Consider the following 56,659-nt stretch of genomic DNA (forward strand, 5'->3'; position numbering starts at 1 on the left):
GAGGGGCTGGCCTGAGCCTGCACCTCGTCCAGCCCGAGCATCCCGGCCACCTCCCGCGCGTTGTCCACCCGGTCGCCGGTGAGCAGCAGGACATGCTCCACCCCGACCGCGCGTAGTCGGCGCATGGTGCGCGCCGCGTCGAACCGGATCCGGTCGCGCACCAGCAGCGCGCAGGCCAGCTCGTCGTCGACCTCGACCCACACCACGCTGGCCAGATCGAGCCTGCCCCTTCGCGCGGCGGCCCTTGCCCATGCGGGAAGCGCCCGGTCGGCGGCGAGCCTGCCGAGGCGCACCTGCCTGCCGCCCACCGTGCCGACCGCGCCCCTGCCGGGTTCCTCGCTGACGCCGTCGGCCGACGCGGGCTCGACTCCCGCGCGCCGCACCGCGCGTAGCACCGCCTCGGCGAGCACGTGCGGGGAGTACTGCTCGACCGCGCCCGCCAACCGCAGCACCTCGTCGGTGCCGAAGCCAGGACCGCAGATGATGTCGGTGACCTCCGGCCTGCCCGCGGTCACGGTGCCGGTCTTGTCCATCACCAGCGACTTGGCGTGCCCGAGCAACTCCAGCGCGGCCCCGCCCTTGACCACGACACCTGACCGCGAAGTGCGCGACATCCCGCCGGTCACCGCGATGGGAACGGCAAGCAGCAGCGGGCACGGTGTGGCGGTGACCAGCACGGCCACCGCGCGCACCGGGTCCGCGCTGGCCGCCCACGCGGCACCGGCGATCAGCAACGCCAGCGGAAGGAACCACACGGCCACGCGGTCGGCGAGCCGCGCAACGGGCGCCGTGCCCGCGGCGGCCTGCTCGGCCAGTCGCACCACGCCCGCGTAGGTGCTCGCCTCCGCGGTGGCCACCGCCTCGATGTCCACAGCGGCGCCGGTGTTCACCACGCCACTGCGGACGGTGTCACCGGCCTGGCGAACCACCGGGGCGGACTCCCCTGTCAGCGCCGACTCGTCGAACACCCCTTCCGTCAGCGCGGTCCCGTCGACGGGCACGACCTCGCCGGGCAGCACCACGACGCGGTCACCCGCCCGCACCCGCTCCACCGGCACCGTCTCGACCTGTCCGCCGCGGCGCAGGTGCGCGTCGTGCGGTGCCCGTTCCAGCAACGCCGACAGGTCCCTGCCCGCACGGCGGCCCGCGGAGGCCTCGAGCAGCCTGCCGGTGGCCACCATCAGCGCCACCACGGCACCCGCGAGGTACTCCCCCGTCGCGAGTGTGCTGGCCAGCGCGAGCACCGCCAGCAGATCCGCACCGTAGCGGCGGTTACGCAACTCCTGGACGACCCACCAGGTCGCGGGCAGCAACGCGACACCGGTCCCGGCCGCCCACAGCGCGTCGGCGACCACTTCCGCGTCGAGCAGCCAACCGACGCCACCGCAGGCCAGCAGCAGCGCGACCGCCGCGAGTAACAGGGACTCCGGGGACAGGATGCGCCTCACCCGTCGCAACCTAGGAACCGCGCTCGCGTCGCCGGAAGGGCTGATGGTCGGCTCGCCCTGGGGACCTTCGACACTTCCGAACCCGGCCGCCGAATGATCACATCCTGCACGAGGTTGTCCGCGCCGATACGGTCGAATCCGGCCGGACACGAGCAGCGGCAGGCGAGGCGACTCGCCGGAAGGGGGGTCACCACGGTGACCGCTGGAACGAACAGAGGCGCGGACAGGGCAGGGCTCGACAACGAACTTGTCGACGCGCTGGTGCGCACCCGCCGGTTCTTCACCAAAGGTGAGGTATCCGCCGACCTACGCACGCTGCACCACATCGGGGGCAGGCAGGCCGACGAGTTCTACCGCGACCGCTGGAGTCACGACAAGGTCGTGCGTTCGACGCACGGCGTCAACTGCACGGGTTCGTGCTCCTGGAAGGTCTACGTCAAGGACGGCATCATCACCTGGGAGGCCCAGCAGACCGACTACCCGTCGGTGGGGCCGGACCGCCCGGAGTACGAGCCTCGCGGCTGCCCGCGCGGTGCCGCGTTCTCCTGGTACACCTACTCTCCGACCCGCGTGCGATACCCGTACGTGCGCGGCGTGCTGCTCGACATGTACCGCGACGCCAAGCGCGAGCTCGGTGACCCCGTGCTGGCCTGGGAAAGCATCGTGGAGGACCCCGAGCGCGCGCGCAGGTACAAGTCGGCGAGGGGCCGTGGCGGGCTGGTCAGGGCCGGCTGGGAGGAGGCGGCCGAACTGGTTGCCGCCGCGCATGTGCACACCATCAAGCGGTACGGGCCCGACCGGGTCGCGGGGTTCTCCCCGATCCCGGCCATGTCGATGGTCTCGCACGCCTCCGGCGCCCGGTTCGTCTCGCTGATCGGCGGATCGATGCTGTCGTTCTACGACTGGTACGCCGATCTTCCCGTCGCCTCCCCGCAGGTGTTCGGTGACCAGACCGACGTGCCGGAGTCCGGCGACTGGTGGGACGCCGCCTACCTGATCATGTGGGGCTCCAACGTCCCGGTCACTCGCACCCCCGACGCGCACTGGATGGCCGAGGCGCGGTATCGGGGGCAGAAGGTGGTCGCGGTCTCCCCCGACTACGCCGACAACGTCAAGTTCGCCGACGACTGGCTGGCCCCTCGGCCCGGCACCGACGGAGCGCTGGCGATGGCCATGGGGCACGTGGTGCTGCGCGAGTTCTTCGTGGAAAGGCAGGTGCCCTACTTCACCGACTACGTCAAGCGCTACACCGATCTGCCGTTCCTGGTCCGGCTGGAACCGCACGGCGAGCGCCACGTGCCAGGCAAGTTCCTCACCGAGGCCGACCTCGGCCGCGACAGCGAGCACTCCGAGTTCAAGACCGTGCTGCTGGACGCCCGCACCGGCGAGCCGGTGGTGCCCAACGGGTCGCTTGGTTTCCGGTTCGGCGAGCAGGGTGCCGGCCGGTGGAATCTGGACCTCGGCGAGGTGGATCCGCTGCTGTCGGCGGAGGGTGGTGAGCCGGTGCGGGTGGAACTGGCCCGCTTCGACGGCGCCGACGGCGCGGGCGGCACGCTGGTGCGGGGCGTGCCCGCGCGCCGCGTCGGCGGGCACCTCGTCACCACCGTGTTCGACCTGTTGCTGGCGCAGTACGGCGTCGCGAGGCCGGAGCTTCCCGGCGAATGGCCCACCGGATACGACGACGCGGCCAGCCCCTGCACACCGGCGTGGCAGGAAGTGATCACCGGGGTGCCCGCGCGCGCCGCCGAGCGCATCGGCAGGGAGTTCGCCACCAACGCCGAGGAGTCCAGGGGCCGTTCCATGATCATCATGGGTGCGGGGACCAACCACTGGTTCCACTCCGACACCATCTACCGCGCGTTCCTCGCGCTGACCACGCTCACCGGCTGCCAGGGGGTGAACGGCGGCGGCTGGGCGCACTACGTCGGGCAGGAGAAGTGCCGCCCGTTCACCGGGTGGTCGCAGCTGGCGTTCGGACTCGACTGGGCGCGTCCGCCCCGCCAGATGATCCAGACCGCCTACTGGTACCTGCACACCGACCAGTTCCGCTACGACCAGTTCGGCGCCGACACCTTCGCCGCGCGCGCGGGCGAGGGCGATCTGGCGGGGCGGACCACCGCGGACGTGCTCGCCAAGGCCGCGCGGATGGGTTGGATGCCCAGCTACCCGACGTTCGACCGCAATCCGCTGGAGCTGGCCGACGAGGCGAGGCAGGCCGGGGTTCCCGCCGCCGAGCACGTGGTTTCCGAACTGCGCGCGGGGCGGCTGCGGTTCGCCTGCGAGGACCCGGACTCGCCGCGCAACTTCCCCAGGGTGCTCAGCGTGTGGCGCGCCAATCTGCTCGGCTCCTCGGGCAAGGGCAACGAGTACTTCCTCAAGCACCTGCTCGGGGCCGACTCATCGCTGCGCGCCGAGCAGACCCCGGCCGGCGCTAGACCGAAGGACGTGGTGTGGCATGACGAAGCACCCGAGGGCAAGCTGGACCTGCTGCTGACGCTGGACTTCCGGATGACGAGCACCACGGTGTTCTCCGACGTCGTGCTCCCCTCGGCGACCTGGTACGAGAAGCACGACCTGAACACCACCGACATGCATCCGTTCGTGCACTCGTTCAACCCGGCGATCGCGCCGCCATGGCAGACCCGCACCGACTGGGCGGCGTTCCAGACCATCGCGACCACGTTCAGCAAGCTCGCCGCCGACCACCTCGGCACCCGCGAGGACGTCGTGGCCACGCCGCTGCTGCACGACACACCCGACGAGCTGGCCACCCCGCACGGGTCGGTGCGCGACTGGAAGGCGGGCGAGTGCGAGCCGGTTCCTGGGCGCACCATGCCGAGGATCACCGTGGTGGAACGCGACTACACGGCGGTCGGCGCCAAGATGAAGGCGCTCGGGCCGCTACTCGATTCGCTCGGCGCCACCACCAAGGGCATCACCTACGGCCTCCAGCAGGAGGTGGACTACCTCAGGCACGCCTGCGGCACGGTGCGCGGCGGCCCGGCCGACGGCAGGCCGTCGATCGCGCGTGACGTGCACGCGTGCGAAGCGATCCTGGCGCTTTCGGGCACCACGAACGGCCATCTCGCCACGCAGGGGTTCACCACCCTCGAAGCGCGTACCGGCACCCGGCTGGCCGACCTCGCCGCCGAGCACGAGGGCAAGCGCATCACCTTCGCCGACACGCAGTCGGCGCCGGTGCCGGTGATCACCTCGCCGGAATGGTCGGGCTCGGAGTCCGGTGGCAGGCGCTACTCCCCGTTCACCATCAACGTGGAGCGGCTCAAGCCATGGCACACACTCACCGGCAGGCAGCACTTCTTCCTCGACCACGACTGGATGGCCGAACTCGGCGAGTGCCTTCCGGTGTTCCGGCCGCCGCTGGACATGACCGCGCTGTTCGCCGAACCCGCCGTCGGCGAGACCGGCGAGCTCGGCCTCGCCGTTCGCTACCTCACCCCGCACAGCAAGTGGTCCATCCACTCCGAGTACCAGGACAACCTTTTCATGCTGAGCCTCTCCCGAGGCGGACCCACCATCTGGATGTCCAAAGAGGACGCCGTGAAGATCGACGTTTCCGACAACGACTGGATCGAGGCGGTGAACCGTAACGGTGTCGTGGTCGCCAGGGCGGTCGTGTCGCACCGGATGCCGGAGGGCACCGTCTACATGCACCACGCGCAGGAGCGGCTGATCGACGTGCCACGCGCGGAGACCTCCGGCAAGCGAGGTGGAATCCACAACTCGCTCACCCGGCTGCTCATCAAGCCGAGCCACCTGATCGGCGGGTACGCGCAGCTTTCGTTCGCGTTCAACTACCTCGGCCCCACCGGGAACCAGCGCGACGAAGTGACCGTGATCCGCCGCCGTAGCCAGGAGGTGCGGTTCTGATGCGCGTGATGGCACAGATGGCGATGGTGATGAACCTCGACAAGTGCATCGGCTGCCACACCTGCTCGGTGACGTGCAAGCAGGCGTGGACCAACCGCTCCGGTGTGGAGTACGTCTGGTTCAACAACGTGGAGACCCGGCCGGGGCAAGGCTACCCACGCACCTACGAGAACCAGCAACGCTGGCTCGGCGGGTGGAAGCTCAACCGCAGGGGCAGGCTGGCGCTGAAGGCGGGCGGGCGGCTGCGCAAGCTACTCACCATCTTCAGCAACCCGAAACTGCCCAGCATCGACGACTACTACGAGCCCTGGACCTACGACTACGACAACCTCACCAGCGCGCCGCTGCAGGAACACACCCCCGTGGCCAAGCCGAGGTCGCTCATCACCGGTGAGGAGACCACCATCACCTGGTCGGCCAACTGGGACGACAACCTGGGTGGCGCGCCCGACATCGGTCACCAGGACCCGTTGCGCAAGGACATCGCCGACAAGGTCCGCTTCGAGTTCGAGCAGACCTTCATGTTCTACCTGCCACGGATCTGCGAGCACTGCCTCAATCCCTCGTGCGCGGCGTCGTGCCCTTCCGGGGCGATCTACAAGCGCACCGAGGACGGCATCGTGCTGGTGGACCAGGACCGCTGCCGGGGCTGGCGGATGTGCGTGACGGGCTGCCCCTACAAGAAGGTGTACTTCAACCACCGCACCGGCAAGGCCGAGAAGTGCACGTTCTGCTTTCCCAGGATCGAGGTGGGGCTGCCGACGGTGTGCGCGGAGACGTGTGTGGGGCGGCTGCGCTACATCGGTCTTGTGCTCTACGACGCCGACCGCGTCACCGAGGCCGCGGCCACACCCGACGAGCAGCGGCTTTACCAGGCGCAGCGCGACATCCTGCTCGACCCGAACGATCCGGCGGTGATCGCGCAGGCCGAGCGTGACGGCATCCCCTTCGACTGGGTGGAGGCCGCGCAGCGCTCCCCCGTCTACAGCCTCATCAACACCTACGAGGTGGCGCTGCCGCTGCATCCGGAGTACCGCACCATGCCGATGGTCTGGTACATCCCGCCGCTTTCGCCCGTCGTGGATGTCGTGCGCGACACCGGACACGACGCCGAGGACCCCGACAACCTGTTCGCGGCGATCGAGGCGCTGCGCATTCCCGTGGAGTACCTGGCGCAGCTGTTCACCGCGGGAGACGTCGAGCCGGTCAACGCGGTGCTGCGTCGCCTCGCGGCCATGCGTTCCTACATGCGCGACATCAACCTCGGCCGCGAACCCAGGGAGGAAATCGCCTCGGCCGTCGGGATGACGGGCGAGCAGGTCTACGACATGTACCGGCTGCTCGCACTGGCGAAGTACGACGAGCGCTACGTCATCCCGCCCGCGCACGCGGAGCAGGCGCACGGCCTCGAGGAGCTGGCCACCGAGTGCAGCCTCGACTACGAAGGTGGTCCCGGTATGGGTGGCTCCGGGCCGTTCGGGGAGTCCTCCGGCGGGCCGTCCCCGATCGCGGTGGAGAACTTCCGGATGCTGCGCGACCGGCAGACCGTCGACACCCCGGCGACGCCTGTCGACAAGGGCAGCAGGGTCAACCTGCTCAACTGGGACGGGAAGGGGCGCCCGGAGGGGCTGTTCCCGCCGCAGGAACGAGAACGGCCAGGCGGCGGCGACCCGGCAGGCGAGACGGAGCCCAAGCCATGAGAATCGGTCGACGCCAGGACACGCGCCAGGGCGAAGCACCGCGCATCACCGATCGCGAGCGGGCGGCGGCGTGGCAGGCGCAGTCGCTGCTGCTGAACTACCCCGACGAGCGACTGCTGGAGCATCGCGGGCTGCTGCGCGCGGCGGCAACGGCGCTGCCCGACGCGCTCGGCGGGCCGCTGGCCGGCTTCCTCGACCATGTCGACACCACGCCGCTCACCGAGTTGGCCGCCGACTACGTGGCCACCTTCGACCACAGGAAGCGGTTCAGCCCCTACCTCACCTACTTCGCCTACGGCGACACCCGCAAGCGGGGCATGGCGCTGTTGCGATTCACGCACGCATACCGTGCCGCGGGACAGCGGCTCGACGACGGCGAACTACCCGACCACCTCGCCGTGGTGCTGGAGTTCGCCGCGACCGTCGACGCCCGTACCGGGCAACGGCTGCTCACCGAGCACCGTGCCGGGGTGGAGCTGATCCGTCGCGGACTGCACGAGGCAGGCTCGCCGTGGGCGGGCGTGCTGGACTCCGTTCGCGCGACGCTGCCACCGCTGGGCAGGCGCGAGCACGAGGCGGTGGCCAGGCTCGTCGCGCAGGGACCGCCGGAGGAGGAAGTCGGCCTCGAACCCTACGCGACGGCTACCGATCAGGGAGTGGACCAGTGAATCTATCCGGGCTCGACATCCTGCTGTGGGCGGTTGTGCCCTATGTGGCCATCGCGGTGTTCGTGGTCGGCCACATCTGGCGCTACCGCTACGACAAGTTCGGCTGGACGACGCGGTCGTCGCAGCTGTACGAGAACCGGTTGCTGCGACTGGGCAGTCCGCTGTTCCACTTCGGCATCCTCATCGTCGCGGTGGGACACGTGGCGGGTCTGCTGATCCCCAAGTCGTGGACACACGCCGTGGGCATCAGCGAGTCCGCCTACCACTTCCTCGCGGTCGCGCTCGGGGTGGTCGCCGGGTTCTGCACGCTCACCGGGGCCGCGATCCTGGTCTACCGTCGCCGCACCGTCGGGCCGGTGTTCTCCGCGACCACCCGCAACGACAAGATCATGTACGTGCTGCTGGTGGGTACGATCGTGCTGGGGCTCGGCACCACCGTTCTCGGCAACCTCACCGCGGACCCGCATGACTACCGCGAGACTGTCTCGCCGTGGTTCCGGTCCATCTTCTACTTCCAGCCACAGCCGGAACTGATGCTGCAAGCCACGCTCGGATTCCAGCTGCACGCGCTGGCCGCGTGGGCGCTGTTCGCGTTCTGGCCGTTCAGCAGGCTGGTGCACGTGTTCTCGATGCCGCTGGGCTACCTGACCCGGCCCTACATCGTCTACCGCAGCCGAGAGTCGCGGCTGGGCACCCGCACTCCCCGGCGGGGGTGGGAGCGCGTGCCGTAGCGGGGAACTCGCGGGCAGGAGCGGGGGACTCGCGGAAATCAATCAGTGATTGACTCGGGTGCGCCGGTGAGGTGTACTGCTTGCCATGCTGAACACCTCAACGGGGCAGTCGGCGCGCGATCGCCTGCTGACCGTGGCAGAGCGGCTGTTCCTTGAGTCCGGGTACGACAAGGTGTCCGTGCGGGCCATCAACACGGCGGCCGGGATGAACCCGGCCGCCGTCCACTACCACTTCGGCTCCAAGGACGCGCTGGTCGCGGCGCTGCTGGAGAGCCGGATGGCGCCGGTGTGGCAGGACCGGCTCAGTGACCTGCTCGACCGCCGCAACCAGGGCTGGACACCGGCGGTCGGCGAGTTGGTAGACGTCGTGCTCACCCCGCTCGCCGACCTGACCTCCGACCCGATCGGCAGGCTGCACGTACAGTTGCTCGCGCGGTTCGTGCTTGGCCGCAGCGAGATGGAATGGACCTCGCGCTGGTTCAGCCTGCAGCCGTGGGTGGCGCTGCTTCGCGCCGCGAGGCCCGACCTGTCCGGCAAGGAAGCCGCGCGCCGCTGGATTCTGGCGTTCGACCTGATCCTGCAGTCCTTCGGAGCTCCGCTGACCACCGCGGGGACCTCGGGTACCGCCCACGTGCGCACGGTGCGTGCCTTCGTCACCGCCGGATTGGACGCACCGTGACCGCCCCCGACGTTTTCTCGCCCGGACAGCTCGGCCCGGTGCGGCTGCGCAACCGCATCATCAAGTCCGCCACGTTCGAAGGTGCCACTCCACGCGGTGTGGTCACCGACGAACTGGTCGACTTCCACGTCCGCCACGCCGAGGGCGGGGTCGGCATGACGACGGTCGCCTACTGCGCCGTCGCGCCCGAGGGCCGCACCGACCGCCACCAGATCCTCATGACCGCCGACGCCGTCCCGAGCCTGCGCGGGCTCACCGATGCCGTTCACGCCACCGGCGCGGCGATCAGCGCCCAGCTCGGCCACGCCGGCCCGGTGGCCAACGCGGTGTCCAACCGGCTGCCCGCGCTCGCCCCGTGGCGAAGGCTGAGCCCGCTGAGCCTGCGGCTCACCAGAACCGCGAGCAAGACCGACATAGAACGGATCGTGCGAGCCCACGCCGAAGCCGCCGTGCGGGCCGCCGAGGCCGGATTCGACGCCGTGGAACTCCACTTCGGACACAACTACCTCATCAGCTCGTTCCTCAGCCCGAAACTGAACCGGCGCGACGACGAGTTCGGGGGCGCGCTGCGTAACAGGGCACGGCCCGCTCTCGAGGTCGCGCGCGCGGTACGAGCCGCGGTGGGCGACCGGATCGCCGTCACCGCCAAGCTCAACATGGACGACGGCGTGCCGGGTGGGTTCTGGCTGGACGAGAGCATCGAGGTCGCGCGGTGGCTGGAAGGCGACGGCAGCCTGGACGCGCTCGTGCTAACGGCGGGAAGCTCGCTGCTCAACCCGATGTACCTGTTCACGGGCGAGGTGCCGCTGCGCGACTTCGCCGCGCAGTTCCCCACGCCGCAGCGGTTGGGTATCCGGCTGGCGGGCAGGGCGTTCCTACGGCAATACCCTTATCGGGAGGCATATCTGCTCGACAGGGCGCGGCAGTTCCGCAGGAACCTGCGGATGCCGCTGATCCTGCTCGGCGGTATCACAGAAAAGTCCACGATGGACACCGCGATGGCGGAGGGCTTCTCGTTCGTCGCGATGGCTCGCGCGCTGCTGCGGGAACCGAACCTGCCCCGGCTGATAGAGGCCGATTCTCGTACGAAATCGGCGTGCATTCACTGCAACAAATGCATGCCCACTATTTACGACGGCACCCGCTGCGTACTGGTGCCACGCTGAGGAGGAACAACATCGTGTCCCTGACCGTCGTCACCGGTTCGGCCTCGGGTATCGGAGCGGCCACGCGTGCGGCATTGCTGGAGGAAGGCAAGGAGGTCGTCGGTGTCGATCTGCGCGACGCCGACATCACGGCGGACCTGAGCACGCGGGAGGGCAGGCGCGGCGCGGTCGACGCCGTACTGCAGCGGTGCGGGGGCACGCTCGACGGCCTCGTGCTGTGCGCGGGACTCGGGCCGCACGTGGATGACGCCGAACGTATCGTGGCCGTCAACTACTTCGGCACCATCGCCATGCTGGACGGGCTGTTCCCCGCGCTGCGCAAGGGTGATGACGCCGCCGCCGTGGTGGTGTCGTCGGTCTCCTCCACGCACATCACCTGGGACGACAACCCGCTGGCCTCGGTCATCGAGTCCGGCGACGAGGCGGGTGTCGGACCCGCTCTCGAGGTCGGCGGGGAGTACAAGGGCCAGTTCGCCTACGCCGGGTCGAAGAACGCGCTCACCGTCGCGGTGCGCAGGCGCGTCGCCGAGTGGGGCGCGGCGGGCGTGCGACTCAACACTGTCGCCCCCGGGTCGGTGGAGACCCCGCTGCTGTCGCAGGGCATGGCCGACGCTCGCTACGGCCAGGCCATCCGGGAATTCGTCGCGCCCATTCCCAGGCACGCCAAGCCCGAGGAGGTGGCCACCCTGATCAGCTACCTGCTGAGCCCGAAGGCCGGGTTCGTCCACGGTTCGCAACTGGTGATCGACGGCGGGGTCGACGCGCTGCTGCGGCCGACCCGGTTCTGATCGCGGTCGTGGTGGGCCGGGAAGATTGCCTGGTGCCGGCCCGCGCAATTCGCCGACAATAATCGATCACGAATTTCTCGGCAGCCCTTCGTTGAATTCCTTTCGCATTATCGAACCCGGCACTTCGAGCGTCACCCTTCCCTGTGACCGACCTTCTCGTGCGGCGGTTTTGGTGTAGGGTTTTGCCGTCAGCACAGTGCGAACAGCCCTGTCGATCCGGCGACGCTGTCGAGATGTGCAAGGATCGAAACACGGACACGGAGGGAGCCGTCGTGACCAATCGTGCCCACGATGTCCATGTCGGTGACCGGATCACCTACCTGGCGAGCACGCCCGCCACCTGGCGTGGGCTGTGCAGGCACGGCACGGTCGTGGCCAATCCGATCTCCGATCCCTATACCGCCGTCGTCTGGATTCCCACCCAGCCGGACGAATCCGCAGAGGACACCGAGCCGACATGGGTTCGCCACGACCGGGTCGTGGACGTCGCCTCGGTGGAATAGCACCGATTCGCGGCAGCCGTACTTGTCGCATGCCGTGACGGCAATTCACTTTCGGTCGCGCCGGTCCGGCCGCGCCGAAATGCCCGGGTGCGCGGCCACGCGCGAAACCCCATCGTGGCGGCCGGTCGCTCAATAATCACGTTCCGCGGCGAGGTCCAGCAGCATGGTCCGCCACCTGCCCGTCATTGCCTTCATCGCGGTAAACCCGAACGCGTACCGGTCGATCCGGCAGCTCGCGGTCAACCGGACCGAGGTCTCGTCCGTCTCGGCCCGGTCCACCCCACAACTCGACGGAACCGCTTCGGGCTCGCACGGTCAGCCTCCCGTGCAACAGCCACGTCCCTTCGATCTCCTCCACCCGGGTCGAGGCGAAGGTGATGTGTGGGTGTGCCGCCGTGTCCAGGTAGGTCGGCGAGCGCAGCATCGAGTCCCGTGCCGAGTTGCCCGTGTCCACACTCGCCGCGGCGATCGTCGCGCGAGCCGACGAACCACCCACCGGGTCCGTGACGCGAATCAGGCCGTCCTCGATGCGGAAGCTGCCGCGTACCTTGCCCAGCCCGAACAGGTGGCTGGTGGTGAACGAGCCGGTGGATCGGCCGGGCACTATTCGGTACTCCCCTCCCCGGTGAGCTCGACACCGGTGACCTTCGGAGGCGGTGTGCTCATTGGGCCCAGTTTCTCCGCCGTGGGTACGGTGGCGCATCACCCGCCGGGGTTGCCGTCGGTTCCGTCCTCACCGGCTCCGGCATCGGCCTCGGTCGCCGTGCCGGGCCACGCCGGAGCCGCGTGCAACGCTCAGCCAAGCTTCGCCGACGCCGCACGCAGTACCGAGGACGCGGCGGCGGTGACCGGCTCGCCGTGTCCGAAGCAGGCGACGGTCGAATCGAGCCGCGCGAGCTTGCGCATCGATTCGACGGTGTGCTCCCGATTGAGGTTGAACACTCCCAGCATGACCTCTCCCCCGTGCTCGGCGATCGTGTCGCCGGTGAAGAGCGTCCCGTGCGAAGGCAGGTGCAGCGCGATGCTTCCCTCGGTGTGGCCGGGAACCGACAGCACCCGCGCGCCGCCACCGAAGTCGAGGACCTCACCACCCCGCAGTTCGCGATCCACTTCGGCGGGCGGGCCGGTGAGGTGGCCACCGACCCGCTCGAACAGCGGCCGTTCCCAGTCCTGCAGCACCGGGGCAGGCGCGGGGCGCTCCCCGCGCACGTAGGGTGCGTCCAGCCGGTGCGCGAGGACCGGCGCGGCGCACCACTGCCGGATCTCGGCGAGCGAACCGGCGTGGTCGCCGTGGAAGTGCGTGAGCACGATCCGGTCAACGGTCGCACCGCGTGGCGCCAGTTCGGTCACGGCCCGCCGAATCGGCGAGCCGTGACCAGGCGGACCGGCATCGATCAGTGTCAGGCCGTCGTCGTCGCGCCACAGGTACGCCTGGCCGATGTCGAACCGCAGCAGGTACAGCCGAGCCGCGACCTCGATGATCTCCATGGTCGCAGCGTAGGCGGCCGAGACAGGCCGGTGGCGCGAATCCGCTTACGGCGTAACCCCGTTCAGGCCGGGGTCACCTCAGCCATCCGAGCCCATCCGTCACCGGGTACCTCGACGTTCACGATCCGAGGGGTCCGCGCGACCACGTTCGGCAGCCATGCCATCGCGGCCTTGAAATGGGCGGACTCGACGTGTTCCTTGCCCGCATCGGCCGAGGCGAACGCCTCGAGCAGCACGAACTCGTTGGGGTCGGCCACAGCACGCGACCACTCGAAGAACAGGTTGCCCGGCTCCGCGCGCGTGGCCAGGGTGAACTCCTCGATCCGGTCCAGGAAACTGTCGGCGTACTCGCCTCGGACGGTGAACTTGACGACGATGAAGATCACGCCTGCCTCCCAGGGCCAGGGTCTGACGTTGCGGTGGTGGGTCACTGGTAGGTCGTGGTCCGGGACCCGCGACGTACCCGGACCACGACCAGCTCACGGTTGGCGCCGGTTCAGCCGACGGACGGCCCGAGCCCCAGCGACTGCGGGGTGCTCGCGTCCGGGGACGGCTGTCGCAGCCCTTCGTCGAGCGGGCCGAATTCCGTCATCAGCGCCGGGCTGCCGCCCCACGGTGTCTGTTCCTCGGCCACGAGGGTGTTGGTTGTCAGCAGCAACCCGGCCACCGAGGCACCGTTCTGCAACGCCGACCGCACCACCCGCAGCGGGTCGATGATGCCAAGCGCCACCATGTCGCCGTAGCGGCCCCGCAACGCGTCGAACCCGTCGTCGGCGCCCTGCCGTGCCACGTGCGCGGTCACCTCGTCGGCGTCGTAGCCCGCGTTGGCGGCGATGAGATACACCGGGTCGCTGAGGGTGCGCCGGACGATGTCCACGCCGGTGGCGTAGTCGTCGTCGACGTCGAGGTCGTCCAGTGCGGGGGCGGCGTGCAGCAACGCCGCGCCACCGCCCGCGACGATTCCTTCGGCCATTGCCGCCCTGGTGGCCGACAGCGCGTCCTCGACCCGGTGTTGCAGCTCCTTCAGCTCCGAGGGGGTGTGCGCCCCCACCCTGATCAACGCGACCCTGCCTGACAGCGCGCCGATCCGCTCGGTGAGCACGTCCTCGTCGGCGCCGAACGTCGCGCGTTCCAGCTCAGCCCGCAGCTGGGCCAGCCGGAAGTCCACCTGGTCGGCGGTGGCACCCCCGATGATGTTGGTGCGCTCGGCGGTGACCCGCACCTGCCTTGCGCGGCCGAGGTGCTCGGTCCCCATCGTCTCCAGTGTCAGCCCCGAGTGCCTGCTGTAGACGGAGCCACCGGTGAGCGCGGCGATGTCCTCCAGCTTGTGCAGCCTTCGATCACCGAACCCGGGCGCACGCACGGCGACGCACTGGAACACCCCGTTCACGTGGTTGTGCACCAGCATGCTCAGCGCGGTGCCCTCGAGGTTCTCCGCGATGATCAGCAGCGGCCGGGGTGCCTTCATGATCTTGTCGAGCAGTGGCATCAACTGCTGGACCTTCGTGATCTTCTCGCTGCACAGCAGTATGTAGGGGTCGTCGAGGACGGCCTCAAGGCTGCCTGGATCGGTGACCATGTAGGGCGAGAGGTAGCCGTTGTCGATCTCGAAACCCTCCACGAACTGCACGCTCATCCCCGGCTCCGGGGACTCGTCCACCGTGACCACGCCGGAATCGCCGACGGTGTGCAGTGCCTTGGCGATGACGGAACCCACGGCGTCGTCGTCGTTGGCCGAGATCGCCGCCACCCGGGCGAAGTCCTGCTCGGTCTGCACCGGGTGCGCGACCGACCGCAGGTGCTCCACGAGCCGGTTCACGGCGAGATCGATGCCGCGCCGGATCAGAACGGGGTTGCCGCCCTTCGCGATGGCGGCCATGCCCTCCCTGATGATCCCGTGCGCGAGCACGGTCGCGGTGGTGGTGCCGTCGCCGACGACGTCATTGGTCTTGATCGCGGCTTCCTTGACCAGCTGGGCACCCATGTTCTCGAACTGGTCCTTGAGGTGGATCTCCCGTGCGATCGTCACGCCGTCGTTGGTGACGACGGGCGAGCCGGTGATCTGCTCGAGGATGACGTTGCGTCCCTTGGGCCCCAGGGTCGACTTGACCGACTCGGCCAGCTTGTCGACACCCGACAGCAGCAGGTCGCGCGCCGTGGGGCCGAACCGCAGTTCCTTCGCCATTTACGTCACTGCCCTTCTGTGCGAACGAAAGCCGATCAGTGTGCCGTGTCCGGCACGAGGATGGCGCGGCCACGTACCCGACCAGCGTCCAGATCGGACAGTGCGTCGATCGCGGCGTCCAGCGGGTACTTCTGCGTGTGCAGCCGCACCTTGCCCTGTTGTGCCAGCACCATCAGCTCAGCGAGGTCGTTGTAGGTCCCCACGAGGTTGCCGACCACGTTGCGCTCTGTGGAGATGATGTCGATCGTGGGGATGTCGATGTTGCCGCCGTACCCGATGACGAAGTGCGAGCCACCGCGCCTGGTCATGGCGAAGGCGTCCTGCTGTGCGCCCTGCTCGGCGACGAAGTCGAGCACCACCTCCGCACCGTTGCCGTCGGTCAACTCCAGTACCGCGTCCACGTGCTTGCCGTCGGCGAGCACGGTTTGGTGCGCCCCGAGTTCGGCTGCCAGCGCGAGCGCTTCGGCATTGCGGTCGACCACGACGATCCTGGTGGCCGTCAGCGCGGCCAGCGACTGGATGCCGATGTGGCCGAGCCCGCCCGCGCCGTTGACCACGCAGGTGGTGCCCGGGTACAGCGACGGTACGGCCTTGCGCACCGCGTGGTAGGCGGTGATACCCGCGTCGGCGAGCGCGGCCACGTCCTCCGGGCGGGTGCCGCTTTCCAGCTTCACGCAGGCCCGGGCGGAGGTGAGCAGGAACTCCGCCATGCCGCCGTCGCTGTCGATGCCGGGGAACGAGTTCGCCGAGCAGTGCATGTCGTCGCCGGCGCGGCAGGCTCGGCACAGCCCGCAGGTGGGCGTCGGGTGCAGGATCACCGGGTCGCCGACGGCGACGTTGGTCACCGCGGAGCCGATCTCGTGCACCCACCCGGCGTTCTCGTGGCCCAGCGTGTACGGCAGGGTGACGCCGGACTTGTCCTCCCACTGCTGCTCGATGATGTGCAGGTCGGTACGGCACACGCCCGCGCCGCCGATCCTGACCACCACGTCGAACGGCTGCTTGGCCCTTGGCTCGGGGACGTCCTCCACCACCGGGCTGCTGTGGTAGCTGTGCAGTCGTACCGCCTTCATCTGCTTGCCTCCGATTCCGGGTACCTGGTGTGCAGCAGGCCGCGGCAGAACGCGGCATTGCCGTCGATGCTCACCCGCACCGTTCTGGCGAACCTGAGCCGGGCGGGCGCGTCGGCCGCCGATATCGGCGCGCCGTCGTCGTCGAGCAGCAGCGGCGACTCCGGCCCGACCGGCAGGCCTAGCGCTCCGCGGCGGCGCAGCAAGCTGTCACGCTCCGCTGAGGACGGCACATCCGCGAGCCGCAGCCCGGCCAGCGCGTCGATCTGCCAACCCTGCGCCAGCAGCCGGGCACAGGCTCGTTCCAGACACGCCGCGTGTGCCTTTCGCTGGAAGGTGCGGCGCAGCTCGTCCAGCTCACCGGCTGCCTGCTCGGGGAAGGCCCCGGAGAAGCCCTCGGCCCGCGCCACCCCGGCGTTGATCTCCTCGGCGGCGAAGTGGTCCTCCAGCCGCACGTCCACCTCGGTCACTCCTGCCACACCGGCGATCGCGTCGTGTGCGTCGGCGACCATGAGGTAGGCGAAGTTCGGCGCGCAGAAGTAGGTCGGCAGCCGAAGCCGCACCCGAACCTGCCCGCCGTCGCCGACACCGGCTTCCCGCACGAACCCGAGTTCGGTGATCGGCTGGTCCAGCTCCGGGTCGCGGACCGTGCCGAGCGCTTCCCACACCCTCGACGAAAGGCCCGACGCCGAGCGTGTCGAGGCCGCGCGCGAACTCATGCCGGCACCGCCGGCGCCGAGCCGACCGCCTCACCGCTGTCCGCCGGTTCGGGACTCACCCTGGCCTCCTCCGGGACTGGAATGTCGTACAACGCGGCCGCGTTCAGCCCGAGGATCTTCTTCTTGATGTCGGTGGTGAGCTGCCCGTACTCGTCCTGCATGTCCTGCGGTATCTGGAAGTCAACGAACTTCTCCACCAGCCAGGTCGGTGACCAGATGGCGTAGTCGCTGGCGAAGGTGAGCCGGTTCTCGTCCAGCCAGTACAGCAGTTCGCCCAGCACCCGCGCGAAGTAGCGTGGCCGGGTGTGGATGAACGGCATCACAACGGCGAGTCCACCGTAGACGTTGGGTTCCTGTGTCGCGATCCAGCAGAAGTCCTCCAACCTGGGCAGCCCGACATGCTCGATGATGAAGTTCAGATCGGGAAACGCCGTGGCGACGTCGTCGACGTCTGCTACGTCGAAGGCGTCGCGGTTGAGCGGATAGATCGTCGGGCCCTTGTGGATGTGGATGTTGCGGATGCCCAGTTGCCGGCACTTCTCCAGGTACCGGTACGACCAGTCGTCGGTGAGCTTCCAGCCCTTTGACTGCCCCTTCCATTCCGCGGTGTACAGCTTCACTCCCCGCAACCCCCACCGCTGTGCGAGCTGTTCGAGCCGGTCGAGTCCGGCCTCCCCGTCGCGCGGGTCCCACGAGCCGTTCACGATGAACTTGTCCGGGTGCCGCTGCGCGACCACACCGTCCTGCTCGGTGGTGTTGAAGCCGTTCACGAAGAAGTCGGTCAGGTAGGTCGGCTGGAAGATCGCCTTGTCGACGTAGCCGATCTCGAACAGGTCGTGCATGAGGTCGGCCTCGGTGTACTTCTCGAACTTCTCCAGCGGCCAGACCCACTCCTGCGGGCTGAGGTTTCGTGAGTAGTCGTAGAAGCACTCGATGAAGCCTTTGCCGTACCGGTTGGCCTGGTTGGCTGGGCTGCCGTCCCAGAAGTGCACGTGACTGTCGACGATGAAGTAGTTCTCGCCGTCCTTGGTGTACATCGCCTGACGCCTCTCTGTGTGTCGCGGTTGGGGGAAGGGGGTCGTGGGTGGACGACGGTGCAAGCCGCGGTCCACCCACGACCCCTTGGATCTAGCGAATCGGCTTGAGGTCGAAGTCGAGATACTCGGCGGCGTCCTCGGGGTTGGCGAACATGATGGTGCGGTCGTCCAGGTGCACCATCCGGCCGTAGTGGGTGGACATGCTCTCCTCGAACTCGGCCTGGTCGAACCAGCCCTCCTCCTCGCCCGCGGCCTCGTCGATCTCGGAGTAGACGACGTCCATCCGGCCCTTGGCGTCCACCCGGATCATCGAGGGCAGGTGGGTGACGGTGACGTTGTCCTTGCCCTTCATCACCTCGGCGACGATGGCGCCGACCTGGTTGTTCATCAACGTGAACCCGCACATGTTCGACGCGGTGCTGTCCGGCTTGAACGGGCTCTCCGGGTTCTTGAACGTGGTCACTGGTTCAGCTCCTTCGGTACGTTCAGGCCCAGGTCGGACACGATCCCGGCGAACCTGCTCTTCGCACGGTCCAGTCCGTCCTCGAAGCGCGGCGGTTTCGCATCCGGTTGCGACCACAGCGGCTGCAGGGTGCGGGCCGCCTCAAGGCAACGCGGCACCCACGTGCTCAGCCAGGACCGCATCGTCTCGGTGTTGTGGTTGGCGAACTCCTTGTCGGTGGTGAGCAGTTCGAACATGGCGCGGGTGTAACGCAGGTCGCGCTGCGCGTACTCGTACTCCTCCGCGCCGATGAGTGTCGGCGTGACGAAGTCGCCGTTGCCGGGCGCGGCCTGCTGCACCAGGTTGCTCCGGAACAACTCCCCTACAAGTGGCTGGAACACGATGTTGGCGGCGAACACCGCCTCGGCCCAGTCCCACACCCCCGTGAGCTGCTCGGTCGTCTGCCGCACCCCTTGCCAGGCCCGGTCGGAGTTCCACGTCGACAGGTGCGCGGTGCCGTCGAAGTCGCCGATCTCCTCGCTCAGTGTCAGGTTGTACAGCGCCAGGTCCTGTGCCGACCTGATGAGGTGCATGCTGTTCACCGAGATCGCGGTGTTGTGCATGTTGGTCGGCGCCCTGCGGTTGGCGTTGGCGAACAGGTAGAGACCCAACCCGTGGTCGACATGCATCCACGCTCCGACGTGCTGGGCCACGAACTGCACCCAGTTCGGGTTCCACTGGCTGAACGCGTCGGCCTCGCGGGCGGCCTCGACGTTCTGGTTCAGCTGGCGGACCACGTTGGAGTTGTTGCGGTAGATGGTCTGTTCCCACTCCTCGTTCGGATCGCGGAACTCGTGCCAGCCGTGTGCCGGCCAGTCGTAACCCTTCCCGCCCGAACCGGGGTAGCGGCGAGGCTCTGGGCGGTCACTGCCCCATGCCTTGAGCACCGTCCACTCCAGTGGGTAGCCGCCCTTGCCGTCGGAGAAGGCGTAGAGCCAGCCCTGACTGAGGTAGTGCCTCGGGTCGGGCTGCACCTCGACGGTGACGTCCTCGTAGTGGCTCTGCTTGCGCTTCTTCGGGGAGAAGTAGTTGAAGCGGCGCGACTCGGAGTCGGGGAACTGCCTCGCTCCCGCCTCGGCGTCGGTGAAGACCGGCCTGGGTACGCTGCGTTCTTGTTGCGCGGGTTCCTGCGTGGTTGTCATGGTTGATCCTTACTGTCGGAGTGGATCGGACCCGTCGGATTCCCCGGTGGTGGTGAACTTGTCGTAGAACACGCGGTCGGCCGCCACACCAAGCGAGGGCAGCAGTTCGACGGCGGCCTCCACCATCGGCGGCGGACCGCAGACGTAGGCGTCGGCGCCAGCGAGGTCGGTCTCGTTGCGCGCTACCACGTCCGTGATCAGCCCCACCTCACCGTCCCACTCGTCGGAGTCGTCCGGTTCGGACAGTGCTGGGATGTAACGGAATCCGGGGAGCGTACGTTCGAGCTCGCGCAGTTCGTCGGTGAAACACAAGTCCCTGCGCCTGCGTGCTCCGTAGTAGAAGGTCGCCGTCCTGTCGCTACCCCGCTCTGCCATGGAACGAAGCAGCGACAGGATCGGCGCCATGCCGGCGCCACCCCCGACGAAGACCAGGTCCTTTCCCGGAGCGTCGCGCAGGGTGAACGCCCCGAACGGCCCGGTCACCCGCAGCCGGTCACCGACCGACACCTTGGTGTCGAGGAAGTCGGAGAACAGCCCGTCCGGGTAGATCTTGATGACGAACTCGAGCAACCCTGATTCCATGCTGGAGGTGTTCGCCATCGAGAACGACCGCGTCTGCTCGGTGTCCGGTATCTCGAAATCCAGGTACTGGCCGGGGAAGAAGCGCAACGACTCCGGTTCGACGAGCCGGACCACGAGATGGCGCATGTCGTGGGTGACGTGCTCGCTGGAAACCACCTCCACGACCGCTTCCTCGATCGGCAGTCCGGAGTGGATCATCTCCTCGTCGTAGTTGAGCAACTCGATGGTCAGGTCCTCGTACGCGTGTGCCCTGCACAGCAGGGTGAAGCCCTCCTCCTTCTCGAACTCGGGCAACGCGAAGGTGGAGTACCGGTCGTGTTCGACGTCCTCCCCTTCGAGGATGAAGGACTTGCAGGAGCCGCACTGGCCTTCCTTGCAGCCGTGCATGAGCAGCACACCCTGCTCCGCCGCACCCCGAAGGATGGTCTGCTCCTCGTCGACCTCGATCTCGATGCCGACCGGCTCGAAGCGCACCAGATGCCTTTCTGCCATGGGGTTCGCCCGTCCTCGTCGGTCGTGGGACGAGGCGCGGGGCGGGCGGTGCCCGGCCCCGCGCTCGTCCGGTGGGTGGCTGTCAGTCCTGCGCCGGGGCGGGCCTGCCCGCTGGCCCCTGCCGGACGTAGTCGGCGTAGAACTCCTCCCGCTGCCGCGGAGTCATCTCGTTCAGCGTCACGTTGGGGCTGGCGAAGGGTGGGCAGCGGCGCAGGTGGTCCAGCGTCCACATCTTCTTGGGGTCGAGGTCGAGGTGCGGCTGCGCCACGAGCGTCTTGCCGTCGTCGCGAACGAAACCCATGTCCTTGACGATGTCGGCGAAGTTCCAGCCGTGGTACAGCGTCTCCCACTCCCGCGAGCCGACCAGCTTGCCCATGTTGGGTGTCTCGCGGCCCTGGTAGGTCGGCCGGAACGCGATCTTGTCGGTCCAGTGGCAGCCTTGCGAGCAGTAGGTGCGCCACTGACCGTCCACTTCGTCCATCACCATGTCCTCACGGATGAGGCACGGCACCATGCAGGTCCAGCACCGGTGCGGGTAGACGTAGTCGACGTCCTCGAACGCGATGGGGTTGTGACCGTTGGGAACGGCAAGCCGGTTGTAGTTCTCCCACCACTTGCCGTACTTGTCGTACCAGCCGGGGTACTTGTGCTCGAACCACTCGAAGTCCTCGTCCGTCATGGGATCGATGCGCCAGTAGTTGGCCAGCCACCCCGTGGCGAAGAACTGCGCGACCTCGTGCACGTAGCCCTTGTTCCAGATACGGTTCCAGGATTCCTCGACGAGGTCGTGCGGGATCGTGAGACCGTACTTCTCCAGCGGCACAAGGTAGCTGCGGTAGTAGTCGTCGTAGATCCAGCGGCGCCACATCTCCGCGTAGCTCTCGCGGTCCTTGCGGCGGTCCTTGGTGCCGTATTCGATGAAGGTGCCGATCGCGGCGTCCACGACACAGTGGTTGTTCCACCACGCGTAGCGCAGGTCGCGCTCGAGCAGTTCGTGGTTGCTCTCGTCCGACAGCGCCATCAGCAGCGTGGCGTAGCCGTTGCTGATGTGCCTCGACTCGTCCGACTGCACCGAGTGGAACACCGTCGGCAACAGGTAGTCGCCGTTGGCGGCAGCCTCGGCGGGCATGGCGACGAACAACGTGTTGGTGAACGCCGTCTCGGCCACGATGGTGAGGTAGACACTGGCGGCGGTGATGGCGTCGCCGGTGATGAAGCCCTCGGCGAACTGCCTGCCGATGGTGCCGCAGTAGTCGTTGTGGAATCCGCGCAGGCTCGTGTTGAAGCCGGCAGGGTCGATGTAGTTGTTCATGTACAGGCGCTTGAGGTTCTGCTGGATCGTCGAGTGCCTGACCTCGTCGATCATCTGGATGGCCTGCCCGTTGTGCAGTTCGGGGTTCGGCACCGTGCGAAACAGCAGTGGCATCGCACGGGCGGCCGAGATCTCCGGCAGCGGGATGATGGAAAGGAACAGCTTCTGCCACTCAAGCCAGCGCTGCTGGACCTGACGGAACATGTTGCCGCGGATGGCGCCGTCCTCAGCGCCGTAGACGCGGTGGTCCTTCTCCTCCTGCATCGGGAAGTAGGAGCGCAGTACCTGCTTGAGCGGGTCCTTCTTCTTCGCCTTGCGGAAGGTGTAGTCGGTTCCGTAGTGGGACACCGGCGTGTGGTACTCGGGTTCCCAGGACAGTTCCTGGATCTTCTGGTGGGCTTTCGCCACGCTCTGGCGGCTCATCTTGTCTCCTTACCCGTCGCCGGCGGCCGGCGGCGGCCGTCGCCGGTGGCGCGTCGATGCGATCGGCCGCGCGTCGGACACGAGAAGTACAACCCGGCGTGGGCGTGATATCGGTCTCAATATGAGACAGCCCGTGGGTTCAGGGTTCGTCGAGCAGCTCGGCACGCAACGTGGCCAGGTGTTGCCTGGCGTCCTCGCTCACGCGGGCATCGCCTTCCGGGGTCGGCCGGACCCCCAGTGCGCGCAGCAGTGCGGCCGCTGGCTCACCCGGTGGGCCCGCCTCGCCGAGGGTCGGGCGTAGCCCCTGCTCGACGAGGTGGGCGAAGACCAGGTTCACGACGGTCCACGGGTTGTAGGTCTGCTCCGGTTCCATCTGGTGCCTCCCTGGCGTGAATGTCGCCTTTGAGCACCCATGACACCGCCGAGGGCCCACGGTGGCCGTCTCAAATTGAGACACCCGCGAGCACCCCGGCCCCCGTACTCTGTGACTCGGCCCACAGCGAGGTGCCGGTACCGGCCCTGCCGTCACAGCGGGGAAGGAGGTCGAGGTGGACCCCAGAAGTGCGGCACGGCGGGTGACGCCCGTGTCCCGTAGGACGGGCGTCGACGACGAGCGGGTGGCGCGCAGTCGGGTGCGCTTCCTGACCTCGGAGGTCATGGAGCCCAACGCGGTGCGCGACGCGATCCTCACCTCGTGGTGGCGTTCGCAGCAGGCGCGGGTGCCACCCGATCACATCGACCTGCCCTACTTCGAGGACCGCAACCTGGACACCCCGCTCATCAACAGCGCCGACCCCGTACTGCGCAAGCTGGGTGAGCAGCTCGAAGGGCAGCCGATCAGTCTCATCCTGACCGATCCCAACGGTGTGGTGCTCACCCAGCACACCGGTGACCGGGACCTGCAACGGCACCTGGACCGGGTCGCGCTCGTGCCCGGTTTCAGCTACGGCGAGCGGTTCGTGGGTACCAACGGCATCGGCACCGCGCTGGAGGACGGCCGCCCGACCCACGTGTTCGGCCACGAGCACTACGCAGAGCACCTGGAGACGCTGGCCTGTGCCGGAGTGCCGATTCACCATCCGGTGTCGGGCAAGGTGGTCGGCGCCGTGGACCTGACCTGCTGGCGCAAGGACGCCGGCAGGCTGCTGATCGCGCTGGCCAGAACCACCGCCGAGCAGATCCGGCAGTCGCTGATGACCAACACCAGCCTGCGGGAGCTGTCGCTGTTCCAGGCATACCTGCAGGCCTGCCAGCACACCACCGGCGTGGTCATCGCCTTCAACGACGACATCGTGATGCTCAACGACAGCGCTCGGCAGTTGCTGGACCCCTGCGACCAGTCGGTGCTGCTCGGGCACGCCCGGCAGGCGCTGGCGGAGCGGCCGAGGGACACGGCGGTGCTCGCGCTGCCCACCGGCAGCAGGGTGCGGTTGCGCTGCCGCAGGGTGTTGGGTTCCTGCGACAGCGACATCGTCGGCGGCGTGCTGACCGTGCAGCTGGTCGAGCAGGAGGAATCGCGCCCCGCCCCGGACGCGTCGGTTCCGCTGTTCCTTCCCGGCATCGTGGGCTCGGCGCCGGCGTGGCTGCGTTGCTGCCACGAGGTGGACGCGGGATACCGCGCGGGCGAGTGGTTGGCGCTGGCGGGCGAGCAGGGCGCGGGCAAGAGCGCCGTCGCCCGCGCGGTGCACCAGCGGCGCGACCCGGCGGGCAGGCTGCTCACGGTGAGCGCCACCAGGTCCAGCGGCACGGGCTGGGTGGACGCGCTGGCCGACGAGCTGCGCCAGGACACCCCGCGCGCTGTACTGATCCGCTACGTGGACCGGTTGTCGGAGACGACGGCGCACTCGCTGGCCGCGGTACTCGGCGAGTTGCGCGAGTCGGTGTCGAGTTCGGGTTCTGGTTCGGATTCTGCGGTGCCGTGGGTGGTGGTGACACTGAGCGCCGACGCCGACGCGGGCGCCGCCCTCGCTCCGCTGCTTGCGCTGTTCCCCCGCACAGTCGAGGTGCCGCCGCTGCGCCATCACCTCGACGACCTGCGCGAGCTGGTGCCGTTCCTGCTCAGCAAGCTCGGCCACGCCGACCGGCTGACCTGCTCGCCGACCACCATGCATCTGCTGATGCGGGCGAGCTGGCCCGGCAACGTCACGCAGCTGTTCAACCTGCTCAAGCAGATCGTGCGTCACCGCAGGGCGGGCACCATCCGGCCCGCCGACCTGCCCGCTAGGTACCGCACCGCCGCCCGACGCTCGCTGAACCGGCTGGAGTCCATCGAGCGGGACGCGATCGTGCAGAGCATCGAGGACGCTGGTGGCAACAAGAGCAAGGCGGCGCAGTTGCTCGGCATGTCACGAGCGACGATCTACCGCAAGATCCACGAGTACGGCATCGTGCTGCCGGAACGCTGAAGCGGGCGCCGCCGCTGTGCAGAACTCGCGGGCAGGAGCGGGGGACTCGCGGGCAGGAGCGGGGGACTCGCGGGGGTTCAGGCTTGCATGAGGCGTGCCATCGCCTCGAGGCGGTCGGCGATGTCGTCGAAGGAGAGGTAGCCCATACCGGCGAGCAGCATGCCGCCGACGAAGGCCATGGTGACCGCACCGCTGACCTCGCCGCGCGCGGGTTCCAGGGTGCCGGACAACTGCCTTGCCAGTTCGGCCCCGATCTGCTCCCGCAGCCGCCGCACCTCCGGGTCGTCGGCAAGCAACGCCGAGGTGTAGGCCTTGCTCAGTTCGGGTTCCTCCGAGAACACCCTCGTGATGCTGCGCACCACGTGGTGCAGCTCGTCGTGCCCTCCTTCGGTGGGAGTGGCTGCGCCGTCCTGGTCGGAAAGCTCCTGAACCTTGCGCCACACGATCGAGCTGACGAGGTGGTCCTTGGAGGAGAAATACGTGTAGGCCGTCGCGGGCGAGACACCCGCGCGTTTGGCGACCGAGCGTACGGAGAGGTCCTGGTACTCCACCACGCGCAGTTCCTCGACCGCGGCGTCCAGCAGCCGGGCGACGGTATCCGCCCTGCGGCCGCCCACGATGCGCCGAACCGGCTCCATCAGCGCGTTCGAGCGGGTGCGCGTCGTCCGGCTGCCGGATTCCTCACTGAACTTTCCTCGGTCATGTCCCGATCGTAGCCGTGCGTCCCGGTGCGCCGGACGCGCCGTGCCGGGCGATCAATCGAGCGGTCCGATCTCCGGCCCGAGTACACGCTCGGTCAGCTTGCGCGACTGCGGTGGGATGCCGGTGACATCGGCCAGCAGCCCGGCACCGCGCGCCTGGTCGAGCACCGAACGCAGCATCAACGCGCCGGTCGTGTCGATCCGGCCGAGCCTGCTGAGGTCGATCACCAGCGCGTCGGCGTCCGGATGCTCGGCCAGAGCGTCGAGCAGCACGGTGTCGAGTCGTTGCGCGGTGCCGAACCACAGCACACCACGCGGGACGAACCGCAGTGTGGTGCCCTCGGTCTCCACGTCGATCTCCAGCTGCAGCGACCGCCACAGGAACACCGCGATGGAAAGCCCGATGCCGATCAGCACGGCGATGTCAAGGCGCGGAGCCAGCAACATGGTCGCCAGGAAGGTGCTCCACGCGATGACCGCCTGCGGGGTGGACAGCCGCCACAGCCGCAGCAGCGGGCGAAACCGCATCAACCCGACCACGGCGACGATCACGATGGCGCCGAGCACCGAAAGCGGCAGCGGCCGCAACACGGTGGCGAACGGCAGGAACGCCAGCACCGTCAACCCGGTGACCGCGCCGGACCACCGCGTTCTCGCGCCGGACATCCGGTTCACCGAGCTGCGGGAGAACGAACCCCCGCACGGCATGCCACCGACCGCGGAGGCCGCCACGTTGGCCACACCCTGGCTGATGAACTCCCGGTTGGCGTTCCATCGCGTCCGCTCCTCGGAGGCGAACCGGCGCGAGATCGAGGCCGCCTCGGTGAACCCGATCAACGCGATGATCGCGCCTGGCAGCAGCAGCTCCGGCAGCCTGTCCCACGGGATCTCGTCGAGGGTGAACGGCAGGAAACCCGAAGGGATGTCGTCGACCACGGGTGCGGAATAGAAGCCGAGCGCCGAGACCGCGATACCGATGATCGCGGCCAGCAGCACTCCGGGCACCAGCGGATGCAGCCGCCGGGCACCCAGCACCACCACGACCGTCATCGCGCCCATCGCCAGCGCAGCGAGACTCCACTGTGCCGGGTGCGCCACTCCCCACCCCGCCTCGACGATCTCGTTGCCGTACCCAGGTGGTGAGACACCCAGCACCTTGGGCAGCTGCGAACTGGCGATGAGCACCGCGGCCGCGGGTACGAATCCGAGCAGCATCGGCTGTGACATCAGGTATGCCAGCCAGCCTGCCCGCAGCAGCCCCAGCCCCACCCGCACCACGCCGACCACCAGCGCCAGCGCCAGGCCAAGCCCGACGTACTCAGGACTGCCCGGCATGGCGATCGTGCTCAACGCGCTGTAGGTAAGCAGCGCGGTGATGGCCACCGGCCCGGTCTGCAGGTAGGGCGAGGACGCGAAGATCGCGGCGAGCAGCGGCGGCAGCGCCCCCGCGTACAGCCCCGCGATCGGCGGCAGCCCGGCCAGTTCGGCGTAGGCCAGCGACTGCGGGATGCCGACCATCGCCACGCTGACACCGGCGATGGCGTCGTACATCCACCGCCTGCGGGTCCCGCCGCTCGCGCCACCGTGTTGTTGCCTCACGCGCACGGTTGTGGCCACGGCTCAGTTCACGACCGACAACGGAAGCGCCAGCCCGGCGATGCTGCGCCGCACGACAGGAAGCCGCTGGGCCAACTCGGTGAACGCGACGGCGGACTGAGCATCCGGTGATCCCGTCACCACGGGCACCCCGATGTCGCCCGCCTCGCGCAGCGCCACGTCGAGCGGAATCTGCGCGAGCAGGTCGGTGCCGAGTTCGTCGGCCAGCTGCTGCCCGCCGCCTGACCCGAACATCGCGGTTTGCTCGCCACAGCTGGAGCAGTGAAGAGTGCTCATGTTCTCCACGACGCCTGCCACCGGCATCCGCATGTCCTTGGCCATGCGGCCGACCCTGGAGGCGACGTTGCGCGCGGCCGGCTGTGGCGTGGTGACCGCCAGCAGCGCGGCCTGCGGCACCAGCTCGAGCAGCGACAGCGTGATGTCCCCTGTGCCGGGTGGCAGGTCGAGCAGCAGCACGTCCAGCTCACCCCAGTGCACATCGGACAGGAACTGTTCTAGCGCCTTGTGCAGCATCGGGCCGCGCCAGACCACCGGCTCCTCCTCGGAGACGAAGAAGCCGACCGACATCAGCCGCACTCCGTGCTCCTCCACGGGCAGCATGAGTCCCTTCAGGGCGACCGGGTTGCGCCGCACGCCGAACAGCTGCGGGACCGAGTAGCCCCACACGTCGGCGTCGATCAGCCCGACCCGCTTGCCCGAAGCGGCCAGCGCCACCGCGAGGTTCGCCGCCACGGACGACTTGCCGACGCCGCCCTTGCCGCTGGCCACCGCGTACACCGCCGTCTGCGAGCCCAAGGCGTCGGTGGGACCGCCGCCTTCGGTGTTGCCACGCAGCCGCCCGGCCAGCTCCATGCGTTCGCGCTCGGTCATGCTGGTGAAGCTGACCTCCACGCTGTTGACGCCGGACACCCCGGTGGCGGCCGAGGTGACGTCGGCGGTCAGCCGGTCCCGAAGCGGGCAGGCGGGCGTGGTGAGCGCGATCTCGACGTGGACGGTGCCGCCCCGGCCGACGGTGACCGAACGCAGCATCTCCAGTTCACCGATGCCGCGATGGATCTCCGGGTCCGGTACGGCGGCCACCGCCGCACGCACCGCCGCCTCGTCGACCGCTACTCTGCTCCTGTTGCGGGTCAGCATGACCTCACCCATCCACCCGGTAGCCGCGGAGCTTGGGCGCCAGCGGGCGCATCATGAACTCCGGCCGACGCCTGCCCTCGGGGCCGAGCGTGGCGCGGGTCTTGCCAAGCCATTCCCGGTAGACCTCGGCCGAACGCCGGGTGTCCACGTAGACGTCGCCGTAGCGGTCCTGTGGCCTCGCGTGCTCCATATGGATCTTCTGCAGCCACGCGTGCATGCCGGAGTGCGGGTCGGGGTGCACGGGGAACGCCAGGTTCTGGTGCACGCCGGGGTCGGTCCAGTCGATCCGGCTCGAGTCGGGGTCGGAGGACTTGAACGGCTCGACGCCGCCCTTGTGCCGCAGCAACCAGGTGTGCTCGCCGTCGGGGTGGGACAGCTCGACCATGCCGCTGACCCAGCGACTGCCCTCGCCGGGGTGCAGCCGCCACCGGCCCATGTGGTGCGACAGCGCGCACACGCCGGGACGGATGCCCTCGGTCACCCACACTCGTGCGACGAAGTAGCCGATCTCGGTGTTGATACGCACCAGGTCGTCGGTGGCGACTCCGTGCCGCGCGGCGTCGACCGAGTTCAGCCACAGCGGGTGGGTGTTGGAGATCTCGTTGAGGTACTTCGCGTTGCCCGACCGGGTGTGGATCAGCGTGGGCAGCCGGAACGTCGGCACGAGCACCAACTCCCCGGCCTCCAGGTCGATCTCGCTCCTGGCGACGTGCGAGCGGATGTAGCCGGGCGTGGTGTGCTCCGGCCAGCCCCAGTCCCGCATCGAGGTGGAGTAGACCTCCAGCCTGCGAGATGGCGTCGGCCAGCCGAACGTGGCGGTGCCGTCCTCGTGCTTGAGGCCGACGGCACCCGCCTCTCCGATCACCGGCGCCACCGAGTCCGGGGTCACCGGGGTGCGAAGCACGCCGTTCTCGTCGGCGGTGGCCTCGGCGAGCTGGTTTTCGACCACCGGTCGCTCGTCCACCCGGTACACGTCGGTGTCGACCTCGACGACACCGTAGCGGCGCATGTACTCCAGCGGTTCCATGCCCTGGTCGGCTGCCTTCTTCGGCAGGCCGGGCACCTCGTTCTCGAATATCCAGCGGTAGTACTCGTCCACCGTGATCTTCTCACCGGGCCGGTACGGCGACTCGAAGTACCGCCTGATGCCCAGGCTGCCGTCGGGATCGATGCGCCAGGACAGCTCGAACCAGAACTCGTTCTCTTCCCACACCTCGCCTGGGTTGGCGTCGCGGGTGTCGGTGTAGTCCTTGCCGAGCCGGTCCATGGCGACCCTGCGCACCGGCTGCCGGAAACCCAGCCAGCGCCCGGCGTGGGTCTCGTAGGACTGCGTGTCGTGCCGCTCGCTGGAGTGCCCCATCGGCAGCACGTAGTCGGCGAACTCCGCCGTCTCCGACCACGTCGGGGTCAGCGCCACGTGCAGGCCGACCTTGTCCGGGTCGGTCAGCGCCTCCATCCAGGTGAACCCGTCCGGGTTGGTCCAGATCGGGTTGTAGACGCGGGAGAAGTACAGCTCCAGCTTGCCGCGGCCCTCGGCGAGGAAGTGCGGCAGCAGGATCGACATCTCGTTGGTCGCCAGCGGGTACTCGCGCGGCCAGGTCAGTTCGTTCCACCGCTCGTGGGGCTCCGGCTTGTTGGGGCCGTGCGGGATGAACTTGTGCCAGCCGTTGGGGCTGGTGCCACCGCGCTTGCCGATGCTGCCGGTGAGCGCGAGCACGAACCACAGCGTGCGCGCGACCTGCCAGCCGCCGAGGTTGCCCGCGGTCGCCGCACGCCAGACGTGCGCGGCGAGCCTGCCGTCGCAGTCCGCGACCAGCTCGGCGATCTCGGCGATGCGCTCGGCCGGGACCTGCGCCTCCTCGGCCGCGAACTCGAAGGTGTACTCGTCGTAGTCGGCGGTGATCCGGTCGAGGAACACCTCGAAGTCCTGCTCGACGTCGGGGTGCAGTTCCTCCAGGTAGGTGCGCCAGTTGAACCAGCGCCGCACGAACTCCTTGTCGATCCGCCGGGTACGCAGCAGGTAGGACGCGATGGCCAGCAGGATCGCGGCCTCGCTACCCGGCCACGGCGCCAGCCACACGTCGGCGTGGGAGGCGGTGTTGGACATCCGCGGATCGACCACGACCAGCTTGGCCCCGGACTGCTTGCCCTCCATGATCCGCTGCGCGTGCGGGTTGAAGTAGTGGCCGGTCTCCAGGTGGCTGGACAGCAGCAGGATGACCTTGGCGTTGGCGTGGTCGGCGGAGGGCCGGTCGAAACCGGTCCACAGCGACATGCCGAGGCGGGCTCCCGCCGAGCAGATGTTGGTGTGCGAGTTGTGCCCGTCCACGCCCCACGCCGTGAGGAACCGTTCGGCGAAGCCGTCCTCACCTGGCCTGCCGACGTGGTACATGATCTCGTTGTGCCGGTCCTCGCTGATCGCCTTGCGGATCCGACCCGCGATGTCGTCGAGCGCGTCGTCCCAGCTCACGCGCTCCCACTCGCCGCCACCACGCTCACCCTTGCGCCGCATCGGGTGCAGGATGCGCTCGGGGTCGTCGAGCTGGTTGACCGTCGCCGGGCCCTTGGCGCAGTTGCGACCACGCGAACCGGGGTGGGCGGGGTTGCCCTCCAGCTTCTTGACCGACAGGTCGTCCTTGTCCACGTAGGCCAGCAGGCCGCACGCACTCTCACAGTTGAAGCACGTGGTGGGGATCAACATGTAGGAGTGCGGGACCTTGCGCGGATGCGCCTTCGCGTCGTACTCGATGTGGTTGTCCCAGCTGGACACCGGAGGGAAGTTGCGCAGGTGCTCGTGGGTTCGCGCTCCCGGCAGCACCGGTTCGGTCCCGGTCATAGTGGGAGGCTCCTTTCGTGATGGCATGGGTTCATGACAGCGGGACGTCTTGCCCGGCCCGGACGAAGACGCTCTCGTAGGCCAGCAGCGCGCCCTGCACCACGAGCCCTGCCAAGAGCCCGAGTGCGAGTGATCCCGCGGCCCAGCCCGCGCCCGCGAGCGCCGTTCCGAGCAGGGCGAGTCCGATGCCTCCCGCCCAGAACATCCGGGCGTAGCGGCCGGAGACGACCATGTGCGCGGCCGCGGCGGCGTGCCTGGTGGCGTGCCTGCCCAGGTATTCGAAGAGCAGCATGAACACGTGCAGCAGTGCCGTGACGGTCAGCGCGGACAGCAGGAAGGTGCGGCCCGCGTCGTCGGTGTCCTCGACCAGTGCGGCGACGACGAGCGCGCCGGCACCGACCATGAAGGCCTGCACGACGAGGTGCCAGAACAGCAGCGGCGACTGCCACAGGTCCCGTCCTTCGGCCTGGCCGAACAGGAACCCGGTGTATCCGGCGGTCATCGCGGCGGCGAGCAGGGCGGGAACGGCCAGCCACGTGAACACCGTGTCCACGGTGGAGGCGGCGATGATTCCGGCGGCGCCGAGCACACCCATCGCGAGCCACGCCACGAACAGTCCCGCTCCCGCTCCGAGCACCACCGCACCCCAGAACATCCACGAGGTCGGGTTGGGTTTTAGCAGGATGTACAGGAAGCGCTCGGGGCGCTTGAGGTCCCACACGAGCAGCACACCGGTGATCGCGATACCTGCCACACCGATGGCGGGGGCCACGATGTCACCGACCGCGCCGAGGTCCACACCGAGCATGTGCGCCAGCGCGGCGAGCAGCATGGCGCCCGCGCCGACGGCCTTGGTCCACAGGTAGGTCGTGACCCGCCAGCCCCACGGCCTCGGGTGCGCGGTGTTCAGCGTGGTACGGGCCTTACTCACCGGGTCGACCGGCAGGTCCTTCGAGGCCGACTTGCGGTGCTCGTCCGGGCGCGCCCACAGGTAGGACTCGCCGGTGGGTGCGGCCTGCGGGTCCAGGACGGCGCGGTCCGCCCCGAGGTAGAACACGTTCGGTCCGGTGTTCTGCTCCGGAGCCCTGACCTGCACTGGGTTCTCGTTCACGAGCTTGGCGATCCCGCTGGTGGGGTCGTCGAGGTCGCCCACCCAGATGGAGTGCGTCGGGCACACCACCACGCAGGCGGGCTCCAAGCCCTCGTCCACCCGGTGGGCGCAGAAGTTGCACTTCGCAGCCGTATGGGTGTCCTCGTCGATATATATAGCGTCGTAGGGGCAGCCCTGCATGCAGGCCTTACACCCGATGCAACGCTCGTTGTCGAAGTCGACGATGCCGTCGTCCCGCTTGAACAAGGCCTGGGTGGGACAGATCTTCACGCAGGGCGCGTCGGTGCAGTGGTTGCACCGCATGACGCCGAAATCCCGGGTGGTGGCGGGGAAATCTCCCGACTCCACGTACTTCACCCAGGTGCGGAACTGTCCGACCGGGACCTCGTGTTCGGTCTTGCAGGCGACCGTGCAGGCGTGACAGCCGATGCACGTGCGCTGATCGATCGCGAAGCCGTACCGCAATGGAACCTCCGTACTGTGACCCACGGTGACGTTAGTTCCGTGGCAACACCCCCGGTACCAACCTCGATCCTGGGTACACCCAAGTCAGACTTTGGAGTAACGTGAACGCGTGCCACTGCCGCCACGGGTGCCGGAACTCGGCGCCCTCGATCTGCTGCTCAGCGTCGCCAAGCTGGGCAGTCTGGGTAAGGCTGCGCGCGAGCACGGCATCTCACAGCCTGCCGCCGCGTCCCGCGTGCGTAACATGGAACGCCTGATCGGGGTACCCCTGATCGTGCGATCCGCAACGGGCTCCCAGCTCACGGACGAGGGGTCGGTGATCGCCGACTGGGCGGGCCGTGTGGTGGACGCGGCGGCCGAACTGGACGCGGGTATATCGGCGCTGCGTAACCAACAGGCCAGCCGCATCCAGCTCGCGTGCAGCATGACCATCGCCGAGTACCTGCTGCCCGGCTGGCTGGCCGAGCTGCGCAGGCGGCTGCCCGGCGCGACGATCGGCCTGCAGGTGGTCAACTCCGCCGAGGTGGCCGAGCTGGTGCTCTCCGGCAAGGTCGATCTGGGGTTCGTGGAGGGCGCGCGACCACCCGAGGGATTGGACGCCTACCCGGTGGCGCGCGACCAGTTGCTGCTCGTGGTGCCACACGACCACGCGTGGGCCCGCCGCGCCGAGCCGGTGAACGCGGCCGAACTCGCCGCGACGCCGTTGATCAGCCGGGAGCCCGGTTCCGGCACCCGCTATGTGCTGGACCACGAACTCGAAAGGCTCGGTTACCACTCGCGCCCGGCCCCGATCATGGAGCTGTCCTCCACCACGGCCATCAAGGCCGCCGTCGAGGCCGGGATCGGCCCTGCCGTACTGAGTTCGCTGGCGCTCGCCGAGGACGTGGCTCAGGGCAAGCTGGTCGTGGTGCCGACACAGGGCCTCGATCTGCGGCGAGTGCTGCGGTTGGTGCTTCGCTCCGGGGAGCAGCTCCCGCCGGTACTGCGTGACGTCGTCGCGGCCACGGGTGCTGGTGCAGGCGCTAGGCGCGACCGGCCAGGTCCCGGCGCCGCCCGGCCTCTGCGGCCATGATGTCGCGCAGCAGGTCGATGGCGTGCAACAACTGGGGGTAGCGCAGCGAGTAGAAGATGCTGTTGCCGCTTCGCCGGGTGCCGACGATGCCACGCTCGCGCAGCATCGCCAGGTGCTGGGAGACGTTGGGCTGCGTGGTGTCCAGCAGTTCGCACAGCTCACCGACCGAACGCGGGCCACCGGCCAGCGCGTACAGCAACATCAGCCGCTTGGGGTCGTTGAGCGCCTTGCACAGGATGGCGGTGAGCTCGTGCAGCTCCGCCCGCAGCGCGGGGTCGAGCCCGGCTGCCTGCCCGTCAGCGGTGTTCCCCATGGTCACAGCCTAGATGGCCGCGCACGGAAGTGTTAGCACCTTTGCGTGGCCGCACGATTTCGACCTGGTGCTGATCGACGACTTCTGCCTACCCGGTGACGTTTTCCAGCGGTTCGAACGCCGCGGGGTCGGCGCAGTAGCGGCGCACCGCATCGGCCAGCCGGGCGGCATGGCTGCCGTCGGCGTACCGGTGGTCGACGGTAGCGGTGAGGGTCAGCACGGGCCGCACCGTCACCGCGCCGTCGCGGACGACGGGCCGGTCGGTGACAGCGCCGACCAGCACCAGCAGCGGCACGCGGTAGTAGGACGCAAGCGGCGAGAAGCCACGCGCCACTCCCCACATGCCCACCGACGTCACCATGGCCGAACCGAAAGCCTGGCGCGGCATGCCGAACCGGGAAAGGTCCAGGTTGAGATCCGAGGTGAGCCAGGCGGCCCCTCGCAACGCCGTGCGCAGCACCGGCCGGGGCAGCTTGGCCAGCAGGGTCTTGCCTCGGTCGAACGCGGTGTCGGCGCCGCGTTCGATTCCCTCGGCCCGCCGTGCCACCTCCCTCGCGACGTCGACCGTCGACTTGCGGTCGACGTGCTCGACCTTCACCCCGTTCAGCTCCGCCTGCGCTCCGGCGGCGATGATGAAGAAGATGTCGAGGCTCGTTCTCGGCCGGGCGTGGCCCCCGGTGAGTCGCACCGCGAACTGGGGAACCTCGCGCAGCCCGTGGGCGACGGCCTTCCCGATCAGGTGCGTGATCGTGACGCGGGTGTCCGACCGCGCGCGCAGCCGGTCGACGTGGGCGAGCAGTTCGGTGGCGTCGACGTCCAGCTCACCGTAGAACTGCGGGTCCTTGGGGCTGCCCCAGGTGACTCCCGCGAGCTTGCGCCAGCCGTGCACTCGGTCACCCATGGCCGGAGTATCGGAGCCGACCAGCGTTCCTGCCACTCGGCGCGAGTCCCCCGCTTCCGCCCGCGAGTCCCCCGCTCCTGCCCGCGAGTCCCCCGCTCCTGCCCGCGAGTTCTGCACTCCCGCCCGCGAGTTCTGCACTCCGGCCGGTCGCGGGAACACGGTGCCCGTACCCTCAGGTCACAGCCACGGACCCAGTTCCGGCGCCGTGTCAGCCCTGCCGGTGAGCCACCTCGCCAGCGCAGGCCCCTCCCCCGCGGCGATTCGCCGGTCCAGCACATCGACGAGCAACGCGCGCACGAGGTCGTCGGGAAGGCCGGAGAAATCGGCGCCGGTGTCGAGGTCGACCGCGTGCACAACCACCTCTCGGGTGCGCATCCACGGCAACGCGGAAGCGGGCACCAGGTTTCCCTGTGCGGTCCGAACCTGCCGCTCAAGACCCTCAGCCGTTAGCTCGTCGTACTCGCGGGCCAGCGCGGCGGCCGACTCCCCGACCAGCTCACGCAGCCGCGCGGCCGGCAGCCGGGCGCCCGATTCGATCTCCTCGTCCCGGTGTTGCCTGCTGGGGTACATCTGTGCTGGCACGCCGGTCCGCGCCCACCCCACGAGTCGTCGCAGCGCCTCGGCGTTGAAGTGCACATGCGCCACCACGTGCGCCCGGCTCCAGCCGGGGAGCGCGCTCGGTGCGGCGAAATCGGTGTCGGACAGCTCCTTCACCGCCGACAACAACAGTTCGGTACCACGGTCCATCCACTGCCGCGTGCTCATCCCGGCCCCTCTCATCGTGCTCTCGTACCGTACGAGTTCGCCGGTGCACACCACCAGCCGTGCCGGCTTGCACACCTCGCTCGCCCCGCTGCATGGCGGGCGTTTCGAGGCCTTTCGACGGCGGGAACGCATAACTCGCGGGCAGGAGCGGGGGACTCGCGGGCAGGAGCGGGGGACTCGCGGGCAGGAGCGGGGGACTCGCGGGCAGGAGCGGGGGACTCGCGGGCAGGAGCGGGGGACTCGCGGGCAGGAGCGGGGGACTCGCGGGGTGGGCGTGGGGTTGGCAGCATCGGCTGATGGACGCATACCGGGCCGAGGGTTGGGCGGACTTCGCCGTCGCGGTCGCCGGGGCGGGCGCGGCACTGGCCGGACTGCTGTTCGTGGCACTGTCGATCAACCTGGAGCGCATCCTGAGCGGGAGCAGACTGCCTGCCCGCGCGGCGCACACGCTGGTGCTGCTGGCCGCCCCGCTGGTGGTGGCGCTGGTGCTGCTCGTGCCTGGGCAGTCCGGGCGGGCGTTGGGTGTCGAACTGGTGACGGTCGGGGCCGCGACGGGTCTGCTGCTGGCGGCGTTGAACCACCCGGGGCGGCGCGCCTCGCAGCAGCCGCTGATCTGGTGGTTGATCGCGGAAGCTCTGCCCGCCGTCGCGCTGTCCGGCACCACGATCGTCGCGGGCGCGGGGCTGCTCACCACGTCACTGTCGGGCCTGTACTGGCTTGTGGCCGGTGTCGTCGTCGCCTTCGTCGGCGCCCTGCTCAATGCCTGGGTACTGCTGGTGGAGATCCTGCGCTGACTCAGCCCGCCACATCCCTGCGGCGGAACGCGGCGGCGGCGAGCGCCACGAACCCCACCACCGTCAGCGTCGCCACCACAGCGGATGTCACGGACAGACCGGTGCGCAGCGGGTCGTGCGCGGAGAACTGGTAGAAGGGCGAGATCGGCCGCACCGGCTCCAACCACGACACCAGCGGCGCGAGCCCGTTGCCGACATACATCACTACCGCCAGTACGGCCGGGACCGCCCTGCTTGCCGTCGCCGAACCGGTCCCCGCACCGATCAGCAGGGCAACCGCGCCGAACACCACCGCGAGCAGTCCCATGTGCAGCATCGTCGCGGCCACCCGGTCGGCGGGCAGCGCCATGTCCGCGAGGCTGCCCTCTAGCACAAGCGCGAACCCCGTGACAGCGGCCAGCGCCAGCGTGCCGAACACCATGGCCGCCGCCTTCTCCAGCACCAGCCTGCCCCGGCTGACCGGGTTGGACAGCAGCAGGTCGAGCGTGCGCCGCTCCTCCTCCACCGCGACGGCTGCGGCCCCGCTTGTCACGGCATAGATGATCAGCAGCAGCGGTCCCATGAACGACAGCAGCTCCACCTGGATGTATCCGGTGGGCGTCGAAAGGTCGGCCCCGGAGGTGGCGAACAGTGCGCGCAGCGCGGGCGGCATGGACTGGAGGAAATCACCCATCGAGGGCTGGTCGCGGATACTCGGCCACAGCGCGACGTAGATCCCGACGAGCAACGCCAGGCTCACCACCCACGCTGGCAGCGCCCGCCGCTGGTCGTGCAGTGTCTTGAGTAGCACGCTACGTAGCATCGGTTCGCACCTGCTGCGCTCCGGACGGCTCCGCGTAGTAGGCGAGGAAGGTCTCCTCCAGCCCTGCCTCGACACACTCCAGGTCCATCACCGGGTGCCTGCTGATTCGCTTCAACAGGTCGTCCAGCGCGCTGCGCGGCACACCGCAGGTCAGCCACCGGTCGCCTACCTCGAGTTGCCGCACACCCGGTATGCCGGCGAACTCGGCCGCCGCCACCTCGTCGGAGAACCACGCCGACACGCGATGCAGTGACTTGGACCGCAGCTCGTCGATACGCTCCACCGCGATCAACCTGCCCGCTCGCAGAATCCCGATCCGGTCGGCGACCCGCTGCACCTCCGCGAGAACGTGTGAGGACAGCAGCACGGCACCACCGCGTGCGGTGTGCTCGCGCAGCAGGCCGTGCAGTTCCCGCTGCATGATCGGGTCCAGCCCGCTGGAGGGTTCGTCCAGGACGAGGAGTTCGGGGCGCGACATCAGCGCCAGCACGATGCCCAGCTTCTGCCGGTTACCTCTGGACAAGGTGCGTGCCGCTCGCCGCAGGTCCAGACCGAGGCGCTGCGCCAGCTCAGCAGCGTGCCCGTGCCGCTCGCCGCCGCGAAGCGCGCCGAAGTACTCGACGTGTTGGGCCCCTGTCAGGTGACCGTAGAGAGCGGGATCTCCCGGCAGGTAGCCGACCAGCCGGTGCACGGCGACCTGCTCGCGCCAGCAGTCGTGGCCGAGGATGCGCGCCTTGCCCGCCAAGGGCTTCAACATCCCCAGCAGCAGCCGCAGGGTGGTGGTCTTGCCCGCGCCGTTGGGGCCCAGGTAACCGAAGATCTCGCCGCTTCGCACGTCGAGATCCAGCTCGCTCAGCGCGACCGTGTCACCGAATGTCTTGCTCAGCCCTCGCGTGCTGACCGGCGGCTCCATCATGGTCACGATCATGGGTGACGCGGCGGTGCGGACCTAGAGCCGAACGGCCCGCGATCCGGACGCGAGTCATCCGCGCGGGTGTGGGCATGATGGGTGAATGCACGTACCTGCCCTTCGCCCGGCGCGGCTGCTGCTGGCGGAGGACGATCCCGAACTCGTCGCGATGCTGTGCGAGGTGCTGACCGAGGAAGGCTACGCGGTGGATGTCGCTCGCGACGGGCAGCGGGCCCTTCACCTCGCCTTGACCAGCGCCTACGACGTCGCCGTGCTCGACCGTCGGCTCCCCGCCATCGAGGGTCTCGACCTGCTCGGCAGACTTCGCGCGAGTGCGGTGACCACGCCGGTGCTGGTGCTGTCGGCGCTGGCCAACCCGGCCGACCGGGTCCGCGGCCTGGACGCGGGCGCCGAGGACTATCTCGGCAAGCCGTTCGACATCGACGAACTGCTGGCTCGGTTGCGGGCACTGCGCAGGCGCCACCTGGACACCGCCGAGGTCCTGCCTGTGGGCGCGGGGCGACTGGAGTTGCGCACCCGGCAGGTCGTGCCCGCGCCCGGTGAGGACGGGACGGTTGCGGTGGTCCGACTGTCCGAACGCGAATGTGACCTGCTCGCCGTGCTCGCGAGCCACCCGGGCCGCGTGTTCTCCCGCCGTGACCTGCTGTCGCTGGCCTTCCCCGACGCGCGCAGCGAGGTGGTCGTCGACACCTACGTGCACTACCTGCGTCGCAAGCTCGGCCGCGAGGTGATCACGACCGTGCACGGCCGCGGTTACCAACTGGGCAGGAGCCGCGCTTGATCACCCGGCCCCTGGAAGTGTCCGCACCCGCCGATCCCGACGGCAGGCTGTTGCGCCGGGCGTCCTGGCGGCTCGGGTTGCAGGCCGGGGTGATCGTCGCACTGATCGTGGCGGTGCTGTCGGCGCTGGCGGTCCTCGTCGTCGTGCAGGGCCAGCATCGCGGCGCCGCCTCGCTGCTGGCACAGGCGGTGGCAAGGGCCGATGACGTCACCGACCCCCCTGCCGGGGTCTGGCTGGTGGCGCGGACGCCCCAAGGGCGGGCCGCCACACCGGGACTGCCACCGGGGTTGCCGGACGAGGCCGCATTCGCGAACACGGCAGCCACCGGGCAGGACAACACCGCCGACTACCGCGCTGGTGGCGTCGAGTACCGGGTACACACGGTGCGGCGGGGACAGCAGACGATACAGGCCGCGCTCGACCTGTCCCCCGCCCACGCCGAGCGAGTCCGGCTCGCCTCGGCACTGCTGCTCAGCGGCGGGCTCGGGCTGGTACTGGCCGCCGCGGCAGGTGCCTGGCTCGGCCGCCGTGCGGTGCGGCCGATGGCGCAGGCACTGGCGTTGCAGCGGCGGTTCGTCGCCGACGCGGGCCACGAGCTGCGTACCCCGCTCACCCTGCTTTCCACCCGGGTGCAGCTGCTTGACCGCCACCTGCGCCGGGGCACCGCGCACGCCGAACTCCGCGACGAGGCGGCCGGCGTGGCGGGCGACGCGCGCCACCTGGCGGCCATCCTCGACGATCTGTTGCTGGCGGCCGAACCCGGCTCACCACTTCCGAGTTCCACTGTGGACCTGGCGGAGCTGGCCGAGCGGGCGGCAGCCGCCTCTGCGAACGACGCGATCCCCGTCGAGGTCCGTCGACCCGGCGCGCCGGTGCCGGTTCGGGGGTCCGCGGTGGCGTTGCGCCGCGCGGTGACCGCGTTGCTGGACAACGCCTCTTCGCATGCCCGCACCGGCGTCACCATCAGCGTCAGCTCGGCGGCGCGCCACGCCGCCCTCGAGGTCACCGACGACGGTCCCGGGATCGATGCAGAGCTGCTTCCCGGTGTGTTCGAACGGTTCGCGACGGCGCGCGGCAGGCAGCAGCCGCGTGGCTACGGCATCGGGCTCGCGCTCGTCAGCGAGATCGCCGCCCGCCACGGCGGCACTGTCAGCGCGAGCAACCAGCCCGGCGGCGGGGCGCGGCTGCGGCTGACCCTGCCACGCGCGGCGTCCCAAGAATTCTCCAAGGAGCAGCCGCCATCATCGCGGGGGTAGGCCCGGCCCTCACCGTGGTGCCGGGCAACCGATCGGCTCACCGAAAGGCATCCGCAAATGCCCACGTTCGTCGCAGGGCTGCCCCTGCACGTGCTCGTCGTGCACGCCGTCGTCGTGCTCGTCCCGCTCGCTCTGCTCGCGGCCGTCACCGTCGCGGTGTGGCCGGCCGCGCGCCGCCGCTACGGTTGGGCAGTAGTCGGCCTCGCCGCGCTGGCCGCGGTGTCCATCCCGATCGCGACCAGCAGCGGTGAGGGCCTGCGCAGCAGGCTCGCGGGAAGCCCGCTGATCGCCGAACACGCCGAACTCGGCGACCAGCTACTGGCCGTCTTCGTGCCGATGGTGGCCGCCGTGACGGCCGTGGTGGCGATGGCGCACTTCCGGGGGCGGCGGCGCGCCAACACCGAAACTGGCACCCGCACCGACCCGGTGACCTCGGCACGCTGGGTCCGCCCGGTCGCGACCCTGCTCGCGGTGGTCACGATCGCCTTCGCCGCCGTCTCCGCGGTACAGGTCGTGCGGATCGGCGACTCAGGAGCCCGTGCCGCCTGGTCCGACACCCACTACGTGGCCGCCCACGACGAGGAGGACGGCTGAGCCCGGTCGTCCGGCTGCCTGGCAGGCGGCTCAGGCTGGTTCAGGCTGGTTCAGGCTGGTTCAGGCTGGTTCAGGCTGGTTCAGGCTGGTTCAGGCTGGTTCAGGCTATGGAGTGTGTGACGACCCCGGAGTAGAGCCCGGCGACGGCGTCGCCGGGCACGGTGACCACCAGGGTGGGGTTCCAGCTCGCGCTACTGGCCGCGTTGCTGCCGGTGCGGCGAAACGCCGTCCTGGGGGCATCGAGTGTGACGGCCTGGTTCGCGGTGGGCTGGCCAGGCAGGAATGCCCCGGGCCCGGTCGTGGCCGTCGCCCTGCCGGACCAGTACCGCACCACGTTGTTCGGAATCGTCTCCGGCGCAGTGGCGCCGCCCGTGGTGAAGTCGGTGGCGGACACGGTCGCCGTCCACCCCGGCCCGCCCGTCGCGGTGACCGTCACCGTGCCCAGCTGCCCCGAAAGCGTGCCGCCGACCACGGTGGAGCCGAGGAAGGCATCGGTGGGCGCGGTGATCGTGAGCGTGAACGCCTGCCTCGGCCGGATGTCCGGTGCCGCGGCTGCGGGCGGGGCGACCACAACGGTCGCTGTCAACAGGACGGTTACGAGGGCGAGCATCGCGGAAACACCTACATTCCCGCGGCGCGTGGCGCAACTCGAAGCGCTCACGCACGCCGCCGGGTGCGGACCACATAGCCGATGACGCCGAGCGCGGCCAGCGCGACGGTGCCGATCCCGATCCGCAGCGGCCAACTGTCCCACATCGGCTCGGCGGCCGCGCCGACCGTGCCAGCGGGCGGGAAGGTGAGTCTCACCTCGACCGTCCGCTCGACCCGCCCGCTGCGGATGGTCAGTTCCACGGTCCACGGGCCGTCCGGCAACCGCTGGTCGAGTTCGATCCTCGCCCGCCCCCGCTTGCCCGGCGCGATCGTCGTGCCCAGCTTCACCGGGAAGGGTCCCGCGTTGAGCCCGCCGGGGCCGTCGCGCAGCGAAAGCGAGCCGCTGAGGTCCAGGGCGCGTCCACCGGTGTTACGTACCCGTGCGTGCACGATCGGCCTGCCCTGCGGTGTCCTGCTCGGAACGAGTTCGCCGATCTCGAAGTCGGAACGTGGTTCCCCGCCGGGCCCGACATTCACGTAGAGGCGCACGCCGACTCGGCTGGCCAGCGCCACGTTGCTGCCCGGTGCGGGTTCGGCGTTGATGTGGGCCCAGACCACCCCGTACTGCTCGCCCTCCGGCGCGTCGCTCGGCACCTCGATGGTGACCCAGACTCGCTCGGACTCCTCCGGTTCCAGGTCCAGGATCGGCTTGTCCACCTGCACCCAGTCGGACAGTTCGTTGCGGGCACGATCGGTACCGACGGTGAATCGGTTGTTCTCGACGGCCGCGGCGGCGGCGTAAACCTCGACGCGGCGTTGCCTTCCCCCGTGGTTGGCGATCTCGACCCGCCGCTCGATGGTCTCCCCCGGCGCCACGTGGTCGACGATGTAGCGCCTGGCACGCGGGTCGTCGGCGCGGCCGACCGGCACGTCGAGCAGTTTGATGCCGATCTTGTTGGGCGGCCCGGGAGCCTGCTGAGCCGGCGGTGGCCGCTCACCACCGTCACCACCGTCACCACCGTCGACAACGTCGGCGGCGGCTGGGGCGGCTGGGGCGGCTGGGGCGGCTGGGGCGACAGAGCCTGCGGCGGTAGGGCCGGCGGAAACAGCGGGGACAGCGAGAACGACGGCCGGTGAGCACAGCAGTGCCAGGCACAGGCCGATGGCGCGACGCGGCATCCGGGTCAGAACACCGAGTGGGTCAGGACGCCGGAGTAGGCACCGGCCACGACGTCGCCCGGGATCGACACCACGAGTGTCGGGTCCCAACTCGCGGAGTTCGCGCCCGCGCCGTCGTCATGGCTGAACGCGGTCTGCACCACGTTGAGCGGAACTTGCTGCGCCGCGGTCGGCTGTCCCGGGGTGAACGTGCCAGTGCCCGAGGTCGCCGTGGCGGGTCCGGACCAGTAGCGCACGTTGCCGTTGGGGATGACCTCGCCGAGCCCGCCGGTGCCGGTGGTGAAGTTGGTGGCGGCCACGTCGGCGGTCCACGGGGCCGGGGAGATGCCGCGCTGATCGGAGACCGTCACGACTCCGATCGAGCCGCTGACCGTGCCGCCAATCGCGGCCGACCCGAGCGACGCGTTCAGCGGAGCGGTGATGATCAGGTCGGCACCGGAGACGACGAACGTCACGGTCGTATCGGCCGCGATCGCGGTTCCCGTCGCGGCCACGGTCAGCGCGGCGCAGGCCGCCGCCGCACCGAGTGCGTGTCCCTTTCGCATGCTCGGCCCCTCACTGTCTTCGGTCCTACTCGGACAGCGAAACCGACGGCAACGGCAAACCGAGCACGTACTCGTTGCTCCGAAGAGGTCAGCGAACCACCGTATAGCGCGATGGCCGGGGTCGTGAGCGTGGGCACGGCGGGTACCCGTGGTGACACTCCCGACCCCGGGCGACGGCTACATCTTCTCGGCCGCGCTCTTGATCGCCTCCCGGATGCGGGAGTAGGTGCCGCAGCGGCAGATGTTGCGGATCTCGTCCAGATCGGCGTCGCTGATCTCGCGGCCCTCAGCCTTGACCTTTCGCACCTTGGCGATGGCCGCCATGATCTGGCCCGGCTGGCAGTAGCCGCACTGGGAGACGTCGCGCTCCAGCCACGCCTGCTGCATCGGGTGCAACTCACCGGTGTCGGGGTCGGCGACTCCCTCGATGGTGGTGATCTCGTCGCTGGGTTTGATCTTCGAGACCGGCACGGCGCACGGATTGAACGCCTTGCCGTTGATGTGGCTGGTGCACGCCTTGCAGACGTTGATGCCACAGCCGTACTTCGGCCCGGTGATGCCGAGCAGGTCGCGCAACACCCACAGCAGGCGCACGTTGTCCTCGGCGTCGACCGTCACCTGCTCGCCGTTGACGGTGAAGGTGTGTTGAGGCACTGACTAACTCCTTGTCACTGGGCGTACTTCAGGCCGTCCACCGGAGAGGCAGGCACCGGTGGGACCTTCGGCTTCGGCTCGAAGCTCAAAGTGGCGTGGTTGATCGGGAACCGGGTAGGCATGGTTGCGGTTGCCCTTCCGTATGCGCTCGCCACCGCCGCGAGCGAACTGGCAACGCCCAGCTCTCCCGCGCCACCCGGCACCCCGGTGGTCGGCGGCATGACCACCACCCGCATCTCGGGTGGAGTGTTCCACTGGCGGGTGTAGAAGTAGTTGTCCCAGCTGGCCTCCAGCGGCAGCCCGTCCTCCACGTGCAGGCTGGAGGTCAGCGCGAGCGCGATGCCGTCGTTGATGCAGCCGATCATCTGCGCCTCCAGGCCGCGCGGGTTGATCGGCAGTCCCGCGTCGACCACTCCGACGGCCTTGGTGACCCGTGGCCCGGTGACCGCGTCGCGGATCTCGCGGTTGACCGTCTCCGGCCTGCAGTCGATCTCCACAAGCACGGCGCTGACGCTCTTGTACTCCAGGTGGAAACCGACGCCCTGCGCCGTGCCCTCCGGCATCGGCCTGCCCCACTCGCCGACCTCGACGAGTTTGTCGAGCACAGCGCGGAAGCGGTCCTCCTTGAGCAGTTCCCGGCGAAACGCCACGGGGTCCTTGCCGAGTTTCTCGGCGAGGGCGTCGATAACCAGTTCGCGGGCGCACACCACGTTGGGCGAGTAGACGTTGCGCATGCTGCCGGTGTGGAACTTCAGCGGCACCTCGTTCAGCGTCTGCGTCGTGGCCCCTAGGTGGTAGGGGTTCGACTGGGACAGCAGGAAGACCGTCTGCGAGAAGCTGACGTCACCGACGGGCAGTCGTGCGGCCACCGACGTCAGGATCTCACCTAGGCCGTGCCCGAAGTCGGTCTCGACGCTGGTGTGCCGGTGCTCGAAGCTCACCACGTTGCCGGCCGAGTAGTTCGCCCTGATCCGCGAAACCGACATCGGGTGCGCGCGGCCGTGCCGGGAGTCGTCGGCCCTGTGCCACATCAGCTTCACGGGCTTGCCGATCTTCCTGGAAATCTCGGCGGCCTCCAGCGCGGCGTCACTGAACAGCTTGCGACCGAACGAGCCGCCACCGGTGACGACGTGCACCTTGACCGCGCTGACGGGCAGCCCGAGCCTCGCCGCTATCTGTTCCTGCGCCACGATCGGCGACTTCAGCCCGGACCAGATCTCGGCGCGGTCAGCGCGCACGTCGGCGATGGCGCAGTTGGTCTCCAGCGCGCTGTTGCTGGAGAAGTCGAAGACGAACTCGGCGTCCAGGCTCTTCGTCAGCAGCGGTGGGACCGCCGCGGGCAGCGTGGCGGCCTTCAGCTTCGAGAGCACGGTCTCGTCGGACTCGCCGTCCACCGTGCCAGGGCCCCAGTCCACGCGCAGTGCTCGCACGGCGTCGATGCACTGGCCGAAGGTCTCGCCCCGCACCGCGACGCCGGTTGAGATCACCGTGACGTCGGTGATGCCGGGCATCGCCTCGACCTCGGCCGCGTTGTGAACGGCCCGGACCGTCCCGTTGATCGTGGGCGGGCGGCACACCATGGTGGGCTTGGCACCGGGTACCCGCAGGTCCATGGTGAACTGCTTCTTGCCGGTCACCGCCTCCAACGCGTCGATGCGCGACTGCGGGGTTCCGACGAGCGTGAACTGGCCAGGCGGTTTGGGTTCGGCACTGACCTGCTCGGTGCTGGTACTGGCCGCCGCCTCGGTGAGTGAGCCGTAGTCGGCTTGTTGCCCGTTCGGTCCGATCACCACGCCAGCGCGAACCGACAACGCGCCCACATCGACGTTCCACCGCGCGGCCGCGGTGGCCAGCAGCCGCGCGCGGGCGATCGCGGCCGCGGTGCGCACCGGGTCGTACAGCGAGCGCACCGAGTTCGAGCCGCCGGTGAGCTGGTTGAACACCAACTCCGGCCGCGCGTCGGCCAGCGGGACGTTGACCTTGTCGAGCGGAAGGTCCAGCTCCTCGGCGATGAGCATCGCCACCGTCGTCGTGATGCCCTGCCCGACCTCGGCACGCGGCACCGCGAACGTCGCCGTGCCGTCACGTTCGATGGTGATCGTGATCAGGTTCGCGGTGGGTGCGGCGGCGAGGGTGAGCGCGTCACCGAGGTCGAGGATGTCCGCGGGGCCGGGCAATGACGGGACCACCGCGCTCGCGGTGCCCGGATTGGCCGCTCCCGCGCCGACCTGCGCGGCCACGGCCAGCGTGGGCGCCGCCAGCAGGTAGCCGAGGAAGCGGCGTCGCCGCATACCCTGCGGCGAAGCGTCCGGTGTGGGGTGTTCACCTGCCATGAACTGTCCTCTCGAACGGACCTGAGCTGCCCGTCAGGTGCTATTGGTGCGCCGAAGTGTGACACGGAACACCCGTTCGAGTCATGAGCCGCGTGCCTACTTCTGGCGCAACCGAACTGTGCGAACTGCCTAACGGGACCCTGCGGCTGGTCTACTCCAGCCCGGTGTGCAGGCCGGTGACGAACTGGTGGGCAGCGGCGTCCACGATGTCGGCGGGCCCCGCCTCGATCTCACCGCTGAGCCAGGCCACCAGCAGCTCCGCGAGCCCTCCCACGAACAGCAGCGCGTTCACCTCGTCACGCGGCGGCGGCAGCGCGGCGGGCCCGAACAGGGCCCTGGCCTGGGTGGCCACGAGCCCCGCGAACGTCTGCAGCAGTTCGTGGCGGCGCTTGCGCAGCGCCCGCGACGCCAGGGACTCGACGAGCGCCGCCCTCCCCTTGCGCGGGTCCTCGGTGAGCAGGTCGACGAACGAGGTCAGCGCTGCCCTCGCCTTAGCGCCGGGATCGCCGGGGTGTTCGCGTAGCACCCGCAGCGCGGTGTCGCGGATCTGTTCCGCCACCTGATCCACGACCGCGAGCAGCAGCTCCTCCCTACCGCGGAAGCTCTCGTAGAAGTAGCGCTCGGTGAGCTTCGCCCGCGCGCAAACGGCGGTCATGGTGGTCTGCTCGTAGCCCACGGTGCCGAGCAGGTCCAGACCTGCCTCCAACAGCCTCGCCCTGCGCTGCGCCTTGCGGTTCTCGGCGCTGACGCCACGGTAGGGGCGGATCGGCGAGGACATACCCATATCTTGACAGACCGCCCTGTCGATTCCGTGGCGGGTCGACCGCGGGCCGACGCTAGATTGGGCCGATGCGCCAACCCCTCCCCCTGGCCGCGGCCCAGCCGTGGTGTGTCGGGCTCGATGTCGCGGCCAACGCGCGGGCGCACGCGCGGGCCGTGCGCGCCGCGCGTGCTCGCGTCGTGGTGTTCCCGGAACTGTCGCTCACCGGGTACGAGCTGCGCGCGCCCGCCGTCGGCACCGGCGATCCCCGGCTGGCCCCGCTGGAGGCGGCCTGCGCCGAGAGCGGATCGGTCGCGCTCGCGGGCGCGCCGGTGGCGGGTGAGCGCGGGCGCTCGCATATCGCGATGCTCGCGGTGGACGGTATCCGAACCCGGGTCGTGTATCGCAAGATGTGGCTCGGCTCAGCGGAGTGCGCTCGGTTCAGCCCCGGCGAAGAACCAGGGTTGCTCGAGGTCGACGGCTGGCGGCTCGGACTGGCGATCTGCAAGGACACCGGCGTCGCCGAGCATGCGGCTGGCACCGTGGCGCTCGGTATCGACGCCTACGTCGCGGGCACGGTGAAGGCGGCGCACGAGGCGGCGTTGCAATCCCACCGAGCCGACCGGGTGGCGATCGAACACGGTGTGTGGGTGGCGGTGGCCAGCTTCGCCGGACCGACGGGCGGGGGCTTCGAACACACGGCGGGCGGGTCCAGCATCCGAACCCCGGCAGGCGAGGTCGTCGCCGAAGCGGGTACCGAGCCTGGGGAGATCGTTCGGGCGCTGCTCGGCTGAGTTGTCGTGCGAGTCGTCGTGCGAGTTGGCGTAGTGCCGTGACGACCGCTTCGCGACTATTCAGCGAGTCCGCGACGGTGCCGGGACAGCCGGAGGTGGCACCAGCGGTGGTACCATACCCTTGTGGAGAAGACGACGATCTACCTGCCGGACGACCTGAAGGTCGCTGTCAAACGTGCCGCTCAACAGCGGGGGATGTCCGAGGCGGAGGTCATTCGGGAGTCCATCCGGTCGACGGTAGGGGGAACCCGGCCACGGCCGAGGGGTGGGCTGTACGCGGGCGCGGAGCCCATCGCTCGCCACGCTGACGACCTGCTCGCCGGCTTCGGTGAGCGGTGATCGTCGACACCAGCGCGTTGCTGGCCTATTTCGACGCGAACGAACCGGACCACGCGGCGGTCGCCGGCGTTGTCGACGAAGCCGACGAACTACTTGTCATTTCGCCGTATGTCGTCGCGGAACTCGACTACCTCGTCGCCACCCGGGTCGGTGTTGAGGCGGAACTGGCGGTCTTGCGTGAGCTCTCGGGGGGCGCGTGGGAGCTGCCCGCTTTCGGCGCTCCCGAACTGGAGCAGACACTCTCCTTCATCGAGAGGTACCGCGACCAACGCATCGGTGTAGCGGATGCCTCGAACGCGGTGCTGGCCGACCGTTACCGCATGAAGACGATCGTGACGCTCGACCGTCGCCACTTCGATGTGCTACGTCCCGTCGACGGCGGGCGGTTCGTCGTCCTGCCGTGAACCCGGCAGGCGATCCCGGCGCGCAGACGTGTCGCGCCCATAACGCCGACCACCTGCTCGACAACTGCGACTCGTAGTCCAACTCGTAAGCGTGGCACTGTTTCGCGTGACACTGTGTGGACCGGCCAGTCCTCACTCATTTTCACCAAGTGTGGACCAACTGGTCCACAACCGCTAACATGGCGCTGTGAGCACTTCACGCGCCGCCTCGTTGCCTCACCAGAAGCGCGACAGGCTGCTTCGAACGGCGGCGAGAGAGTTCGCATCGGTCGGCTACGAACGGGCCTCCCTCAACCGGATCATCCGCGCGTGCGGAATGAGCAAGAGTTCCTTCTACCACTACCTCGATTCCAAACAGCAGCTTTTCGAGCTGGTTGTCGAGGAATTGAGCGACTCGCTCCTACGACAGCTCGGTGTGCCTGACCCACAAGAATTCGCCGACGACTTCTGGCGCAATGCCCGGCGACTGCTCACCCGGCTGGCCGACATCGCCGAGCGCGAACCGCTGTTCACCGACGTCGGCAGGATGTTCTACCTGCCCAAAGCGCCGACCGGTAAGGGCACCGCCGTGGACGGCGCCGTGGCCGCCGCCGAGCGTTGGCTCGACCGGGCCTTGGAAGCCGGGCGCGGCAACGGCGCGGTTCGCGACGACCTGCCGCTGGACCTGCAACGCCACTTGGCGTTCGCGGTGCTTCGGGCGTTCGACGAGTGGACGCTTCGGCACCTGGCCGATCTTGACAGCGCCGAGAGCGAGCGGCTGATGCTCGCACAGTTCGGCACGCTACGGCGGCTGCTCGCACCGCTGCAGGAACCCGAGGAGGGCGAGTGAAGACCAACACCGCGCCCGACGTTGTGCTGGATTGGCGCATCCCGGCGACACCGCGTGGCGTCAGCGGGGCCTTGCGGCGCTTCCTGGGCCCGGGCCGTACCCGAAGCGAGAACGTCGCCGAGGTGGCTGGGCAACTGGTTGGAATGTCGTTGCTGTCGGCCTACCTGGCGACCACGGGCGGCTGGAGCGAGCGGTCCCCGCTGCAACTGGCCGTGCTCGCCGTCATGGTGTTCGACCTCGTCGGCGGCGTACTCACCAACGCGACCAATCCCGCCAAGCGCTGGTATCACCGCCCCGGGCACGGCAGCGGGCGGCGGCTGCTGTTCGTGGCCTCGCATCTGCTGTACCTGGTGGCGATCCCGCTGGTGTTGCACGCGGGCGGGTGGACGTGGTTCGCGGTGAACGCCGCGCTGCTGCTGAGTGCGGCCGTGCTCATCGAGGCACTGCCCGTGGAGTTGAAGAGGGTGAGCGCGGTCGGCCTGTACCTGGTGGCGGTGCTGGTCAACCTGACGTGGCTGCCGCTGCCTGAGTCGCTGGCATGGTTCGGCTTTCTGTTCTATCTCAAACTGCTCGTGTGCTTCCTCGTGCCGGAGGCGCCGATGGTCAGCGGGCGGCGCCCCCTGCCCGGAAAGGAAGTGCGCCCATGAAGGTCGTCAAAGCCGCCCAGCCCCCGCGAGGCCTGTTGCGATGGGCTTTTCGGTTCCCGATTCAGCTGTACCGCCTTCGCCTCGGCAGGCTGCTCGGCGGGAGGCTGCTGTTGTTGCACCACATCGGCCGCGTCTCGGGCAAACCGCGCCGGATCGTGCTCGAAGTCGTCGAGCACGGCGGCGACGGCAGCTACGTTGTGGTGTCGGGGTTCGGGCCGAAGGCGGACTGGTACCGCAACGTTCTCGCGAATCCCGACGTCACCGTCCAGGTCGGTGGCCGCACCGTTGCGGCGACCGCCCGACCTGTCCCCAAGGAAGAGGCAGCGCAGATCATGGTGCGCTACGGCAGCGCGCACCCGAGACTGGCCAGGTACCTGTTTCCGAGGCTGATGGGGCTGGAGATCAACGGCAGCGAGTCGGACTTCCGCGAGGCGGGCAGGCACCTGCCGTTCGTGCGGTTCGTTCCCCGGGGCTGAACCGGGTCACCGTTTCGCGTCGGTACGACACGCCGCCCGGCGAGACGGGTGGGGCCGCCCGCTGACTTCGGGCGGGCCAGGTCGGATGCCGCCGCTCACTGACGAGGTGGACCGATTCGACGTCAGCCTCGCCCCGATGGGGTGCGACACCAGCGACGACCAGCGCGACGCCGAGCGCTGCCGCCGGCGTGGGCCGCTGCCGCAGCAACCCGATCCCGATGACGGCGGCAGTGGCCGGTAGCAGCGCGACCATGACGGTGTAGGTCGCCCGCGCCGGCCGTCACATGGCCAGCTGATCCAACACGTAGGGAATGAGGGACGACGCCGCACCGACCCCAGCGCTGCCCCGATCGCGACCGCGATCAGCATCGCCATCGCGAGGCCGTCGATACCTGCGAGTTCGTGATGCCGAGACACCCGGTGCGCGATCACGATGTAGCCGGTGAATAGGACCATGTTGGCGACCGCGAAGGCGAAACCCGCGGGCGAGCCGCTGATGCTGACGTCGGCAAGCGCGGCGACGCCTGCGGCGGCAAACGCAAGCCCTGCGAGATTTCGAAGACCGCGGATGCCGATCGCGGCCAGCAGGACGGGACCGGCGAACTCGACCGCCGCCACCGTCCCTGGCGCAAGCCGATCGATCGCCAGGTAGAAACAACTGCAACCAGGCGACGCCGAGCGGCTCGATCCACGACCTATGGTGCGACGGCTTCGTCGCGGCGGTCGGCGAAGCCGGAAGGAGGCTGATGACACACCGACCATCGATCGTCCTGCTGCACAGCCCCCTGGTCGGCCCGTGCACCTGGCACGGAGTACGGGCTCGACTCCACACCGAGGGTGCCCACACCGTCGTTCCCGACCTGCGCCCGCCCGTACACCCGGAAGCTACACCGTCCCGCGTCGCAGAGACGGCCGCCGCCGCGATCGAGTCCGGCACGGCCTGCGGGCCGGTGGTTCTGGTCGGCCACAGCATGGCAGGGATGCTGTTACCCGGGATCGTCCAAACCACACGCCGCCCCGCCGCCGCACTACTGGTCGACTCGGCGATACCGCGACCGGGGTCGACGTGGCTGCGAACGGCCCCCGCCGGACTGGAAGCCCAGCTACGAGACCTCGCCGAGCAGGGGTGGCTTCCCCCGTGGCATCGCTGGTTCCCGCCCGAGACGCTGCCCTCGCTGCTGCCCGCGAGCGACATCCGAGAGCGGTTCGTGAAGCAGCTCCCGCGCCTGCCGCTGTCGTTCTTCGACGAGCCGTTCCCTGGGCAATCCACGTGGTCTTGCTCGGTCCCCGTGGGTTACCTGCTGCTCAGCCACACCTACCGCGCGGACGCCTCACACGCGGAGGAACTCCGGTGGTCCGTACGGCGGCTCGATCTGCATCACCTCGCACCGCTGACCCACCCCGGCACGGTGGCCGACGCGATCCTTTCCGTCCTCGACACGCTCCTGCCCGGCCGGCGCGCCCGCTGAGCATCCCGGTCCGGCGCGGGACTCGCCGGACACCAGGTCTCGTCTGGTGGTCTGACCAGTTGACCTCTGGCCAGTGGCCGGTCTAGGGTCCGCTCATGACATTGCGGCCCGTTTCTCGTCGCTCGGTGCCCGACGAGGTGTTCCAGCAGATCCTCGACGGCGTGGTCGGTGGCGACTTCTCTCCGGGGGACACGCTGCCCAGTGAGCGCAGGCTCGCCGAGGTGTTGGGCGTATCCCGCCCGGCTGTCCGGGAGGCGCTACAGCGGATGGCGCAGGCTGGACTGGTCGAGGTGCGGCAGGGTGGCAGCACGAGCATCAGGGACTTCCACAGGCACGCCGGTTTGGATCTGCTGCCCAGGCTGCTGCTGCGGGCGGGAAACCTGGACCTGCGGGTGGTGCGCAGTGTCCTGGAGGCGAGGCTGGCCGTCGGCCCGAAGGTGGCCGCGCTGGCGGCTCGGCGCGCGGGCGAGGGGCTGCGCGCGCCACTGGCGGAGGCCATCGCGTCGATGGAGTCCGACTCCGACCCGGTTTCCCGGCAGGTGCACGCGCTGAGGTTTTGGGACCACATCGTCGCCGGTGCCGACTCGATCGCGTTTCGGCTGATGTTCAACAGTCTGCGCGCGGCATACGAGCCCGCGCAGGAGGCTCTCGCGGGCGCGATGTCGTCCGAAGTGGATCGGATCGAGGCCTATCGTCAGCTCGCCGACGCGATCACAGGAGGCGACGCCGACGGTGCCACCTCGGCCGCCGAGGACCTGCTGGCACCTGCCACGGAGAAGCTGCTGTCGATGATCCGCGACCTCGAGCAGGAGGCGACGTGAGCCACCATCGCACCACCCGGCTCACAGGAGCCGACCGGGGTGGGCCCCTGCTGTGGCATGGCCTTCGGCCACAGCAGGGAGGGTGCCCCGCACAACACAGGAGGCGACGTGAGCCATAACCCTCAAACCCTGTCCCGCAACGAAACGGAGGCATCGTGACGCGCTCCGAGCAGACCGAGAACACCACTGTGGACGCTTCCGCGCGGGCACGGGTTCGCGCCGACGAAGCGCGCCTTTCCGCGAGGGGCAAGCCGCTGGTGCCGCTGGCGCAGGCGTGGCGGGAGTTCTGGCGGCACCCGTCGCCGTGGCTCATCAGCGCGGTGTTCGCGGCGAGCGTCACCGCCCGGCTGGCCGTCGGTGACTGGCGGCTGGGCGACGCGATCGTGCCTGCCGCCATGGTGGCGTCCTTCCCGTTCGTGGAATGGATCATCCACGTCTGCGTGCTGCACTGGCGGCCGCGTCGGGTCGCGGGTTTGCGGATCGACCCGCTGGTCGCCAGAAAGCACCGGGAGCACCACGCCGACCCGAGGGATGTTCCGCTGGTGTTCATCCCGTGGCAGGTACTGCTGTGGCTGTTACCGGCGCTCACGCTCGTCGCCTGGCTGGCCTTCCCCCGCACCGGTCTCGGGTTGACGTTTCTGATGGCGGTGAGCGCGATCGGCTTCGGCTACGAGTGGACCCACTACCTGATCCACAGCGACTACCGGCCGCGTTCCCGGATGTACAAGGCCGTCTGGCGAAACCACCGCCTGCACCACTACAAGAACGAGCACTACTGGTTCACGGTGACGACCGCGGGCACCGCCGACCGGCTGCTGCGTACCTGCCCCGATCCCGGGGACGTGGCCACCTCCCCCACGGCCAAGAACCTGCACCGCGACGCGGCCTGACAGCGGACCTGGCCCGCTTCCTCCTGCCCGGCCGAGTGCCGCGCGAAATCCGCGCACCCACGGGACCTTCGGCCCTGTCTGCCCTGGTCACGGCAGCGTTGGCTCAGCGGTGAGTTCAGTGAGTGCTGTGGACCCCGCGCCTCGCGCGGCCGAGGACCGAGGGAGGTAGGACATGCTCTGGCTGTTCGTCGGGGGATGGCGCTGGTTGGCCGTTCGCGGTGTGCTGGCCATCCTGTTCGGGATCGCCACGCTGGTGTGGCCAGGCGTGACGCTGTGGGTGCTGATCCTGTTGTGGGGTGCGTTCATGCTGGTGGACGGCGCGTTCGGGCTGGTGGCCGCCATCACCGACCGGGTCGAGCGCAACCGCGGCTGGTGGGCGCTCGCCGGGATAGCCGGGATAGCGGCGGGCGTCATCGCCCTGGTGTGGCCGGGTATCACCGCACTGGCGCTGCTGTTCATCATCGCGGCCTGGGCCCTGATCATCGGGATCTCGCAGCTCGCCACCGCGGTGCGGTTGCGCAAGGAGATCGAGCACGACTGGGTGCTCGCGCTCACCGGCGTGCTGTCCATCGCGCTCGCCGTGGTGCTGTTCGCCGCGCCCGGCGCGGGCGTGCTCGCGATCACCTGGGCGATCGGCTGGTTCGCCACGCTGTTCGGGGTGCTGCTGTGCGTGCTGGCCTGGAGGGTGTGGCGGCAGAGCCGCGAGCGGTCGCACGCCGACCTGGCGAGCCACTGACGGCCACCCCGCTGACGAAAGTGGCCGGTCCGGTCGCCGAGGGCCGCCTCAGCCGCTCGCGTCGACCGGCTCGCCTCGGGGGCGGGGTTCGAACCCCGCGGCGCGGTAGCAGGCGTCGATGAGTTTCATCGTCTCCACCGCGTCGTCGGCGTCGTTGAGCAACGGCGCGCCATCGCGCAGGTGGGCGGTGAACGCCTCGAGTTGGTAGGTGTACGACGCTCGCCTGCCCAGTTCCTCGACGCGGTTGCCGTTGCGGCCGCTGACGGTGACGCGGTCGTCGATGTCGGGTCGTACGAAGTCGGCCGCGATCGCTTCCGCCTTGCTGCCGATCACCCGGCAGGTGAAGCGTCGCTCGGTAGCCGCCATGTGGCAGCGGGCCCTGCCCGTGGCCCCTGCCGGGAACTCCAAATCCGCGTACAGCCATTCGTCGACGCCTGGCTTGCCCTGGCGTTTCCCGCCGCTGGCCGCGACCAGGCGCGGCGCTCCGCCCGCCCACGGTGCGAGCATTCTGTGCGCGTGCAGGCTGTAGCACCCCAGGTCCATCAGCGCGCCTCCCGCGAGCCGGTGTGACCAGCGCGGATCGTCGTCGGCCGGTGCGGGCATCATCATGTCCACCTCGACGGCTCTGAGCTCGCCGAGTTCTCCTGAGGCCAGTAGTTCGTGCAGCCGCCTGGTGACCGGGTGATGCACGTAGTGGAAGCCCTCCATTATCGGCAGTCTCGCTTCGGCGGCCGCCGCACGAACCTCGGCGGCTTCCTCGGCGTTGCCAGCGAACGGCTTCTCCGTGAGCACCGGCTTCCCCGCGCGTAGTGCGGCGATGTTCCACGGGCCGTGCAAAGCGTTGGGCAGCGGGTTGTAGACCACCTCGACGTCGGGGTCGGTGACCACTTCGGCGTAGCCGTCGAGCACGCGTTCCACACCGTGCCGCTCGGCGAAGTCCCGCGCCCGCGCCCGGTCGCGGGCGGCGATGGCCACCAGTCGATGCCCGGTTTCGGCGGCCGGGTCGGCGATCGCCGTGCCCGCGATCCGCGCGGCGCCGAGAATGCCGATGCGTAGTGGCCGCACCTGACCTCCAGTAGCTCGATTCGTACACACCGGATGCGTTCGGTTCACCTCGGCAACAGCACGACCTTGCCCGTGGCCCTGCGTTCGTCCAGTTCGGTCAGCGCGGCCGCCGCTTCCTCCAGCGGGTACACGCTGCCGATGGGTGGGTCCAGCCTGCCCTGTTCCAGCAGCGGCAGCAGTTCGTTCCACTGCTGGCGCAGGTATTCCGGCCGCCGCTGCCAGAAGGCACCCCACCCGACGCCCACCACCGCGATATTGTTCAGCAGCAACCGATTCACCTTCACGGTGGGGATCTCACCCGCGGTGAAGCCGATGACCAGCAGTCGTCCCTCGGGTGCCAGTGCGCGCAGCGAGTCCGTGAACCGGTCGCCGCCGACCGGGTCGACCACCAGATCCACCCCTTCCCCGCCGGTGAGCTCGCGCACCTGTTCGAGGAAACCGTCCGAGGAGACCACGTCGTGGGCGCCTGCCGCCCGCGCGATCTCGGCCTTCCTCGGCGTGGAGGTCACCGCGATCACGCGCGCACCGAGCGCGGCGGCGAGTTGGATCGCCGCCGTGCCGACCCCGCCCGCGGCACCGTGCACCAGTACTCGCTCACCCTCGCGCAGCGCGGCACGCCGACACAGTGCGAAGTGGACGGTGAGGTAGTTCATCGGAAGCGCGGCGGCGGCACGGAACGAGAGGTTGTCCGGGATGCCGAACACCGCTTTCGGGTCGGCAGCGACGACCTCGGCGAACCCGCCGAGCCCGGGGAAGGCCGCGACCCGATCGCCCGCGCGCACCCCGGCGCCCTCCGGCGCCGAGCGGACCACTCCCGCCACCTCGGTGCCGGGCACGAACGGCGGGTCCGGTTTGAGCTGGTAAAGCCCTCGGGTCTGCAGCAAGTCGGGGAAGGTCACTCCGGCGGCGTGCACGTCGATGACGACGGCGCCGTCACCGCCGGGCTCCGCGATGTCGGTGACCCGTACCGCCGACGGCCCGTCGAGGGTGACGATCTGCACTGCCCGCATCCGGCGTTACCTCCTCTGCAGCGGGCCGCGCGCCCGCGTCGGCGGCCCGCGGTCGCGGGCATGGACGTGATCGCATCGGGACTGTAGCCGCAGCGGCTACGCGCGCGCCA

Annotated in this window: 55 protein-coding genes (1 of these 55 running past the window's edge); 24 read left to right on the forward strand and 31 right to left on the reverse strand. The window is 69.3% G+C overall.

All coding sequences use genetic code 11. The features are described from left to right. Positions 1-1,448, reverse strand: partial view of a heavy metal translocating P-type ATPase gene (locus FHU38_RS13760; protein WP_313886766.1) — the 5' portion only. It extends 832 nt beyond the left edge of the window; the window shows 1,448 of its 2,280 coding nt (coding positions 1-1,448); it begins with the start codon at positions 1,446-1,448; the stop codon falls past the left edge of the window. 195 nt (positions 1,449-1,643) lie between these two features. On the opposite strand from FHU38_RS13760, the gene FHU38_RS13765 reads away from it, so the two are divergent. The 8 genes from FHU38_RS13765 to FHU38_RS13800 all read left to right on the forward strand — a co-directional run bounded on the left by FHU38_RS13765 (position 1,644) and on the right by FHU38_RS13800 (position 11,574). Then, complete coding sequence (locus FHU38_RS13765; RefSeq protein WP_167171166.1) at positions 1,644-5,339, forward strand: nitrate reductase subunit alpha; 3,696 nt, start codon at positions 1,644-1,646, stop codon at positions 5,337-5,339. Beyond that, positions 5,339-7,039 (forward strand): nitrate reductase subunit beta, encoded by a 1,701-nt coding sequence (narH, locus tag FHU38_RS13770; RefSeq protein WP_167171169.1) that lies wholly within the window; start codon positions 5,339-5,341, stop codon positions 7,037-7,039. The genes FHU38_RS13765 and narH overlap by 1 nt, the downstream gene beginning before the upstream one ends. Then, complete coding sequence (gene narJ, locus FHU38_RS13775) at positions 7,036-7,707, forward strand: nitrate reductase molybdenum cofactor assembly chaperone (RefSeq protein WP_167171172.1); 672 nt, start codon at positions 7,036-7,038, stop codon at positions 7,705-7,707. Before narH ends, narJ begins: the two co-directional genes overlap by 4 nt. After that, complete coding sequence (gene narI / locus FHU38_RS13780; protein ID WP_167171175.1) at positions 7,704-8,438, forward strand: respiratory nitrate reductase subunit gamma; 735 nt, start codon at positions 7,704-7,706, stop codon at positions 8,436-8,438. Before narJ ends, narI begins: the two co-directional genes overlap by 4 nt. An 85-nt stretch (positions 8,439-8,523) precedes the next feature. Next, the gene (locus tag FHU38_RS13785; RefSeq protein WP_167171177.1) at positions 8,524-9,117 is read left to right on the forward strand and encodes a TetR/AcrR family transcriptional regulator; all 594 of its coding nucleotides are present in this window, start codon (positions 8,524-8,526) and stop codon (positions 9,115-9,117) included. Beyond that, on the forward strand, positions 9,114-10,283 hold the full coding sequence (locus FHU38_RS13790; protein WP_167171180.1) for an NADH:flavin oxidoreductase: 1,170 nt from the start codon (positions 9,114-9,116) through the stop codon (positions 10,281-10,283). Before FHU38_RS13785 ends, FHU38_RS13790 begins: the two co-directional genes overlap by 4 nt. Before the next feature lie 14 nt (positions 10,284-10,297). Next, on the forward strand, positions 10,298-11,071 hold the full coding sequence (locus FHU38_RS13795) for an SDR family oxidoreductase (RefSeq protein WP_167171183.1): 774 nt from the start codon (positions 10,298-10,300) through the stop codon (positions 11,069-11,071). Between the two features lie 272 nt (positions 11,072-11,343). Then, positions 11,344-11,574 carry a hypothetical protein gene (locus FHU38_RS13800; protein WP_313886767.1) on the forward strand — a complete coding sequence of 77 codons (231 nt, stop codon included), beginning with the start codon at positions 11,344-11,346 and terminating at the stop codon, positions 11,572-11,574. Positions 11,575-11,710: 136 nt separating this feature from the next. Here the strand turns inward: FHU38_RS13800 and FHU38_RS13805 are convergent, their stop codons facing one another. From FHU38_RS13805 to FHU38_RS13860, 12 genes are all read right to left on the reverse strand, one after another. Beyond that, positions 11,711-12,178: a YceI family protein gene (locus FHU38_RS13805; protein WP_167171190.1), complete on the reverse strand. Its 468-nt coding sequence runs from the start codon at positions 12,176-12,178 to the stop codon at positions 11,711-11,713. Positions 12,179-12,369: 191 nt separating this feature from the next. After that, positions 12,370-13,062 carry an MBL fold metallo-hydrolase gene (locus FHU38_RS13810; RefSeq protein ID WP_167171193.1) on the reverse strand — a complete coding sequence of 231 codons (693 nt, stop codon included), beginning with the start codon at positions 13,060-13,062 and terminating at the stop codon, positions 12,370-12,372. 62 nt (positions 13,063-13,124) lie between these two features. Further along, positions 13,125-13,448: a putative quinol monooxygenase gene (locus tag FHU38_RS13815; protein ID WP_167171196.1), complete on the reverse strand. Its 324-nt coding sequence runs from the start codon at positions 13,446-13,448 to the stop codon at positions 13,125-13,127. A gap of 110 nt (positions 13,449-13,558) precedes the next feature. Further along, positions 13,559-15,247 carry a chaperonin GroEL gene (groL, locus tag FHU38_RS13820; RefSeq protein WP_167171199.1) on the reverse strand — a complete coding sequence of 563 codons (1,689 nt, stop codon included), beginning with the start codon at positions 15,245-15,247 and terminating at the stop codon, positions 13,559-13,561. 35 nt (positions 15,248-15,282) lie between these two features. After that, a complete protein-coding gene (locus tag FHU38_RS13825) occupies positions 15,283-16,320 on the reverse strand; it encodes an NAD(P)-dependent alcohol dehydrogenase (protein ID WP_167171202.1) in 1,038 nt (345 codons plus the stop codon). After that, positions 16,317-17,036: a metal-sulfur cluster assembly factor gene (locus FHU38_RS13830; protein ID WP_167171205.1), complete on the reverse strand. Its 720-nt coding sequence runs from the start codon at positions 17,034-17,036 to the stop codon at positions 16,317-16,319. The genes FHU38_RS13825 and FHU38_RS13830 overlap by 4 nt, the downstream gene beginning before the upstream one ends. After that, the gene (locus FHU38_RS13835; protein ID WP_167171208.1) at positions 17,033-18,073 is read right to left on the reverse strand and encodes an amidohydrolase family protein; all 1,041 of its coding nucleotides are present in this window, start codon (positions 18,071-18,073) and stop codon (positions 17,033-17,035) included. The genes FHU38_RS13830 and FHU38_RS13835 overlap by 4 nt, the downstream gene beginning before the upstream one ends. Positions 18,074-18,164: 91 nt before the next feature. After that, positions 18,165-18,536 carry a propane 2-monooxygenase effector subunit MimD gene (gene mimD, locus FHU38_RS13840; protein ID WP_167171211.1) on the reverse strand — a complete coding sequence of 124 codons (372 nt, stop codon included), beginning with the start codon at positions 18,534-18,536 and terminating at the stop codon, positions 18,165-18,167. Next, entirely contained in the window at positions 18,533-19,717 is a 1,185-nt protein-coding gene (locus FHU38_RS13845) for a toluene hydroxylase (RefSeq protein WP_167171214.1), read from the reverse strand. Before FHU38_RS13845 ends, mimD begins: the two co-directional genes overlap by 4 nt. Before the next feature lie 9 nt (positions 19,718-19,726). Beyond that, complete coding sequence (locus tag FHU38_RS13850) at positions 19,727-20,791, reverse strand: FAD-binding oxidoreductase (RefSeq protein ID WP_167171217.1); 1,065 nt, start codon at positions 20,789-20,791, stop codon at positions 19,727-19,729. A gap of 82 nt (positions 20,792-20,873) precedes the next feature. After that, positions 20,874-22,526, reverse strand: a complete 1,653-nt coding sequence (locus FHU38_RS13855) for a methane monooxygenase (protein WP_208415670.1) — start codon at positions 22,524-22,526, stop codon at positions 20,874-20,876. 139 nt (positions 22,527-22,665) lie between these two features. After that, positions 22,666-22,899, reverse strand: a complete 234-nt coding sequence (locus FHU38_RS13860) for a hypothetical protein (protein ID WP_167171221.1) — start codon at positions 22,897-22,899, stop codon at positions 22,666-22,668. A gap of 175 nt (positions 22,900-23,074) precedes the next feature. Between FHU38_RS13860 and FHU38_RS13865 the strand changes: the two genes are divergently transcribed. Next, the gene (locus FHU38_RS13865) at positions 23,075-24,931 is read left to right on the forward strand and encodes a sigma-54-dependent Fis family transcriptional regulator (RefSeq protein WP_313886768.1); all 1,857 of its coding nucleotides are present in this window, start codon (positions 23,075-23,077) and stop codon (positions 24,929-24,931) included. A gap of 77 nt (positions 24,932-25,008) precedes the next feature. On the opposite strand, the gene FHU38_RS13870 is transcribed toward FHU38_RS13865, so the two are convergent. The 5 genes from FHU38_RS13870 to FHU38_RS13890 form a co-directional block, all read right to left on the reverse strand. Next, entirely contained in the window at positions 25,009-25,569 is a 561-nt protein-coding gene (locus tag FHU38_RS13870) for a TetR/AcrR family transcriptional regulator (RefSeq protein WP_167171224.1), read from the reverse strand. Positions 25,570-25,686: 117 nt separating this feature from the next. Then, on the reverse strand, positions 25,687-27,231 hold the full coding sequence (locus FHU38_RS13875; RefSeq protein ID WP_167171227.1) for a SulP family inorganic anion transporter: 1,545 nt from the start codon (positions 27,229-27,231) through the stop codon (positions 25,687-25,689). A gap of 21 nt (positions 27,232-27,252) precedes the next feature. Beyond that, positions 27,253-28,386 carry a P-loop NTPase gene (locus tag FHU38_RS13880; RefSeq protein WP_167171230.1) on the reverse strand — a complete coding sequence of 378 codons (1,134 nt, stop codon included), beginning with the start codon at positions 28,384-28,386 and terminating at the stop codon, positions 27,253-27,255. A gap of 4 nt (positions 28,387-28,390) precedes the next feature. Next, positions 28,391-31,222, reverse strand: coding sequence for a molybdopterin-dependent oxidoreductase (locus FHU38_RS13885; protein WP_167171233.1), 2,832 nt, complete (start codon positions 31,220-31,222; stop codon positions 28,391-28,393). A gap of 31 nt (positions 31,223-31,253) precedes the next feature. Continuing rightward, positions 31,254-32,822: a 4Fe-4S dicluster domain-containing protein gene (locus FHU38_RS13890; RefSeq protein WP_313886769.1), complete on the reverse strand. Its 1,569-nt coding sequence runs from the start codon at positions 32,820-32,822 to the stop codon at positions 31,254-31,256. An 85-nt stretch (positions 32,823-32,907) separates the two neighbouring features. Here FHU38_RS13890 and FHU38_RS13895 point away from each other — a divergent pair, with 85 nt between their 5' ends. Then, entirely contained in the window at positions 32,908-33,870 is a 963-nt protein-coding gene (locus tag FHU38_RS13895) for a LysR family transcriptional regulator (RefSeq protein ID WP_167171236.1), read from the forward strand. Here FHU38_RS13895 and FHU38_RS13900 read toward each other — a convergent pair. The 3 genes from FHU38_RS13900 to FHU38_RS13910 all read right to left on the reverse strand — a co-directional run bounded on the left by FHU38_RS13900 (position 33,821) and on the right by FHU38_RS13910 (position 35,849). Next, complete coding sequence (locus tag FHU38_RS13900) at positions 33,821-34,183, reverse strand: ArsR/SmtB family transcription factor (RefSeq protein ID WP_167171238.1); 363 nt, start codon at positions 34,181-34,183, stop codon at positions 33,821-33,823. The two genes, FHU38_RS13895 and FHU38_RS13900, sit on opposite strands and share 50 nt — an antisense overlap. An 88-nt stretch (positions 34,184-34,271) precedes the next feature. Then, positions 34,272-35,084 carry a 2-oxo acid dehydrogenase subunit E2 gene (locus FHU38_RS13905; protein WP_243852251.1) on the reverse strand — a complete coding sequence of 271 codons (813 nt, stop codon included), beginning with the start codon at positions 35,082-35,084 and terminating at the stop codon, positions 34,272-34,274. A 177-nt stretch (positions 35,085-35,261) separates the two neighbouring features. Further along, entirely contained in the window at positions 35,262-35,849 is a 588-nt protein-coding gene (locus FHU38_RS13910; protein WP_208415671.1) for a maleylpyruvate isomerase N-terminal domain-containing protein, read from the reverse strand. Positions 35,850-36,145: 296 nt separating this feature from the next. On the opposite strand from FHU38_RS13910, the gene FHU38_RS13915 reads away from it, so the two are divergent. Further along, positions 36,146-36,643, forward strand: a complete 498-nt coding sequence (locus tag FHU38_RS13915; protein ID WP_167171241.1) for a hypothetical protein — start codon at positions 36,146-36,148, stop codon at positions 36,641-36,643. A 1-nt stretch (position 36,644) separates the two neighbouring features. Here FHU38_RS13915 and FHU38_RS13920 read toward each other — a convergent pair whose 3' ends face one another. After that, positions 36,645-37,445 (reverse strand): ABC transporter permease subunit, encoded by an 801-nt coding sequence (locus tag FHU38_RS13920; RefSeq protein WP_167171244.1) that lies wholly within the window; start codon positions 37,443-37,445, stop codon positions 36,645-36,647. Beyond that, positions 37,435-38,361 carry an ABC transporter ATP-binding protein gene (locus tag FHU38_RS13925; RefSeq protein WP_208415672.1) on the reverse strand — a complete coding sequence of 309 codons (927 nt, stop codon included), beginning with the start codon at positions 38,359-38,361 and terminating at the stop codon, positions 37,435-37,437. The genes FHU38_RS13920 and FHU38_RS13925 overlap by 11 nt, the downstream gene beginning before the upstream one ends. 97 nt (positions 38,362-38,458) lie before the next feature. Here FHU38_RS13925 and FHU38_RS13930 point away from each other — a divergent pair, with 97 nt between their 5' ends. From FHU38_RS13930 to FHU38_RS13940, 3 genes are read left to right on the forward strand one after another with little or no spacing between them, the layout of a single operon-like run. Then, entirely contained in the window at positions 38,459-39,157 is a 699-nt protein-coding gene (locus FHU38_RS13930) for a response regulator transcription factor (protein ID WP_167171247.1), read from the forward strand. Then, the gene (locus tag FHU38_RS13935; protein WP_167171250.1) at positions 39,154-40,413 is read left to right on the forward strand and encodes a sensor histidine kinase; all 1,260 of its coding nucleotides are present in this window, start codon (positions 39,154-39,156) and stop codon (positions 40,411-40,413) included. The genes FHU38_RS13930 and FHU38_RS13935 overlap by 4 nt, the downstream gene beginning before the upstream one ends. 57 nt (positions 40,414-40,470) lie before the next feature. Next, the gene (locus tag FHU38_RS13940) at positions 40,471-41,007 is read left to right on the forward strand and encodes a DUF2231 domain-containing protein (RefSeq protein WP_167171253.1); all 537 of its coding nucleotides are present in this window, start codon (positions 40,471-40,473) and stop codon (positions 41,005-41,007) included. A gap of 100 nt (positions 41,008-41,107) precedes the next feature. On the opposite strand, the gene FHU38_RS13945 is transcribed toward FHU38_RS13940, so the two are convergent. From FHU38_RS13945 to FHU38_RS13970, 6 genes are all read right to left on the reverse strand, one after another. Next, the gene (locus FHU38_RS13945; RefSeq protein WP_208415673.1) at positions 41,108-41,617 is read right to left on the reverse strand and encodes a hypothetical protein; all 510 of its coding nucleotides are present in this window, start codon (positions 41,615-41,617) and stop codon (positions 41,108-41,110) included. A 47-nt stretch (positions 41,618-41,664) separates the two neighbouring features. Next, positions 41,665-42,777: a hypothetical protein gene (locus tag FHU38_RS13950; protein ID WP_167171259.1), complete on the reverse strand. Its 1,113-nt coding sequence runs from the start codon at positions 42,775-42,777 to the stop codon at positions 41,665-41,667. Positions 42,778-42,782: 5 nt separating this feature from the next. Continuing rightward, on the reverse strand, positions 42,783-43,322 hold the full coding sequence (locus FHU38_RS13955; RefSeq protein ID WP_167171261.1) for a hypothetical protein: 540 nt from the start codon (positions 43,320-43,322) through the stop codon (positions 42,783-42,785). A gap of 177 nt (positions 43,323-43,499) precedes the next feature. Further along, positions 43,500-43,976 (reverse strand): (2Fe-2S)-binding protein, encoded by a 477-nt coding sequence (locus tag FHU38_RS13960; RefSeq protein WP_167171264.1) that lies wholly within the window; start codon positions 43,974-43,976, stop codon positions 43,500-43,502. 14 nt (positions 43,977-43,990) lie between these two features. Next, on the reverse strand, positions 43,991-46,309 hold the full coding sequence (locus FHU38_RS13965) for a molybdopterin cofactor-binding domain-containing protein (protein WP_167171267.1): 2,319 nt from the start codon (positions 46,307-46,309) through the stop codon (positions 43,991-43,993). A 151-nt stretch (positions 46,310-46,460) separates the two neighbouring features. Continuing rightward, entirely contained in the window at positions 46,461-47,087 is a 627-nt protein-coding gene (locus FHU38_RS13970) for a TetR/AcrR family transcriptional regulator (protein ID WP_167171269.1), read from the reverse strand. 71 nt (positions 47,088-47,158) lie between these two features. Here FHU38_RS13970 and FHU38_RS13975 point away from each other — a divergent pair, with 71 nt between their 5' ends. The 10 genes from FHU38_RS13975 to FHU38_RS14020 all read left to right on the forward strand — a co-directional run bounded on the left by FHU38_RS13975 (position 47,159) and on the right by FHU38_RS14020 (position 54,474). Continuing rightward, positions 47,159-47,863, forward strand: coding sequence for a carbon-nitrogen hydrolase family protein (locus FHU38_RS13975; protein WP_167171272.1), 705 nt, complete (start codon positions 47,159-47,161; stop codon positions 47,861-47,863). 123 nt (positions 47,864-47,986) lie between these two features. Continuing rightward, positions 47,987-48,202, forward strand: a complete 216-nt coding sequence (locus FHU38_RS13980) for a ribbon-helix-helix domain-containing protein (RefSeq protein WP_167171275.1) — start codon at positions 47,987-47,989, stop codon at positions 48,200-48,202. Continuing rightward, positions 48,199-48,606, forward strand: coding sequence for a PIN domain-containing protein (locus FHU38_RS13985; protein WP_167171278.1), 408 nt, complete (start codon positions 48,199-48,201; stop codon positions 48,604-48,606). Before FHU38_RS13980 ends, FHU38_RS13985 begins: the two co-directional genes overlap by 4 nt. 187 nt (positions 48,607-48,793) lie before the next feature. Next, positions 48,794-49,435 (forward strand): TetR/AcrR family transcriptional regulator, encoded by a 642-nt coding sequence (locus FHU38_RS13990; protein ID WP_313886770.1) that lies wholly within the window; start codon positions 48,794-48,796, stop codon positions 49,433-49,435. Then, the gene (locus FHU38_RS13995) at positions 49,432-50,082 is read left to right on the forward strand and encodes a hypothetical protein (RefSeq protein WP_167171281.1); all 651 of its coding nucleotides are present in this window, start codon (positions 49,432-49,434) and stop codon (positions 50,080-50,082) included. Before FHU38_RS13990 ends, FHU38_RS13995 begins: the two co-directional genes overlap by 4 nt. Continuing rightward, positions 50,079-50,558, forward strand: coding sequence for a nitroreductase family deazaflavin-dependent oxidoreductase (locus FHU38_RS14000; protein WP_167171285.1), 480 nt, complete (start codon positions 50,079-50,081; stop codon positions 50,556-50,558). The genes FHU38_RS13995 and FHU38_RS14000 overlap by 4 nt, the downstream gene beginning before the upstream one ends. A gap of 746 nt (positions 50,559-51,304) precedes the next feature. Then, entirely contained in the window at positions 51,305-52,027 is a 723-nt protein-coding gene (locus tag FHU38_RS14005) for an alpha/beta hydrolase (RefSeq protein WP_167171288.1), read from the forward strand. 95 nt (positions 52,028-52,122) lie between these two features. Further along, positions 52,123-52,848, forward strand: a complete 726-nt coding sequence (locus FHU38_RS14010) for a FadR/GntR family transcriptional regulator (protein WP_167171291.1) — start codon at positions 52,123-52,125, stop codon at positions 52,846-52,848. Between the two features lie 155 nt (positions 52,849-53,003). Next, entirely contained in the window at positions 53,004-53,738 is a 735-nt protein-coding gene (locus FHU38_RS14015; protein WP_313886771.1) for a sterol desaturase family protein, read from the forward strand. Between the two features lie 172 nt (positions 53,739-53,910). After that, positions 53,911-54,474 carry an HdeD family acid-resistance protein gene (locus FHU38_RS14020; protein ID WP_167171295.1) on the forward strand — a complete coding sequence of 188 codons (564 nt, stop codon included), beginning with the start codon at positions 53,911-53,913 and terminating at the stop codon, positions 54,472-54,474. A 48-nt stretch (positions 54,475-54,522) separates the two neighbouring features. Here FHU38_RS14020 and FHU38_RS28005 read toward each other — a convergent pair whose 3' ends face one another. Both FHU38_RS28005 and FHU38_RS14030 read right to left on the reverse strand, forming a co-directional pair. After that, positions 54,523-55,539 carry a Gfo/Idh/MocA family protein gene (locus FHU38_RS28005; RefSeq protein WP_167171297.1) on the reverse strand — a complete coding sequence of 339 codons (1,017 nt, stop codon included), beginning with the start codon at positions 55,537-55,539 and terminating at the stop codon, positions 54,523-54,525. Between the two features lie 44 nt (positions 55,540-55,583). Further along, the gene (locus FHU38_RS14030) at positions 55,584-56,549 is read right to left on the reverse strand and encodes an NADPH:quinone oxidoreductase family protein (RefSeq protein ID WP_167171300.1); all 966 of its coding nucleotides are present in this window, start codon (positions 56,547-56,549) and stop codon (positions 55,584-55,586) included. Positions 56,550-56,659 lie beyond the last annotated feature (110 nt).

The organism is Saccharomonospora amisosensis (assembly GCF_011761185.1).
Lineage (GTDB): Bacteria > Actinomycetota > Actinomycetes > Mycobacteriales > Pseudonocardiaceae > Saccharomonospora_A > Saccharomonospora_A amisosensis.

Coding starts and splice junctions, on each gene's coding strand:
- narH (WP_167171169.1), top strand. CDS start 5,339: ATGCGCGTGATGGCACAGATGGCGATGGTGATGAACCTCGACAAGTGC.
- narJ (WP_167171172.1), top strand. CDS start 7,036: ATGAGAATCGGTCGACGCCAGGACACGCGCCAGGGCGAAGCACCGCGC.
- FHU38_RS13785 (WP_167171177.1), top strand. CDS start 8,524: ATGCTGAACACCTCAACGGGGCAGTCGGCGCGCGATCGCCTGCTGACC.
- FHU38_RS13810 (WP_167171193.1), bottom strand. CDS start 13,062: ATGGAGATCATCGAGGTCGCGGCTCGGCTGTACCTGCTGCGGTTCGAC.
- groL (WP_167171199.1), bottom strand. CDS start 15,247: ATGGCGAAGGAACTGCGGTTCGGCCCCACGGCGCGCGACCTGCTGCTG.
- FHU38_RS13825 (WP_167171202.1), bottom strand. CDS start 16,320: ATGAAGGCGGTACGACTGCACAGCTACCACAGCAGCCCGGTGGTGGAG.
- FHU38_RS13830 (WP_167171205.1), bottom strand. CDS start 17,036: ATGAGTTCGCGCGCGGCCTCGACACGCTCGGCGTCGGGCCTTTCGTCG.
- FHU38_RS13835 (WP_167171208.1), bottom strand. CDS start 18,073: ATGTACACCAAGGACGGCGAGAACTACTTCATCGTCGACAGTCACGTG.
- FHU38_RS13845 (WP_167171214.1), bottom strand. CDS start 19,717: ATGACAACCACGCAGGAACCCGCGCAACAAGAACGCAGCGTACCCAGG.
- FHU38_RS13850 (WP_167171217.1), bottom strand. CDS start 20,791: ATGGCAGAAAGGCATCTGGTGCGCTTCGAGCCGGTCGGCATCGAGATC.
- FHU38_RS13855 (WP_208415670.1), bottom strand. CDS start 22,526: ATGAGCCGCCAGAGCGTGGCGAAAGCCCACCAGAAGATCCAGGAACTG.
- FHU38_RS13860 (WP_167171221.1), bottom strand. CDS start 22,899: ATGGAACCGGAGCAGACCTACAACCCGTGGACCGTCGTGAACCTGGTC.
- FHU38_RS13870 (WP_167171224.1), bottom strand. CDS start 25,569: ATGGAGCCGGTTCGGCGCATCGTGGGCGGCCGCAGGGCGGATACCGTC.
- FHU38_RS13880 (WP_167171230.1), bottom strand. CDS start 28,386: ATGCTGACCCGCAACAGGAGCAGAGTAGCGGTCGACGAGGCGGCGGTG.
- FHU38_RS13885 (WP_167171233.1), bottom strand. CDS start 31,222: ATGACCGGGACCGAACCGGTGCTGCCGGGAGCGCGAACCCACGAGCAC.
- FHU38_RS13900 (WP_167171238.1), bottom strand. CDS start 34,183: ATGGGGAACACCGCTGACGGGCAGGCAGCCGGGCTCGACCCCGCGCTG.
- FHU38_RS13905 (WP_243852251.1), bottom strand. CDS start 35,084: ATGGGTGACCGAGTGCACGGCTGGCGCAAGCTCGCGGGAGTCACCTGG.
- FHU38_RS13910 (WP_208415671.1), bottom strand. CDS start 35,849: ATGAGCACGCGGCAGTGGATGGACCGTGGTACCGAACTGTTGTTGTCG.
- FHU38_RS13915 (WP_167171241.1), top strand. CDS start 36,146: ATGGACGCATACCGGGCCGAGGGTTGGGCGGACTTCGCCGTCGCGGTC.
- FHU38_RS13920 (WP_167171244.1), bottom strand. CDS start 37,445: ATGCTACGTAGCGTGCTACTCAAGACACTGCACGACCAGCGGCGGGCG.
- FHU38_RS13925 (WP_208415672.1), bottom strand. CDS start 38,361: ATGATGGAGCCGCCGGTCAGCACGCGAGGGCTGAGCAAGACATTCGGT.
- FHU38_RS13930 (WP_167171247.1), top strand. CDS start 38,459: ATGCACGTACCTGCCCTTCGCCCGGCGCGGCTGCTGCTGGCGGAGGAC.
- FHU38_RS13940 (WP_167171253.1), top strand. CDS start 40,471: ATGCCCACGTTCGTCGCAGGGCTGCCCCTGCACGTGCTCGTCGTGCAC.
- FHU38_RS13945 (WP_208415673.1), bottom strand. CDS start 41,617: ATGCTCGCCCTCGTAACCGTCCTGTTGACAGCGACCGTTGTGGTCGCC.
- FHU38_RS13950 (WP_167171259.1), bottom strand. CDS start 42,777: ATGCCGCGTCGCGCCATCGGCCTGTGCCTGGCACTGCTGTGCTCACCG.
- FHU38_RS13955 (WP_167171261.1), bottom strand. CDS start 43,322: ATGCGAAAGGGACACGCACTCGGTGCGGCGGCGGCCTGCGCCGCGCTG.
- FHU38_RS13965 (WP_167171267.1), bottom strand. CDS start 46,309: ATGGCAGGTGAACACCCCACACCGGACGCTTCGCCGCAGGGTATGCGG.
- FHU38_RS13970 (WP_167171269.1), bottom strand. CDS start 47,087: ATGTCCTCGCCGATCCGCCCCTACCGTGGCGTCAGCGCCGAGAACCGC.
- FHU38_RS13975 (WP_167171272.1), top strand. CDS start 47,159: ATGCGCCAACCCCTCCCCCTGGCCGCGGCCCAGCCGTGGTGTGTCGGG.
- FHU38_RS14000 (WP_167171285.1), top strand. CDS start 50,079: ATGAAGGTCGTCAAAGCCGCCCAGCCCCCGCGAGGCCTGTTGCGATGG.
- FHU38_RS14005 (WP_167171288.1), top strand. CDS start 51,305: ATGACACACCGACCATCGATCGTCCTGCTGCACAGCCCCCTGGTCGGC.
- FHU38_RS14010 (WP_167171291.1), top strand. CDS start 52,123: ATGACATTGCGGCCCGTTTCTCGTCGCTCGGTGCCCGACGAGGTGTTC.
- FHU38_RS14020 (WP_167171295.1), top strand. CDS start 53,911: ATGCTCTGGCTGTTCGTCGGGGGATGGCGCTGGTTGGCCGTTCGCGGT.
- FHU38_RS14030 (WP_167171300.1), bottom strand. CDS start 56,549: ATGCGGGCAGTGCAGATCGTCACCCTCGACGGGCCGTCGGCGGTACGG.